At 74.1% G+C, this 44,136-nt stretch carries 38 protein-coding genes, 2 tRNA genes and 2 pseudogenes; 27 read left to right on the top strand and 15 right to left on the bottom strand.

Annotation, left to right across the window (positions count from 1 at the left end; all coding sequences use genetic code 11):
* Window positions 1–115 precede the first annotated feature (115 nt).
* Window positions 116–523 (bottom strand): winged helix-turn-helix transcriptional regulator, encoded by a 408-nt coding sequence (locus ABT247_RS06525; RefSeq protein WP_350738891.1) that lies wholly within the window; start codon window positions 521–523, stop codon window positions 116–118.
* Window positions 524–630: 107 nt separating this feature from the next.
* Between ABT247_RS06525 and ABT247_RS06520 the strand changes: the two genes are divergently transcribed.
* The 11 genes and pseudogenes from ABT247_RS06520 (at window position 631) to ABT247_RS06470 (ending at window position 12,072) form a co-directional block, all read left to right on the top strand.
* Window positions 631–1,278 (top strand): FMN-dependent NADH-azoreductase, encoded by a 648-nt coding sequence (locus ABT247_RS06520; RefSeq protein WP_350738888.1) that lies wholly within the window; start codon window positions 631–633, stop codon window positions 1,276–1,278.
* Window positions 1,279–1,388: 110 nt separating this feature from the next.
* Window positions 1,389–2,297 carry an MBL fold metallo-hydrolase gene (locus ABT247_RS06515; RefSeq protein ID WP_350738886.1) on the top strand — a complete coding sequence of 303 codons (909 nt, stop codon included), beginning with the start codon at window positions 1,389–1,391 and terminating at the stop codon, window positions 2,295–2,297.
* Between the two features lie 162 nt (window positions 2,298–2,459).
* A pseudogene (mobA, locus tag ABT247_RS06510) lies at window positions 2,460–3,035 on the top strand (molybdenum cofactor guanylyltransferase); the annotation flags it as partial.
* Between the two features lie 160 nt (window positions 3,036–3,195).
* Window positions 3,196–3,474, top strand: a pseudogene (locus ABT247_RS06505) (DUF6457 domain-containing protein); the annotation flags it as partial.
* Entirely contained in the window at window positions 3,471–4,679 is a 1,209-nt protein-coding gene (locus tag ABT247_RS06500) for a molybdopterin molybdotransferase MoeA (RefSeq protein WP_350738883.1), read from the top strand. The pseudogene ABT247_RS06505 and the gene ABT247_RS06500, both read left to right, overlap by 4 nt.
* Window positions 4,680–4,729: 50 nt before the next feature.
* Complete coding sequence (locus ABT247_RS06495) at window positions 4,730–5,731, top strand: potassium channel family protein (protein ID WP_350738897.1); 1,002 nt, start codon at window positions 4,730–4,732, stop codon at window positions 5,729–5,731.
* A 36-nt stretch (window positions 5,732–5,767) separates the two neighbouring features.
* The gene (locus ABT247_RS06490) at window positions 5,768–6,745 is read left to right on the top strand and encodes an NAD(P)H-quinone oxidoreductase (protein ID WP_350738880.1); all 978 of its coding nucleotides are present in this window, start codon (window positions 5,768–5,770) and stop codon (window positions 6,743–6,745) included.
* 172 nt (window positions 6,746–6,917) lie between these two features.
* Entirely contained in the window at window positions 6,918–7,661 is a 744-nt protein-coding gene (locus tag ABT247_RS06485) for a hypothetical protein (RefSeq protein WP_350738878.1), read from the top strand.
* A gap of 260 nt (window positions 7,662–7,921) precedes the next feature.
* Window positions 7,922–8,536 (top strand): bacterial proteasome activator family protein, encoded by a 615-nt coding sequence (locus tag ABT247_RS06480; RefSeq protein ID WP_350738875.1) that lies wholly within the window; start codon window positions 7,922–7,924, stop codon window positions 8,534–8,536.
* A gap of 258 nt (window positions 8,537–8,794) precedes the next feature.
* Window positions 8,795–10,222 carry a protein kinase domain-containing protein gene (locus ABT247_RS06475; protein WP_350738872.1) on the top strand — a complete coding sequence of 476 codons (1,428 nt, stop codon included), beginning with the start codon at window positions 8,795–8,797 and terminating at the stop codon, window positions 10,220–10,222.
* A 113-nt stretch (window positions 10,223–10,335) separates the two neighbouring features.
* Window positions 10,336–12,072, top strand: a complete 1,737-nt coding sequence (locus ABT247_RS06470) for a protein kinase domain-containing protein (protein ID WP_350738870.1) — start codon at window positions 10,336–10,338, stop codon at window positions 12,070–12,072.
* A gap of 9 nt (window positions 12,073–12,081) precedes the next feature.
* Here the strand turns inward: ABT247_RS06470 and ABT247_RS06465 are convergent, their stop codons facing one another.
* Together ABT247_RS06465 and ABT247_RS06460 are read right to left on the bottom strand one after the other, a co-directional pair.
* Window positions 12,082–13,170: a phosphotransferase enzyme family protein gene (locus ABT247_RS06465; protein WP_350738867.1), complete on the bottom strand. Its 1,089-nt coding sequence runs from the start codon at window positions 13,168–13,170 to the stop codon at window positions 12,082–12,084.
* A 187-nt stretch (window positions 13,171–13,357) separates the two neighbouring features.
* Window positions 13,358–14,020 carry a response regulator gene (locus tag ABT247_RS06460; protein WP_350738864.1) on the bottom strand — a complete coding sequence of 221 codons (663 nt, stop codon included), beginning with the start codon at window positions 14,018–14,020 and terminating at the stop codon, window positions 13,358–13,360.
* Window positions 14,021–14,445: 425 nt separating this feature from the next.
* On the opposite strand from ABT247_RS06460, the gene pdhA reads away from it, so the two are divergent.
* The 3 genes from pdhA to ABT247_RS06445 are packed head-to-tail and all read left to right on the top strand — an operon-like array spanning window position 14,446 to window position 18,017.
* Window positions 14,446–15,600 (top strand): pyruvate dehydrogenase (acetyl-transferring) E1 component subunit alpha, encoded by a 1,155-nt coding sequence (pdhA, locus tag ABT247_RS06455; RefSeq protein WP_392896025.1) that lies wholly within the window; start codon window positions 14,446–14,448, stop codon window positions 15,598–15,600.
* The gene (locus ABT247_RS06450; protein WP_502892394.1) at window positions 15,600–16,574 is read left to right on the top strand and encodes an alpha-ketoacid dehydrogenase subunit beta; all 975 of its coding nucleotides are present in this window, start codon (window positions 15,600–15,602) and stop codon (window positions 16,572–16,574) included. The genes pdhA and ABT247_RS06450 overlap by 1 nt, the downstream gene beginning before the upstream one ends.
* 15 nt (window positions 16,575–16,589) lie before the next feature.
* Window positions 16,590–18,017 carry a dihydrolipoamide acetyltransferase family protein gene (locus ABT247_RS06445; protein ID WP_350738858.1) on the top strand — a complete coding sequence of 476 codons (1,428 nt, stop codon included), beginning with the start codon at window positions 16,590–16,592 and terminating at the stop codon, window positions 18,015–18,017.
* Window positions 18,018–18,099: 82 nt separating this feature from the next.
* On the opposite strand, the gene ABT247_RS06440 is transcribed toward ABT247_RS06445, so the two are convergent.
* Window positions 18,100–19,023: a hypothetical protein gene (locus tag ABT247_RS06440; protein WP_350738855.1), complete on the bottom strand. Its 924-nt coding sequence runs from the start codon at window positions 19,021–19,023 to the stop codon at window positions 18,100–18,102.
* 206 nt (window positions 19,024–19,229) lie between these two features.
* Here ABT247_RS06440 and ABT247_RS06435 point away from each other — a divergent pair, with 206 nt between their 5' ends.
* The 3 genes from ABT247_RS06435 (at window position 19,230) to ABT247_RS06425 (ending at window position 23,419) form a co-directional block, all read left to right on the top strand.
* A complete protein-coding gene (locus ABT247_RS06435) occupies window positions 19,230–20,462 on the top strand; it encodes a benzoate/H(+) symporter BenE family transporter (protein ID WP_350738853.1) in 1,233 nt (410 codons plus the stop codon).
* A gap of 182 nt (window positions 20,463–20,644) precedes the next feature.
* Window positions 20,645–21,877 (top strand): M64 family metallopeptidase, encoded by a 1,233-nt coding sequence (locus ABT247_RS06430; RefSeq protein WP_350738851.1) that lies wholly within the window; start codon window positions 20,645–20,647, stop codon window positions 21,875–21,877.
* A gap of 117 nt (window positions 21,878–21,994) precedes the next feature.
* Entirely contained in the window at window positions 21,995–23,419 is a 1,425-nt protein-coding gene (locus ABT247_RS06425; RefSeq protein ID WP_350738848.1) for an MFS transporter, read from the top strand.
* A gap of 66 nt (window positions 23,420–23,485) precedes the next feature.
* Here the strand turns inward: ABT247_RS06425 and ABT247_RS06420 are convergent, their stop codons facing one another.
* The 3 genes from ABT247_RS06420 to ABT247_RS06410 form a co-directional block, all read right to left on the bottom strand.
* Window positions 23,486–23,857: a hypothetical protein gene (locus ABT247_RS06420; RefSeq protein WP_350738845.1), complete on the bottom strand. Its 372-nt coding sequence runs from the start codon at window positions 23,855–23,857 to the stop codon at window positions 23,486–23,488.
* Window positions 23,858–24,031: 174 nt separating this feature from the next.
* On the bottom strand, window positions 24,032–24,319 hold the full coding sequence (locus ABT247_RS06415) for a BRO family protein (protein WP_350738842.1): 288 nt from the start codon (window positions 24,317–24,319) through the stop codon (window positions 24,032–24,034).
* A gap of 157 nt (window positions 24,320–24,476) precedes the next feature.
* Window positions 24,477–25,298, bottom strand: a complete 822-nt coding sequence (locus tag ABT247_RS06410; RefSeq protein ID WP_350738839.1) for a maleylpyruvate isomerase family mycothiol-dependent enzyme — start codon at window positions 25,296–25,298, stop codon at window positions 24,477–24,479.
* A gap of 173 nt (window positions 25,299–25,471) precedes the next feature.
* On the opposite strand from ABT247_RS06410, the gene ABT247_RS06405 reads away from it, so the two are divergent.
* From ABT247_RS06405 to ABT247_RS06395, 3 genes are all read left to right on the top strand, one after another.
* Window positions 25,472–26,269: a carbon-nitrogen family hydrolase gene (locus ABT247_RS06405; RefSeq protein ID WP_350738836.1), complete on the top strand. Its 798-nt coding sequence runs from the start codon at window positions 25,472–25,474 to the stop codon at window positions 26,267–26,269.
* 165 nt (window positions 26,270–26,434) lie between these two features.
* A complete protein-coding gene (locus ABT247_RS06400; protein WP_350738833.1) occupies window positions 26,435–27,481 on the top strand; it encodes a GntR family transcriptional regulator in 1,047 nt (348 codons plus the stop codon).
* A 114-nt stretch (window positions 27,482–27,595) separates the two neighbouring features.
* Window positions 27,596–28,243, top strand: a complete 648-nt coding sequence (locus ABT247_RS06395; protein ID WP_350738830.1) for a putative DNA-mimic protein — start codon at window positions 27,596–27,598, stop codon at window positions 28,241–28,243.
* Between the two features lie 179 nt (window positions 28,244–28,422).
* On the opposite strand, the gene ABT247_RS06390 is transcribed toward ABT247_RS06395, so the two are convergent.
* On the bottom strand, window positions 28,423–29,208 hold the full coding sequence (locus tag ABT247_RS06390; protein ID WP_350738827.1) for an SLATT domain-containing protein: 786 nt from the start codon (window positions 29,206–29,208) through the stop codon (window positions 28,423–28,425).
* A 367-nt stretch (window positions 29,209–29,575) separates the two neighbouring features.
* Here ABT247_RS06390 and purD point away from each other — a divergent pair, with 367 nt between their 5' ends.
* The 4 genes from purD to ABT247_RS06370 all read left to right on the top strand — a co-directional run bounded on the left by purD (window position 29,576) and on the right by ABT247_RS06370 (window position 35,681).
* Window positions 29,576–30,823, top strand: coding sequence for a phosphoribosylamine--glycine ligase (gene purD / locus ABT247_RS06385; RefSeq protein WP_350738825.1), 1,248 nt, complete (start codon window positions 29,576–29,578; stop codon window positions 30,821–30,823).
* A 527-nt stretch (window positions 30,824–31,350) separates the two neighbouring features.
* On the top strand, window positions 31,351–32,934 hold the full coding sequence (locus tag ABT247_RS06380) for a hypothetical protein (RefSeq protein ID WP_350738822.1): 1,584 nt from the start codon (window positions 31,351–31,353) through the stop codon (window positions 32,932–32,934).
* Window positions 32,935–33,152: 218 nt separating this feature from the next.
* Window positions 33,153–34,691, top strand: a complete 1,539-nt coding sequence (locus tag ABT247_RS06375; protein ID WP_350738820.1) for a N,N-dimethylformamidase beta subunit family domain-containing protein — start codon at window positions 33,153–33,155, stop codon at window positions 34,689–34,691.
* A gap of 90 nt (window positions 34,692–34,781) precedes the next feature.
* On the top strand, window positions 34,782–35,681 hold the full coding sequence (locus tag ABT247_RS06370; protein ID WP_350738817.1) for a phosphoribosylaminoimidazolesuccinocarboxamide synthase: 900 nt from the start codon (window positions 34,782–34,784) through the stop codon (window positions 35,679–35,681).
* A 30-nt stretch (window positions 35,682–35,711) separates the two neighbouring features.
* Here ABT247_RS06370 and ABT247_RS06365 read toward each other — a convergent pair whose 3' ends face one another.
* From ABT247_RS06365 to ABT247_RS06335, 7 genes are all read right to left on the bottom strand, one after another.
* Complete coding sequence (locus tag ABT247_RS06365) at window positions 35,712–36,362, bottom strand: response regulator (RefSeq protein WP_350738814.1); 651 nt, start codon at window positions 36,360–36,362, stop codon at window positions 35,712–35,714.
* Between the two features lie 26 nt (window positions 36,363–36,388).
* Window positions 36,389–37,615: a sensor histidine kinase gene (locus ABT247_RS06360; RefSeq protein ID WP_350738811.1), complete on the bottom strand. Its 1,227-nt coding sequence runs from the start codon at window positions 37,613–37,615 to the stop codon at window positions 36,389–36,391.
* Window positions 37,616–37,705: 90 nt separating this feature from the next.
* Entirely contained in the window at window positions 37,706–38,563 is an 858-nt protein-coding gene (locus tag ABT247_RS06355) for an ABC transporter permease (protein WP_350738808.1), read from the bottom strand.
* On the bottom strand, window positions 38,560–39,588 hold the full coding sequence (locus ABT247_RS06350; protein ID WP_350738805.1) for an ABC transporter ATP-binding protein: 1,029 nt from the start codon (window positions 39,586–39,588) through the stop codon (window positions 38,560–38,562). Before ABT247_RS06350 ends, ABT247_RS06355 begins: the two co-directional genes overlap by 4 nt.
* A 206-nt stretch (window positions 39,589–39,794) precedes the next feature.
* Window positions 39,795–39,870 (bottom strand) — tRNA-Gly (locus ABT247_RS06345).
* 40 nt (window positions 39,871–39,910) lie between these two features.
* A tRNA-Gly gene (locus ABT247_RS06340) sits at window positions 39,911–39,983 on the bottom strand.
* A gap of 141 nt (window positions 39,984–40,124) precedes the next feature.
* Window positions 40,125–40,442, bottom strand: a complete 318-nt coding sequence (locus tag ABT247_RS06335) for a histone-like nucleoid-structuring protein Lsr2 (RefSeq protein ID WP_030056585.1) — start codon at window positions 40,440–40,442, stop codon at window positions 40,125–40,127.
* Window positions 40,443–40,909: 467 nt separating this feature from the next.
* On the opposite strand from ABT247_RS06335, the gene purS reads away from it, so the two are divergent.
* From purS to purL, 3 genes are read left to right on the top strand one after another with little or no spacing between them, the layout of a single operon-like run.
* Window positions 40,910–41,164 carry a phosphoribosylformylglycinamidine synthase subunit PurS gene (gene purS / locus ABT247_RS06330; RefSeq protein WP_045692676.1) on the top strand — a complete coding sequence of 85 codons (255 nt, stop codon included), beginning with the start codon at window positions 40,910–40,912 and terminating at the stop codon, window positions 41,162–41,164.
* Window positions 41,161–41,838 carry a phosphoribosylformylglycinamidine synthase subunit PurQ gene (purQ, locus tag ABT247_RS06325; protein WP_350738800.1) on the top strand — a complete coding sequence of 226 codons (678 nt, stop codon included), beginning with the start codon at window positions 41,161–41,163 and terminating at the stop codon, window positions 41,836–41,838. Before purS ends, purQ begins: the two co-directional genes overlap by 4 nt.
* The gene (purL, locus tag ABT247_RS06320; protein ID WP_350738797.1) at window positions 41,838–44,093 is read left to right on the top strand and encodes a phosphoribosylformylglycinamidine synthase subunit PurL; all 2,256 of its coding nucleotides are present in this window, start codon (window positions 41,838–41,840) and stop codon (window positions 44,091–44,093) included. The genes purQ and purL overlap by 1 nt, the downstream gene beginning before the upstream one ends.
* Window positions 44,094–44,136: the final 43 nt, after the last annotated feature.

The following is a 44,136-nucleotide window of genomic DNA, read 5'->3' as shown; positions in this document are numbered from 1 at the left end:
TCACAGAACGACCCGAGTGGGGAAGCTGCAGTGGCGGCCGCCGTTGTCGCGGGGACGTCGTTCGGAACTGGGGGAACGTCGTCGAGCCCGGTGAGCCGGGCGCGGGAGCGAGCGGTCAGCAGCCGCCCCTGAGGGCGGTCTCCGGCAGGTAGCGGTCGGCCCAGACGGCCAGCTCGGTGAGCGCGGGCTTCAGCGCGGCGCCGCCTTCGGTGAGCCGGTAGCTGACCCGCAACGGGGGCCCCGCGTCGACCTCGCGGACGACCATCCCGGCCTCGGTCAGCTCGGTCAGCCGGTCGGAGAGCATCCGTTCGCTGATGCCCGGGATCGCGCGGCGCAGCTCGGAGAAGTAGGCGGGGCCGCTCTGGTTGAGCACGGCCAGCAGCAGGCCGGTCCAGCGCTTGCCGAGCAGGGTGAACACCCGGGTCAGCGCCAGCTCGACGTTGAAGCAGCCGGCCTGGTCCCCGCCGGCGCACGCCGCCACGGCGGTCGGCTCCCCATCGGTCACTACCTCGTGCTCGGCCATGGCACCAGCGTACTCGACCTGCCCGTAGTGACTATAGAAAAGTAAGCTGCTACGTTAGTTGCAGCTACAGACGAAAGAGTAGAGACTAACTCTCCGGAGGCTCCGCCATGCCCACGCTCCTGCACCTCGACTCCTCCGCGGTCGCCGACGGCTCCGTCTCCCGCGAGGTCACGGCCGCCTTCCGGGCCGCCTGGCTGGCCGAGCACCCCGACGGCACCGTGATCTACCGGGACCTCGCCGCCGACCAGCTGCCCCACCTCGACATGGACGGCATCAGCGCCGCCTTCGTCCCCGCCGAGGGCCGCACCGCCGAGCAGGCCGCCGCCTTCGCGCTGCGCGAGGAGCTGATGGCCGAGCTCGAGGGCGCCGACGCCGTGGTGATCGGCACCCCGATGTACAACTTCACGATCCCGTCGACCCTCAAGGCCTGGCTGGACCAGGTGATCCTGGTCGGCCGCACCGCCGGCGACGCACCCTCCGCCAAGGGCACCCCGGTCACCGTGGTCGCTCCGCGCGGCGGCTCCTACGCGCCCGGCGCCCCGCGCGAGCCGTACGAGTTCGTCATCACCTACCTGGAGAAGGTGCTGACCGGCATGCTCGGGCTGGAGGTCGACTTCATCGTCCCGGAGTTCACCCTGGCCGGGAAGGTCCCGGCGATGGCCGACTTCGTCCCGAAGTCCGTCGAGTCCAAGGCGCAGGCGCTCGAGCTGGCCGCCCGCCGCGGCAAGGAGGCGGCCGCCCGCGCCGCGGCGTGAGGCTCCCCCGAAGGCGCGCCCCATCGGGCGCGCCTTCCGCGCATTCGGCCGCCGGTGCTCCCATGCTGTAGGGCGCAGGGAGTCCGACCGCCGACCAGAGGGAGCAGCCCGTGACGTCGTCCCCGCGCGAGGAGAGCGCCCCGCCGCTGGAGGTCGCCGTCTTCACCGGTCCCGAATCGGCCTTCTTCACCACCTCCACGCTGATCCTCGGCGAGCGGACCGCGATCCTGGTGGACGCCCAGCTCACCCGCAGCGCCGGGCGGGAGCTGGCCGAATGGGTCGCGGGCAAGGGCCGCCGACTCCTCGCCATCGTGGTCACCCACCAGCACCCCGACCACTACTTCGGCGCCGAGGAGGTGCTGCGACTCTTCCCGGACGCCCGACTGCTGGCCGCGCCGGCCGTGGTGGAGGGCATCCGGCGGACCGTCGCCGCCAAGGTCGCCCAGTGGAAGCCCGTGTACGGCGACGACATCCCGGACCACCCGCTGGTGCCGGCCCCGCTGCTGCCGCAGCCGCTGATGCTCGACCGCCAGGTGATCCCGGTGCTGCTGCTCGGCCAGGCCGACTGCGGGGAGTCCACCGTCGTCCACGTGCCCAGCACCCGGACCGTCATCGCCGGGGACTTCGTCGGCAACGGCACCCACCTCTGGACCGCCGACACCACCCCGGCCCAGCGCACCACCTGGGGCCACAACCTCCGCCGGATCGCCGAGCTCGGCGTGGACCGGGTGATCGCCGGGCACCGCGCTCCCGACCAGGGGGACGACGCGGCCCGGGTGCTCGCCTTCACCGGGGCGTACCTGCGGGACTTCGACCTGGCCCTGGCCGCGTACCCGCACGACCCGGAGGCCCTGGTCACGGCGATGAACGAGCGGTACGGGGAGCTGACCCTGCCGTCCTTCCTGGAGCTGGGCGCGGCGGCGAACACCGCCCGGGCGGCGGCCGCGGAGGCGGAGGACGGGATCATCGACGCGGAGATCGTCGAGGACGAGCCGGCCGGGGACGAGCCGGACCGGTAGCGCACCGGGCAGCTCGGCCCCGGAGGGCGAGCAGGTCCGGACGGCCCCGGGCCCCGACGCGCAGCGCTCCGACCGGTCCGTCCCCGACGCACGGGGCACCGGCGAGCAGGTCCGGACGGGTGGCCGGGCGGCGCGCGGCCCGGCCGGACGGATACTGGCCAGATGACGCCGTACGACGTGATCGTCCCGGCGGGCGGCGCCGCCCGCCGCCTCGGCGGGGCCGACAAGCCCGGTCTGAGCGTGGGCGGGATCACCCTGCTCGACCGGGTGCTCGCCGCCTGCACCGGCGCGCGGACCACCGTCGTGGTCGGCCCCGCCCGGCCGACCGCCCGCACCGGGGTCCGCTGGACCAGGGAGCAGCCGCCCGGCGGCGGCCCGGTCGCCGCCGTCGCGGCCGGGCTCGACCTGGTCACCGCGGACACCGTGCTGCTGCTCGCCGCCGACCTGCCCTTCCTGGACCGGCGGACGGTGGACCGGCTGGCCGGCGCCCTCGACGCCGCCGGACCGACCGTCGCGGCCGCCGTACTCGTCGACGCGGGCGGACGCGACCAGCCGCTCGCCGCCGCCTACCGCACCGCCCCGCTGCGCACGGCGCTGACCGCCCTCGGCGATCCGGCCGGCCTCCCGCTGCGCCGGCTCGTCGGAGGGCTGCCCCGGCTGCCGGTGGCCGACACCGACGACGTCGCGCACGACTGCGACACCTGGGAGGACCTGGAACGGGCCCGGGAGCGGGAGCGGTCGTAGGGCGGGCGCGCGGAGCCGGCGGGGTCTCACCGGTCCCGGCCGGAGCACGGCTTCACCGGTCCCGGCCGGAGCGCGCCCTCACCGGCCGTGCCACCGGCCCGTGCGGGAAACGACGCGCCCCGCGCACGGGGTGAACACACGGGGGAAACCGCCGATCGGGCAGCATGGGCGCATGGAGCGCACGCTGGAAGACTGGATCGCCGAGGTCAAGGCCGACCTGGGCATCGACCTGGACGTGGACGTCCGGGGCCTGCTCGACGGAGCCCGGGTGGTCGCGCACGGGGTGGCCCGGCCGGCCGCGCCGCTGACCGCCTTCCTGATCGGCTACGCGGCCGCGCAACGGGGCGGCGGGGCGGCGGCCGTGGCCGAGGCGTCCCGGCGGGTCGCGGCACTCGCCGAGCGCTGGCCCGCCGCCGGCCCGGACGAGTCGTGAGTGCGGCCGGGCGGACCGCCGCGGCGGCACCGTCCGCCGGTCCCGCCACGCTGAGCTGGCCGCGGGCCCGGGAGACCGCCCGCCGCGCCGGGCTGGGTCCGCTGCCGGCGGTCGGGGTGCCCCTGGCCGAGAGCCTCGGACGCACCCTCGCCGAACCGCTGGCCGCGCTGACCGACCTGCCCGCCTTCGACACCTCCGCGATGGACGGCTGGGCCGTCGCCGGCCCCGGGCCCTGGCGGGTCTGCGGGCGGGTGCTGGCCGGCCGCGCCGAGGTGGAGCGGCTGGCCGACGGCTACGCCGTGGAGATCGCCACCGGAGCCCAACTGCCGCCCGGCGCGACCGCCGTACTGCGCCGCGAGCACGGGCGGACGGACGGCACCCTGCTGCACGACCGCGGCCCGCAGCCGTTGACCACCGGCCAGGACGTCCGCCCCCGCGGTCAGGAGTGCCGCAGGGGGGAGGAGTTGCTGCCCGCCGGGACGGTGATCGGACCGGCGGTGCTCGGGCTGGCCGCCGCCTGCGGCCACGACCGGCTCGCCGTCCGGCGCCGTCCCGTGGTCCAACTGCTGGTGCTGGGAGATGAGTTGATGGACACGGGGATTCCCGGGCCGGGACTGGTCCGGGACGCGCTCGGTCCGCTGCTGCCGCCCTGGCTCCGGGCGGTCGGCGCGGAGGTGGCCGACGTCCGGTGCGTCCGGGACGACTACGGGCTGCTGCGGGACGCGCTGCGGCACTCCACCGCCGACGTCACGGTGACCACCGGGGGGACGGCCGCCGGGCCGGTGGACTTCCTGCACCGGGCACTCGCCGAGGCCGGCGCCCGGCTGCTGGTGGACGGCGTCGCCGTGCGGCCGGGCCACCCCATGCTGCTGGCCGAACTCCCCGGCGGGCGCCACCTGGTGGGGCTGCCCGGCAACCCGCTGGCCGCCGTCGCCGGGATGCTCACGCTCGGCCTGCCGTTGCTGCACGCCCGCGCGGGACGGACCGTCCCGGCACCCGCGCTCGCCACGGCGGCCGTGCTGCTGCCCGGGCACCCGGCCGACACCCGGCTGCAACCGGTGCGGCGCACCGCCGAGGGGGTGGTGCCCCTCGCCTTCGACGGACCGGCGATGCTGCGCGGCCTCGCCCGGGCCGAGGCACTGGCCGTCATCCCGCCCGGCGGGGCGGCGGCCGGGGAGACGGTCGAGCTGCTGGAGGCACCGTGAGCGGATCGCGGCGCGGCGCCCCCGGTGCCGAGCCGTGGGCGGACGCCGGGATCGTGCTCCCCGCCAGGCCCGCCGCGCCCGCCGTCCGGCAGGTCGGCTCCCGGCTGCTGCTGGCGCTCGCTGTGCTGGTCGCCACCACGGTGGCCGTCTACCTGGACCGGGACGGCTACCACGACAACGCGGGCGGCGGGGTCAGCTTCCTGGACGCCGCGTACTACGCCACCGTGACGCTCTCCACCACCGGCTACGGCGACATCACCCCGTACAGCGACAGCGCGCGGCTCACCAACATCTTCGTGATCACCCCGCTGCGCGTGCTGTTCCTGATCATCCTGGTCGGCACCACGCTGGAGGTGCTCACCGAACGGACCCGCCTGCAGTGGCGGTTGAACCGCTGGAGGTCCACCGTGCGCGAGCACACCGTCGTCATCGGCTTCGGGACGAAGGGGCGCAGCGCCGTCGACACCCTGCTCGGACAGGGGGTGGCGAAGGAGGAGATCGTGGTCGTCGACCCGCAGCGTAAGGTGATCGACCAGGCCTCGCAGTACGGCCTGGTCGGGGTGGTCGGCGACGCGACCAGGACCGACACCCTGGTGCGGGCCGCGCTGCCCGTCGCCGCCCGGGTGGTGGTCGCGCCGGAGCGGGACGACACCGCCGTCCTGATCACCCTGACGGCGCGGCAGTTGAACCGGACCGCCACCGTGGTCGCGGCGGTGCGGGAGGACGAGAACGCGCCGCTGCTGCGGCAGAGCGGCGCCGACGTCGTGGTGACCAGCTCCAGTTCGGCCGGTCGGCTGCTCGGACTGTCGATGCTCAGCCCGCACGCCGGGGCGGTGATGGAGGACCTGCTGACGTACGGGAACGGGCTGGACGTGGTCGAGCGGCCGGTCACCCGGGCCGAGGCGGGACGCGGCCCGCGCGCGTGCGAGGACCTGGTGGTCGCGGTGGTCCGGGGCCGGCGGGTGCTCAACTACGACGATCCGGAGGCCGCCGTGCTGCAGCTCACCGACCGGGTGATCGTCATCAAGTCGACCGGCCGGAGCGGGGCCTGAGCCCCGGCCGGCCGCGCCGGGCAGTAGGTTCGGACCATGCATGCGATGACGATTCCCGTGCCCGGCGGCCCCGAGGCGCTCGTGTGGGCCGAGGTTCCCGATGTGGTGCCCGGTGAGGGCGAGGTCCTGGTCGAGGTCGCGGCCACCGCCGTCAACCGGGCCGATCTGCTCCAGCGGCAGGGCTTCTACGACCCGCCGCCCGGCGCCTCGCCGTACCCCGGGCTGGAGTGCGCCGGCCGGATCGTCGCGCTCGGGCCGGGGGTGTCCGGGTGGGCGGTCGGCGACGAGGTGTGCGCGCTGCTGGCCGGGGGCGGTTACGCGCAGCGGGTCGCCGTGCCGAGCGGGCAGCTGCTGCCGCTGCCGAAGGGGCTGAGCCCGGAGCAGGCCGCGGCGCTGCCCGAGGTGGTCTGCACCGTCTGGTCCAACGTCTTCCTCACCGCCCACCTGCGCCCCGGCGAGACGGTGCTGCTGCACGGCGGCGCGAGCGGCATCGGGACGATGGCGATCCAGCTGGCCAAGGCCGTCGGCGCGCGGGTCGCGGTGACGGCGGGCAGCGCGGCGAAGCTCGCCCGGTGTACCGAGCTGGGTGCGGACATCGCGATCGACTACCGCGAGCAGGACTTCGTGGAGGAACTGCGGAAGGCCACCGACGGTGCCGGGGCGGACGTCGTCCTGGACATCATGGGTGCCAAGTACCTGCAGCGGAACGTGGACGCCCTGGCGGTCAACGGCCGCCTGGTGATCATCGGCCTGCAGGGCGGGGTGAAGGCCGAGCTGGACCTCAACGCGCTGCTGCGCAAGCGGGCCGCGGTGATCGGCACCAACCTGCGCGGGCGGCCGCTGGCGGAGAAGGCGGCGATCGTGGCGGCGGTGCGGGAGCACGTGTGGCCGCTGGTCGAGTCCGGCGTGGTGAAGCCGGTGGTGGACCGGGTGCTGCCGTTGACCGAGGCCGGCGCGGCGCACCGGGCGCTGGAGGCGGGGGAGCCGGTGGGGAAGGTCGTGCTGAAGGCCTGAGGGAGGCGTGGCCCGAGGGGGTCGCGGTCTGCGGCCTGCCGTCGGCGGGAGGCGTGGCGGGCGCATGGCTCGGTCGACATGCCGCACCGGTCGGAATGTGTGAGGCTGGTCCGGAGCTGTCCCGCCGCCGACCCGCCCCCGGGCGCGGTCGGCCGTCGGAAGGACTCCGACCGTGGCCGCAACTCCGCACGCACCCCTCGGGCCGCTGCCCGCTGCGCCGCACCACCGTCGTACTCACCGCACCCGCAGGCTGCTCGCGGCAGCCGTGCTGGGGCTCACGCTCCCGCTGGCCGCCGCATCGGCGGCGGTCGCGGAGCCCCCGTCGAACTCCGACGCCGGTGCCGGCGTGAGCGCCGACCCGAGTACCGACATGGGCGCCGACCCGAGTGCCGACATGGGCGCCGGACCGAGTGCCGACACGACTGCCGGAACCGGCGCCGACGTGAGCACGGGCACGGGGCTGTCGGCCGCACCGCCGCAGCACCCCGGTCCCCCGTGGTCGCGCCCGTACCCGGGCGACTTCCCCCGGGTCCACCGGCACCGCCCGGCGTCGGCGCCGGAACGCCCCGACGTGGCGCCGGAGCAGGCGCCCGACCAGGCCGTCGACCAGGCCGTCGAGCAACCGCCCGCGCAGGCCCCCGACCGGGCCCCGGCACAGGTGTCCGAGCAGGCGCCGGACCAGGCGCCCGACCAGGCCCAGGACCCGGACGCCGACGCCAACGGCCAGGACGCCCAGGCCGCCGGCCAGGACGCCGTCGCGGCCTCGGCCGGCCAGGCCGTGGCGGCTCCCGCCGTCCCCCTGGTCCTCCCGGCCCGCTGGCAGGACCCGTCCACCCTCCAGCTGCCGCTCGGCGTGGGCCTCGGCCTCATCGGCTGCGGCCTCGGCCTGATCGGCCTGCGCCTGCGCAAGGGCTGAACCGGTCGGCCGCTCGAGCGTCCGCGCCGCCCCGCCCCCAGCCGCAGCCGCCCCGCGCCCGGACCGCGCCCGCCCCTCCGGAGTGGAGGTTCGGTGCGGGTTCCGGGGCGGGATCCGGGCGCAACGGTGGCGGGGAACTGAGTATCCGTACGGATTCCCGCGCGGGGCCCCGGGGCGTACCGTCGTGAGCGGGTGGCGCAGGCCGGCGGGACGAACGGGGGCTTCCGCCCGACCAACCCCAGTGAGAGAGAATGTTGTTCATGACGAATCCGATGAACGAGCGCTCGTCGCAGGAGCCCCTCCGGGCCGCCGGCGGGCAGTCGCAGGACGGCCAGAAGGTGCTGATCGTCGGACCGGACGGGCTGCCGGTGGGCCAGGGGTTCGCCGGCGGTTCGGGGGACGGGGACGACGAGGGCGACGCCCCGCGCGAGCTCCCGGTGACCGAGATGGTCGAGCAGCCCGCCAAGGTCATGCGCATCGGCAGCATGATCAAGCAGCTGCTGGAGGAAGTCCGGGCCGCGCCCCTCGACGAGGCCAGTCGGGCCCGGCTGAAGGACATCCACGCCAGCTCGATCAAAGAGCTGGAGCTGGGGCTGGCGCCCGAGCTGGTCGCCGAGCTGGAGCGGCTCTCGCTGCCCTTCACCGAGGACAGCATCCCGACCGAGGCCGAGCTGCGGATCGCCCAGGCCCAGCTGGTGGGGTGGCTGGAGGGCCTGTTCCACGGCATCCAGACCGCCCTGTTCGCCCAGCAGATGGCCGCCCGGGCCCAGCTGGAGCAGATGCGCCGCGCCCTGCCGCCCGGTCTGCACGGCGGTGACGCCGACGAGGAGGAGCCGGGCCAGGGCCGCGGCATCCGCTCGGGTCCCTACCTGTAGGGCGCCCGCACGACGGGACGTACCGCGACGATCCGCCCCGGGCCGCACCGCCGTGGAACGGGCGCCGGCGGTCCGGGGCGAGCATCGCCCCTGGACCGGTCACCGTCCGCGGGAGCCGATACCCTGACCCCTGTCGCTGGCCGGTCGCGCCGCCGCGACAGGGGTCCGCCAGGCCAGCGGGCCGGGCCCACCACGCACGGACGAGACCGAACGTCACGGCTGCGGCAGCACGGCCGCGCCGAGGGGGAGCAGAGGACCATGAGCGAGCACGGCAACGCGGCGGTCGAGGGCTTCTCCCTGGGCAACGGCCGCTATGTGCTGCAGCGGCTGCTGGGTGAGGGCGGCATGGCCTCCGTGCACCTCGCGTACGACAGCGTGCTGGACCGGCAGGTCGCGCTGAAGAGCATGCACAGCGAGCTGGGCCGGGACGACTCGTTCAAGGAGCGGTTCCGCCGCGAGGCCCAGGCGGTGGCCCGCCTGGAGCACCCCAACATCGTCACGGTGTACGACAGCGGCGAGGACGTCGCCCCGGACGGCTCCAGCACGCCGTACATCGTCATGCAGCTGATCGACGGCAAGGGCCTGCGCGAGACGATCAACGAGGCGGTCGCCCAGTACGGCGCGGTGCCCACCGAGGAGGCCCTGAAGGTCACCGTCGGGGTGCTGAACGCCCTGGAGGCCTCGCACGACATGGGCCTGGTGCACCGCGACATCAAGCCCGGGAACGTCATGTTCGACCGCAAGGGCAACGTCAAGGTCATGGACTTCGGCATCGCCCGGGCGCTGGAGTCCGGCGTGACGTCCATGACGCAGACCGGCATGGTCGTCGGGACCCCGCAGTACCTCTCGCCCGAGCAGGCCCTCGGCAAGCCGGTGGACGCCCGCTCCGACCTGTACTCGGTCGGCGTGATGCTCTTCGAGATGCTCACCGGCCAGCTGGTCTTCGACGGCGACTCGGCCTTCTCGATCGCCTACAAGCACGTTCAGGAGGAGCCGCCGGCTCCCTCCACCCTCAACCGCTCGATCACCCCGGCCGTGGACGCCTACGTCGCCCAGGCGCTGCGCAAGGACCCGGCCCACCGCTTCCAGAGCGCCGCCGCGATGCGGGACGAGGCGGAGCGGCTGATCGCGGAGCTGAAGGGCGGCGGGCAGTCCCTCCGGGCGAGCACCCCGCTGGTGATCAACGAGGGTCCGCGCGCGGTGCACGCCGCGCCGCAGACCCCGCACCCCCAGGCCCCGCAGACCCCGCACCCGCAGTTCCTCCAGCAGGGCGGGGGCCAGCAGCCCCAGTACCAGACCCCGCCGCCGGCGTACCAGACGCCGCGCCCGCAGTTCCCGCAGCAGGGGGCGGCCCAGCAGCCGCAGTACCGGACCCCGCCGCCGGCGTACCAGACGCCGCGCTCCCAGGCCCCGCACACGCCGCAGCCCTTCCCGCAGCCGATGCGCGCCCCGGGGCCGCAGACGATGCCGCCGTACCAGCAGCCGAAGCCCAACGCCGGCGGCTGCTCCACGGCCTTCGTGGTCGTCGCGATCATCGTCGGCGTGCTGGTCCTGGCCGGGATCATCATCGCGATCGTGGTGAGCCGGGCACAGGACAAGACCAAGACCGGCTACAGCGGGCACGCCGAGCGGCCGGCCTCGGTGCTGGTCCTGGACCGGCCGGCCGACCGGAACGGCCTGCTCTGACGGAATCCGGCTGGTTCGGGCGTGTCACGGGTCCGTGCCGGAAGCGGTAGCGTTCGGGGATACGTAAGCGACAGGGCACCGCGATTCCGAGCGAACGCCCGGGGCGAGGAGCGATGGCACAGACGCAGCAGCCGGACGACGACGCGGGTGCCCGAGCGGACGGACGGACCGGCGGGACGCCGCGGATTCCCGAGCCGGGCAGCGAATCCGCGACCTCCGCGCTGCCGCCCTTCGGCCGGGGCGGGCCGCAGACCCCGGGGCGCGGCACCGCCGCCCCGCTGGGCACGGTCGGCGACGGCCGGTACCGGCTGACCCACCGGCTCGGCCGCGGCGGCATGGCCGAGGTCTTCGCCGCCGAGGACGTGCGGCTGGGCCGCACCGTGGCGGTCAAGCTGCTCCGCGGCGAGCTGGCCCAGGACGAGGTCGCCCGGCTGCGGTTCACCCGCGAGGCGCACGCCGTCGCGGCGCTGAACCACCACTCGATCGTCTCGGTCTACGACACGGGCGAGGAGTACGTCGGGGACGAGTCCACGCCGTACATCGTGATGGAGCTGGTCGAGGGCCGGACCGTCCGCGAGCTGCTGGTGGACGAGGAGGCGCCGCCGGTCGACCAGGCGCTGATCATCATCGCCGGGGTGCTGGAGGCGCTCGCCTACAGCCACCGGAACGGGATCGTCCACCGCGACATCAAGCCCGCGAACGTGATCATCACCACCACCGGCGCGGTCAAGGTGATGGACTTCGGCATCGCCCGGGCGCTGACCGGCGGGGCCACCACGATGACCCAGACCGGCATGGTCATGGGCACCCCGCAGTACCTGTCGCCCGAGCAGGCGCTCGGCAAGGCGGTCGACCACCGCTCCGACCTGTACGCGGCCGGCTGCATGCTCTACGAGCTGCTGGCGCTGCGCCCGCCGTTCACCGGCGACACCCCGCTGTCGGTGGTCTACCAGCACGTCCAGGACCCGCCGGTGCCGCCCTCGCAGGCCAACAGCCGGGTGCCGGCCGGGCTGGACGCGCTGGTGCTGCGCTCGCTCGCCAAGAACCCGGACGACCGCTTCCAGGACGCCGACGAGTTCCGCGCCCACGTGCAGCACGCGCTGCGCGAGATGCACGGCGCGGGCGGGGCCGGCTGGGCGGGCGCCGCGGGCGCGCTGCCGGGCGACACCGGGGCCACCCAGGTGCTCCGGCCGGGGCAGGCGGCGGCCACCCAGGCCTTCGGCGCCGTCGGCGCGGGCGACGCGACCTCCGTGCTGCCGTACTCGACGGGCGGCTCGCACACCCCCTCCTCGCCGTACCAGGCGGGCGGCGGCCCGTACGGCGGTGGCGGTGGCGGCGAGGACGGCGACGGTGACGGCTCCGGCCGCCGGCGCGGGCCGTGGGGCTGGGTGGTCGGCGGGATCGCCGTCCTGCTCGCCGCCGGCGCCGGGATCGCCTTCGCGCTCAGCGGCGGCCACGACGACAACACGCACCTCACGCCGAACACACCCGCCCCGGTGATCAGCACCACCGAGCCCACCACGCCGACCCAGAGCGGCCAGTCGACCCCGCCGCCGTCGGTGTCCGGCAGCCGGCGGCCGCAGCAGCCGACCGACTCCGGCAACTACCCGGGCAACGGCGGGGGCAACAACGTCTCGCCGTCGCCGAGTTCGGGCCGGCACACGTCGACCCCGACGCCGACCCAGACGCCGACGTCGACCGGCAGCCACGGCGCCACGGCCACCTCCACGGCGACCGGCGGGGCGACTTCGGCGCCGTCGACGCCGAGTTCGGGCGGCGGCACGCTGCCGCCGGTGCCGACCAAGACGGCCCCGCCGGTGACCGCGCCGCCCAGCTCGGGCACGAACTGACCACCCGGGTCAGTTGGCGAAGGCGTCCAGGACCTGCTCGTACTCCTGGCACCACCAGGCCAACTGGCCCGCCGAGGCGGGGAAGAGCGGGTCGGCCCGGTGGTCGGCCCGCTGGTAGCGCCACTGCAGCATCCAGAAGTCGTTCAGCCGCTCCCACCAGACCCGGTGGACGGCGGCGGCCAGGTGCTCGGCGGTGGCGGCACCGGAGGCCCGGTAGGCCTGGGAGTAGTGGCGGACCCGGACCAGGTCCAGGGTGCCGGTGGTGCGGTCGTTGAAGAGCAGCGTGGCGGCCCGCACGGCCTCCTCGGCGCGTGGCTGGGGGCCGAGCTTGTCCCAGTCGATCACGGCCGCGACCCGTCCGCCGTCGTGCAGCAGGTTGAGGCCGTGGAAGTCGCCGTGGGTCCAGCCGGTGGGCGGGGCCGCGCGCGGGTCGGGGCGGCGGTGGGCGTGCTCGGCGAGCAGTTCCAGCCGTTCGTCGAGCCGTTGCTCGACCAGGGCGTCCAAGGCGCTGTACGGCCGGTGCGCGCGGGCACGGCGCCGCAGTTCGCGGGCGAGCTCGGCGCTGTCCAGGGGGTCGGCGCTGCGGTAGCCGGCGGGCTGCTCGAGAGGGGCGCAGACGTCGTCGAGCGCGCCGTGCAGTCGGCCGAGCAGCGTGCCCAGCGCGTCGCACTGCGGGAGGGGGAGCTCCGTACCGTGCTGGTGCCGGCCATCGACCCAGGGGAACAGCGCGAACAGCCGGCCGTCCCGCCCGGCGACCGTGCCGCCGCGATCGGTGCAGGTCAGCGGGGGTGCGACGGGCAGTCCCAGGGCCTGCAGGTCGGTCATCGCGCGGTGGTGGGCGAGGATCTTCGGGCGGTTGGCGGTGGCGGCGTCGACGTAGCACTTCAGGAAGTGGGGACCGGCCTCGGTGGTGACCCGGTAGCCGCGGTTCAGCAGGCCTTCGGCGACCGGTTCCACGGCCAGCAGCCGCCCGACCCCGTAGCGGGCCAGGACCTCGGCGAGTGCGGTGCGCGGAACGGGCGGACTGAGGGTCCCTATCGGCGGGGCGGAGAGGTCGGGACGGGCCGGGGCGCAGGCGAGGGTCTGGCTGAAAGTCACGTGCAGAGGTTATGGCCCTGTGGTGGGGGCCCTTGACAAACCGTCAGGCATGTGTAAGGAGCATGTGGCCCCGGCGTGAACGGCCGCGCGTGAACAGGTCCGGTGCGAACGGCCCGTGCGAGCGGCGCGGCGCAGCGCGGCCGGGTGCGAACGGCCTGGCCCGGACGACCCGGTGCGAACGGACGGCTCAGTGCTGGTGGTCGGTGGCCTGGTGCCGGGCCACGAAGGCCGCCGCCTGGGTGCGCCGCTCCATGCCCATCTTGGCGAGCAGGCTGGAGACGTAGTTCTTCACCGTCTTCTCGGCCAGGTGCAGTTCGTTGCCGATCTGGCGGTTGGTCATCCCCTCCCCGATCAGGTCGAGGATCCGCCGCTCCTGCCGGGTGAGCTGGGCCAGCCGCTCGTCCTCCCGCTCGCCGCCGTCCCGCAGCCGGGCGAGCACCCGGCTGGTGGCGACCGGGTCGAGCAGCGAGCGGCCCGCCGCGACGTCCCGGACGGCGGTGATCAGGTCGGTGCCCCGGATCGCCTTCAGGACGTAGCCGGACGCACCCGCCATGATCGAGTCGAACAGCGCCTCGTCGTCCGAGAAGGAGGTGAGCATCAGGCACTTGATCCCGGGCAGCCGGGACCGGACCTCGCGGCAGACTTCGACCCCGCTGCCGTCCGGCAGCCGGACGTCGAGCACCGCGACGTCGGGGTGGACCGCCGGGATCCGGGTGATCGCCTCGGCGGCCGTGCCGGCCTCGCCGACCACCTCGATGTCGTCCTCGACCGAGAGCAGGTCGTGCACGCCCCGTCGGACGACCTCGTGGTCGTCGAGGAGGAACACCCGGATTCGTCCGTTATCAGCCACCCCCAAAGCCTCCCATACCGCCGCACACACGACCTGTCGCACTCCTCGGCGCAACGGCGCGATCCGGCCACAGCCGCCGAAACCGATACCGAGAACCCCCTTACGTACGGGCGTCCGCCCGGATAACGTGCGCTGGTGTCCTGAAGGCGCTCGAATTGAGAGCTGCGTCACGCCGACCGTCACCCCCACCCTTCCGACGGCGAGCCGGACGCGGCACCCTCGGGGTTGTCGGCCCTGAACAAGTAGGACGTCCTAGCGCAAGCGCGCCAAGGGCGGACGCTGGGTAACGTTCTCGTGAGGGACGCCGTCGGAACAGGATCACCACCTGCCACGCAGTGGGTGCGCACACCCACGCGCGCCCCGCGAGGCGGTGACCGGACCGGTCACCGGCGACCCCGGGCGGCCGGACAGACCGAGGAGTGAACGTGACCGTCAAAAGCACGGCGAGGGCTCGCAAGAAGGCGGCCCCTGGCGTCCCTGACACCCTCCGCGCCACGGGTACGGACGCCCAGCCGGAGCTCGTCCAGCTGCTCACCCCGGAAGGCGAGCGGGTCGAGCACCCGGACTACCCGCTCACCACCACTCCGGAGGAGCTGCGCTCCCTCTACCGCGACCTGGTGCTGGTGCGCCGGTTCGACGGCGAGGCGACCGCCCTCCAGCGCCAGGGCGAGCTGGGCCTGTGGGCCTCGCTGCTGGGCCAGGAGGCCGCCCAGGTCGGCTCCGGCCGCGCCATGCGCACCGGCGACTACGCCTTCCCCACCTACCGCGAGCACGGCGTGGCCTGGTGCCGCGACGTCGACCCGCTGAACCTGCTCGGCATGTTCCGCGGCGTGAACCACGGCGGCTGGGACCCGAACGAGAAGAACTTCCACCTGTACACCATCGTGATCGGCGCGCAGACCCTGCACGCCACCGGTTACGCGATGGGCATCACCAAGGACGGCGCCGACGACGCGGTGATCGCGTACTTCGGCGACGGCGCCTCCAGCCAGGGCGACGTCAATGAGGCCTTCACCTTCGCCTCGGTCTACAACGCCCCGGTGGTGTTCTTCTGCCAGAACAACCAGTGGGCGATCTCCGAGCCCACCACCACCCAGACCAAGATCCCGCTGTACCGCCGCGCCTCCGGCTTCGGCTTCCCGGGCGTCCGGGTGGACGGCAACGACGTGCTGGCCTGCCTCGCGGTCACCCGCTGGGCGCTCGACCACGCCCGCACCGGCAACGGCCCGGTGCTGATCGAGGCCTTCACCTACCGGATGGGCGCCCACACCACCTCCGACGACCCCACCCGCTACCGGCTCGCCGAGGAGACCGAGGCCTGGAAGGCCAAGGACCCGATCCTGCGGCTGCGCGCCCACCTGGAGAAGGAGGGCCTGGCGGACGAGGAGTTCTTCGCCGCCGTCGACGCCGAGAGCGAGCAGCTGGGCCTGCGGGTGCGCGAGGGCGTGCGCAGCATGCCGGACCCGGACCCGACGCTGATCTTCGACCACGTGTACAGCGAGCCGCACGCACTGGTCGATGAGGAACGGGCCGAGTACGTCGAGTACGCGGCCTCCTTCGAGGCGGGGGAGAACCACTGATGGCCGGTCAGCTGAGCATCGCCAAGGCGCTCAACGAGGCGCTGCGCAAGTCGCTGGAGAACGACCCGAAGACCGTCCTGATGGGCGAGGACATCGGCAAGCTCGGCGGCGTCTTCCGGATCACCGACGGCCTGCAGAAGGACTTCGGCGAGGACCGGGTGATCGACAGCCCGCTGGCCGAGTCCGGCATCATGGGCACCGCGATCGGCCTCGCCCTGCGCGGCTACCGGCCGGTGGTGGAGATCCAGTTCGACGGTTTCGTCTACCCGGCCTTCGACCAGATCGTCTCCCAGCTGGCCAAGATGCACGCCCGCGCGCTGGGCCACGTCAAGATGCCGGTCACCGTCCGCATCCCCTACGCGGGTGGTATCGGTGCGGTCGAGCACCACAGCGAGTCGCACGAGGCGTACTTCGCGCACACCGCCGGCCTGCGGGTGGTCACCCCGTCCAGCGCGCACGACGCGCACTGGATGCTGCGGCAGGCCATCGAGTCGGACGACCCGGTCATCTTCCTGGAGCCCAAGCGGCGGTACTGGGACAAGGGCGAGGTCGGTGCCGCCGCCGACCTGGGCCTGCACGAGGCCCGGATCGTCCGCCCCGGCACCGACGCGACGCTGATCGCGTACGGCCCGATGGTCAAGGTCTGCCTGGAGGCCGCCGCGGCCGCCGAGGAGGACGGCCGCCGGCTGGAGGTCGTCGACCTGCGCTCGCTCTCCCCGGTGGACTTCGCCGCCCTGGAGGAGTCGGTCAAGCGCACCGGGCGGGCCGTCGTGGTGCACGAGGCGCCGGTCTTCATGGGCATGGGCGCCGAGCTCGCGGCCCGCCTGACCGAGCGGTGCTTCTACCACCTGGAGGCACCGGTCCTGCGGGTCGGCGGCTACTTCGCGCCGTACCCGCCGTCCCGGGTCGAGGAGGCGTTCCTGCCCGACCTGGACCGCGTGCTCGACGCCGTCGACCGTGCGCTCGCGTACTGATACCGGGGAGCGAAGATGACCACCGAAGTTCGCTCGCTCCGCGAGTTCAAGATGCCCGACGTGGGCGAGGGCCTCACCGAGGCCGAGATCCTCAGCTGGTACGTCAAGCCCGGTGACACCGTCACCGACGGGCAGGTCGTCTGCGAGGTGGAGACCGCCAAGGCGGCGGTGGAGCTGCCGATCCCGTTCAACGGGGTCGTCGAGCAGCTCTTCTTCCCCGAGGGGGCGACGGTCGACGTCGGCACCGTGATCATCTCGGTGGCGGTGGCCGGCGAGGCGGGGGCCGCCCCGGCCGCCGCGCCCGCCCCCGCCGCGGCGGAGCCGGCCGCCGAGGCCGAACCGGAGCGCCGGGAGGTGCTGGTCGGGTACGGCCCGCGCACCGGCGGCAGCCAGCGCCGGGCCCGCCGGACGACCACCGTCACGGCCGTCGCGACGCCGAAGCCCGCACCGGCCGCAGCGGCTCCGGCCGCGCCCGCCCCGGCGGCTCCGGCCGCGCCCGCCCCGGTGGCCGAGGTGCCGGGCGGTCAGCGCCCGTTGGCCAAGCCCCCGGTGCGCAAGCTGGCCAAGGACCTCGGCATCGACCTGCGGGCCGTCACCCCGACCGGCCCGGACGGCGTGATCACCCGCGAGGACCTGCACGCCCACGCCGCGGCCCAGGCCGCCCCGGCGGCTCCGGCCGTCGAGCAGGCCGTGGTCGAGGCGCCCGAGGCCGTGGTGGCGCCGGTGCCGGTGTCCGGCGCGGGCGACGTCCGGGTGCCGATCAAGGGCGTCCGCAAGGCGACCGCGCAGGCGATGGTGGCCTCGGCCTTCACCGCCCCGCACGTCACCGAGTTCGTCCAGGTCGACGTGACCCGCACCATGAAGTTCGTCCGCAAGCTCAAGGAGAGCGGCGAACTGGGCCGGGACGTCCGGGTCAGCCCGCTGCTGCTGGTCGCCAAGGCGCTGCTCACCGCGATCAAGCGCCACCCGGAGATCAACGCGCAGTGGGACGAGGCGGCCCAGGAGATCGTGGTCAAGGGCCAGGTGAACCTCGGCATCGCCGCGGCCACCCCGCGCGGCCTGATCGTCCCGAACATCAAGGACGCCGGGTCCCGCACGCTGTCCGGCCTCGCCGTCGCGCTCGGCGAGCTGGTGGAGACCGCCCGCCAGGGCAAGACCCCGCCGGCCGACATGCAGGGCGGCACGGTCACCATCACCAACGTCGGCGTCTTCGGCGTCGACACCGGCACCCCGATCCTCAACCCCGGCGAGGCGGCCATCCTCGCCTTCGGGGCGGTCCGGGAGCTGCCGTGGGTCCACAAGGGCAAGGTCGTCCCGCGGCAGGTCACCACCCTCGCGCTCTCCTTCGACCACCGCCTGGTGGACGGGGAGTTGGGCTCCAAGGTGCTCGCCGACGTGGCGGCGCTGCTGGAGCACCCGAAGCGCCTGATCACCTGGGGCTGACGCCGACCCGGGAACAGCGAAGAAGGGGCCCCCTCCGTACCGCCGTACGGAGGAGGGCCCCTTCGTCGTACCCGCCCGTCGACTACCGCTGGGGACGGAGTCGGCGGACGGCGATCAGGACGCCGGCGCCCAGCGCGAGGAGCGCGGCGGAGGAGAGGGCGAGGAAGGCGTTGGTGGAGGAGGCGCCGGTGTGGGCGAGCTCCGGGGTCCCGGCGGGCGCGGTGGTGGCCGGGGCGGCGGCGGGCTTCTCGGCGGGCACCTTCTCGGCCGGGGTGTTCGTGGCCGGAGCCTTCTCGCCGGCGGGAACGGCTGCGGCGGACTTCGCGGGCGCGGACTTCGCGGGCGCGGGCTTGGCGGGCGCGGGCTTGGCGGGCTCGGTCTTGGGGTGGGTGACCTTCACCGTGCGGTTGCCCCAGTACTCCAGCGTCGACTTGTCGTTGGTGGCGTCCGTCACCACCGTGAGCGCGTTCAGGTCCTTGGGCGCGGCGGAGGAGAGCGACACCCGGAACGCGTAGTTGGCGGCCCGGCCGTTGGCCACCGGCTGCGTCAGCGAACCGGTGTCGGCCTCGATCCCGATGCAGCCCTGGTCGAGCTTGAGCGGCTTCCAGTTCCCGTCCTGGTTGACCTCGACCCGCAGGTCCTTGACCCGCAGGGAGACGCCCTGGGTGGCGGACGCCAGGGCGAAGCTCGGTCCGGTCCTGGCCACGTCCGCCCCGGTGAAGTTGGTGACCCCGACGGTGAACTCGGTCCAGCTGCCGTCGGCGACGATGCCCCTGGAGTCGGGCGTCCGGAAGTCCGCGTTCGGGACGGTCGGCTTGTTCGGACCGGTGGGGTCGACCACGCGCGAGGTACCGAACCGTGCGTCACCGCAGGCCCAGGAGGTGTCGGCGGCGATCACCTGGACGCCGCCCGCGAGGACGGTGGTCGCGGCGAGGACGGCGATGCGGCGGCGGCCGGAGACGGAGCGGTCGTTCTTCGCAAAACGGTTGATAACGGACGCGCGCATGACGTGACTCCCCAGGGTCATGTGACTGACGGTGTGTGTGGGTGAAGACGACCGGCCCCGCTGCTGTCGAGCGGAAGCGCCCCCCGGCTCCGCCGGTCTCGCTCTCCGTGCCTTCACCCTGATAGACGTCCATCCCCGCCGGGGGTTGCAGGTGGGTTGAGAAGTTTTTTTCGGGAGTCCTCGAGCGGCTCCGGGATACTGCCGGAATGACGGATGAGCTGACGGTCCGACCGGAGGAGACGGCGGGCGGGGGCGGGGGACGTCGCTCGCTGCGGCGGGACGTGTCGGGGCCGGCGCTGCTGGCCGGACTGGTGTGCGTGGCGGTGTCCTTCTCCGGGCCGCTGGTGGTGGTGCTCGCCGCGGCCGCCGCCGGGCGGCTGGACCAGGCGCACACCGCCTCCTGGATCTGGGCGGTGGCGATCGGCAGCGGGGTGAGCGGCTTCGCGCTCAGCTGGTGGACCCGGACGCCGGTGGTCACCGCCTGGTCCACCCCGGGGGCCGCGCTGCTGGTGACCAGCCTGGGCGGCTACCCGTACCGCGAGGCGGTCGGGGCGTTCCTGGTGAGCGCGGCGGTGGTGGCGCTGTTCGGGGTGACCGGCTGGTTCGGCCGGCTGATCGCGGCGGTGCCGGCGGGGATCGTGAACGCGATGCTCGCGGGCATCCTGTTCTCCTTCGGCGCGGGGATCTTCGCCGCCGTGCACAGCGCACCGGTGCTGGTGGTGGGCGGCTTCGCGGCCTTCCTGCTGGCCAAGCGGCTGGTGCCGAGGTACGCGGTGCCGGTCGCGCTGGTGGTCGGCGGGGTGCTGGCGGCGCTCACCGTGGGGCTCCCGCTGCACGTGGGCCGGGGCGGCCCGACGGTGCCGGTGCTGACGGTGCCGGCCTTCTCCTGGTCGGCGCTCGTGGGGCTGGCGCTCCCGCTCACCATCGTCACGCTGGCCTCGCAGAACGCGCCCGGCCTCGGGGTGATGCGGGCCTTCGGCTACCGGGCGGACGACCGGCTGCTGATCGGTTCGACGGGGGCGGTGTCGGTGCTGATGGCGCCGTTCGGCTCGCCCGGGGTGAACCTGGCGGCGATCACCGCGGCGATCTGCTCCGGTCCGGAGGCCCATCCGGACCCGCGCCGCCGGTACGTCGCGGGGATGTCCTCGGGCGTGCTGTACGTGCTGGTGGGCAGCTTCGGCGGGGTGCTGGTGAGCCTGTTCACCGGGCTGCCGAAGGAGTTGATCGCGGTGATCGCCGGGGTGGCGCTGCTGGCCTCGCTCCAGGGCAGCCTGGCGGCGGCGGTCGCCGAGGAGCGCGGGCGGGACGCGGCCGTGGTGACCTTCCTGGCGAGTGCGTCGGGGATGAGCCTGTTCGGGATCGGCTCGGCCTTCTGGGGGCTGCTGTTCGGGCTGGGGACGCACCTCCTGCTGGACCTGGGGAGGCGGGCCCGGGGCTGACGACCGGGGCGCCCCTCAGGTCCAAGCCCTCCCGGGATTGGTTGGTATGACTGGCATGGTTTGGATCGTTCGGCCAGGTTGGTGACATTTTCTTCGGCCGGTGGGGGCGACACGCCGGTCCGGGTACGTCTCCGCTCCACCACCCGGGCGACGCCGGGTGACCGGAGCCCCGAGGACGACGTATGCCTTCTGGCACCCCAGGCCGTCTCGTCCGGAGTCTGGCCGCGCTCGTGCTGGTGTCCACCGCCGTACTCCCCGCCGCCCTGGAGCTGGTCGGTCCGTCGCCCTTCGGCGTGATCGGACCGGGTGCCCCGGCCGACCGCGCGGTGCCCCCGCACACCGCGCTCCGCGCCGACCAGCGGATACCCGCGGCCGCCCCGACCTTCGACATACGCCGCACCGGGGACCCGGCCAACCGGATCACCCTGGTCCTGCTCGGCGACGGCTACACGGGCGACGAGCAGGAACTGTTCCGGCAGCAGGCCGACAAGGCCTGGCACGCCCTGATGGACATCGAACCGTTCCGCACCTACCAGGGCTTCTTCAACATAAGGCGGGTCGAGGTGGTCTCCCCGGTCTCCGGGATCGCCGAGACGGAGAGCCGCGGCCGCAACCCCGCCACCCCGCTCGGGATGCACTTCTGGTGCGAGGGCACCGCCCGGCTGCTCTGCGCCGACGAGGCCGCCACCGCCCGGTACGCCGGCAACGGCTCGGGACCGCAGTACCTGATAGCACTGGCCAACTCCGCGGAGTACGGCGGCGCCGGCGGCACCGGGGTGACCACCCTGGCCGGCGGCAGCCCGGACGCCGGGCGGATCATCCAGCACGAGATCGGCCACACGGTGGGGGACCTCGGCGACGAGTACGACAGCGCCCCGGACGACCCCGACTACCCGAACCTCTCCACCCTCAACGCCGACGAGATGCGCCGGAAGCAGACCAAGTGGTGGCGCTGGCTGGGCGCCGAGTCCCCGGACGGCGCCGGGGTCATCGGCGCCTACCGCAGTGCCAACGGCCTCTACCGGCCCACCCCCGACTCGGTGATGCGCACCCTGGGCAGCGCCTACAACCTGCCCTCGCGCGAGGCGATCATCAAGGAGATCTACCGCAAGGTCCGGCCGACCGACGCGCCCTCGCCGCCGCCCGGCGAGGTGGCCGGGCGCCCCCGGCTGGACGTCCGGCCGGTGCCGCTGACCGGCACCCGGCAGCTGAAGGTGGAGTGGAAGGTGGACGGCGTCCCGGTGGTGACGCAGGCGGCGGGCGGCGGCTCGCTGGACACCTCGCAGCTGGACCTGGCCCCCGGCCGGACGGCCACCGTGACGGCGACCGTCCGGGACACCACCGACTGGGTGCGCGACGAGGCCTTCCGGGACCGCTACATGACCAGGTCGGTGTCCTGGACGGTGACCGGCTGAGGACGGCCCTGCCGGGCGGGCCGGGAGCGGCCGTCCCCGCCGGAGCCGTTCGCCGGCGAACCCGCCCCCACCCCGGGGCTGGGCGTCCAATCATGGGATGACTAGTCTGGACGGACTATGACCGTGGAGCCAGCCCGTTCAGACCCGTCCCTGTCCGTCCCCGCTCCCCGTCCCACCGTCGAGCCCCCGGGGGTCGACCGGTCCCCCGCCGGCGTCCAGCCGCCGGCCCTCCTCGAGCCGCCGGCCGTCCTCGAGCCGCCGGTAGTCGTCCCGCCGCCGGCCGCCACCGCGTTCCTGCCGCCCGGCGGCCGCGCGGCCTGGCTGGCCTGGTCCGTCGGCGTCAGCGTCTACGTCCTGGCCGTCATCCACCGCACCAGCCTCGGCGTGGCGGGACTGGACGCCGCCGAGCGCTTCGGCATCGGTGCCTCGGCGCTGTCCACCTTCTCTATCCTCCAGGTGCTGGTCTACGCGGCCATGCAGGTGCCGGTCGGCCTGCTGGTCGACCGGTTCGGGCCGCGCCGGGTGCTGCTGCTCGGCGTGGTGCTGCTCAGCACCGGTCAGCTGGCCTTCGCGTTCAGCTCCTCCTTCGCCCCGGCGCTGCTCTCCCGGGCGGTGCTCGGCTGCGGCGACGCGATGACCTTCATCAGCGTGCTGCGGATCGCCGCCCGCTGGTTCCCGGCGGCGAAGAACCCGTTCGTCGCCCAGCTCACCGGTCTGGCCGGGATGGGTGGCAACCTCGTCACCACCGTGGTGCTCGCCCAGGCACTCCACGACGAGGGCTGGACGCCCACCTTCACCGCGATCGCGCTGCTCGGCGTGGCGGTGTTCGCCCTGGTCGCGCTCTGCCTGAGGGACGCCCCGGCCGCGGCGGAGCCGGTCCGGCCGGTCGAACGCCGGGACCGGCCCGGGATCGGCCGCCAGGTCCGCGACTGCTGGCGGGAGCCGGGCACCCGGTTGGGCCTGTGGATCCACTTCACCACCCAGTTCCCCGGCAACTCCTTCGGCCTGCTCTGGGGCCTGCCCTACCTGGTGGAGGCGCAGGGCATGTCCCGGGCCGCGGCCGGCGGGCTGCTGACCCTGCTGGTGCTCTCCAACATGAGCTTCGGATTCGCCTTCGGCCGACTGGTCTCCCGCACCGCCCGGGCGCGGATGCCGATCGTGTTCGGCGTGCTCTCCGCCACCGCGCTGGGCTGGGCACTGGCGCTGTCCTGGCCGGGCGGCCACCCGCCGACCTGGCTGCTGGTCGGGCTGATCCTGGTGATGGGCAGCAACGGCCCGGCCTCGCTGGTCGGCCTGGACTACGCCCGGGCCCGCAACCCGGTGGAACGGCTCGGCACCGCCTCCGGGATCGTCAACATGGGCGGCTTCATCGGCACGATGATCACCCTGTTCGGCGTCGGGGTGCTGCTGGACGCACTCTCCCCGGCCGGCGCCGGGTCGTACTCGGCCACCGCCTTCCGCTGGGCGTTCTGCTGGCAGTACGTCCCGCTGGCGGTGGGCACGCTGATGATCCTCCGGCTCCGCCGGAAGGTCGACGCGTAGCGTGTCCGCCCGCGGCGGCACCGCTGCCACCGCTGACCATCATCGACCGTGATGCCCAGCGGCCACTCAGGGCCGGTAGTCCCGCATGAACGCGGCCATCTGCGGCGGCGTCCCGAAGACCCGTGCGCCGTGCATCTCCGCGTACATCAGCCCGTGGTCCGGTGCGGGCTCGGCGACCGCACCGGGCTGCGTCCCGTTCCGCAGGCGGATCAGGTCCACGAGCCTCAGCTTGGGGCAGCCCGGGACGAGTCGGCTGCCCCGGATGCCGACCCGCTCCCCGCCCGGGCAGGCGAAGTACGCGCCGAACGGCGGTCCGCTGTCCTCCCCCCGGGGTGGCAGATGGAGGATCATCTCGCCGTGCCGGCAACGGACCGTCCCGTCCGAGTGGACGGTCAGGCCGGGCCAGTGCTCGTGCTCGATCGCCGCGACGACCTCCACCCTCCCTCCGATCGGCCTCGGTCAGGGTCTCCGCCATCCGCCGCCGCTGGACGGGGACATCGGCGTCCCCGCGGCGGACGGAGGGGAGAAGGTCGCGGGTGACCCACTCCTGGAAGGGCCGGGCATCGGCCTTGTTCGAGCGCATGATCAGCCTGTAGAGACCTGGTTCGCTGATCACGTTGAGCATCGGATTGCCCCGCGCATAGGCTTTCTCACCTGCGGAACGCCATTAGCCTTCCTGGCGCTTAGGCTAATCGAGCGTGAGTTGACGACGCGCGCGTGGCTCGCGTCGACCACCTTGCGCACCTGGCTCGGGTTCAGCCTGCCGAGCACGGCACAGACGTCCGCCGTGACGAACCACGGCTTCCCGTCGATCATCACGACCCTGATCGGCTGCCCCGTGACCGGGAAGGTCGACCGCACCAGCACCATCCGCTCCTGCTGTTCCTGCTCGTCGTCCATCGGACGCTCCTCCTTCTCCCGGGTGATGGCAGGACTGCCCGGGACAACGAGGCCGAAGAGGTGAGGTGGCTGGTGTCGGGTTGACGTACGGAAGCACGAGTGGTGCCGACCCGGCGCACATCGGTGCGTGTACGCCGGGTGGTGAAAGCTGGTGGCCTCAGATGGTGACCGAGAAGTTGGCCAGCACCCGTTCGGCCAGCTCCTTGTCGCCCTCGACGGTGACCGGGCCGGGGCGGCCGCGGCCGCAGGCGAGCCGCAGGTAGGTCTCCCAGTCCATGGTGAGCTGGACGTCGGGGGCCAGGCTGATCGACTCGTCGACGGTGCCGCGCCCGGCGGCGTCCACGCGTACGGTGCGCAGGAACTCCACCGGGCCGGTGACGTCCACCACCAGGGTCGTCCCCGCCGGGGCGCCCGCGTCGTGGGCGACGGCCTTGGGAAGCCGCTCCAGCAGGACGTCCCGGGCGACCAGGGCGCCCGGGGAGGCCAGGTTGCCGGGGCTCTCCAGGGCCCGCCGCAGGTCCTGCTCGTGCACCCAGACGTCGAAGGCCCGCATCCGCAGCAGCTCGTGGTACGGGACGTCCCGTGCGAACGGGCCGGCCGACCAGCGCACCGGCTCCTCGGGCGTGTGCTTGGCGTTCCGCAGCGCCCGGGAGCGGCGGATGATCGTGTACTCCAGCTCGCTGGTCATCTCCAGCGCCGTGTGGCAGCGGCGCTTGTCGACCGGCAGCTCGATGTAGCGGGCGAACTCGGTGGTGACGTGGCGAAGATCACGCGGCAGCGAGTGGATCGGGCGCGGGTCGCCGAGCAGCTCGGACTCGACCGCGATCACGTGCGACACGACGTCCCGGACCGACCAGCCGGGGCACTCGGTGGCCCGGTTCCAGGAGCCTTCCGGGAGGGGGGCGACCAGCTCCGATATGGACTCGATGCTGTGCGTCCACGCCTCGGTGTAAGCCTGCACGGTCTGGTTGTCCGTCACGGGAATCTCCGGCCCTCCGTCAGCTTTCCTACGCTCCGCGCCCGGCTGCCGCGGCCACCCGGGATGGTCCGGCTTCCGGGCGCGCTCGCTAACCGCACGTTACGCTGCCGGGAGACAGCAGGGCAGCGCTTTCGGGTGATGATCGTAGGTCTCTTGCCGTGGACGGTGGTACTGTGCGCGCTTCATTGATCCAACTCGCCGTCTCGGACGCCGAGCCGCCCGCCGAGCGGCGGGCCAGGGCGGCGGCGCTGGTGCGGGCCCAGCAGGGCGCCGACCTGGTCGTCCTGCCGGAGCTGTGGCCGCTCGGCGGCTTCGCCTACGACCTCTGGTCGGAGGGTGCGGAGACCCTGGACGGGCCCACCTCGGACGCGATGGCGGCGGCCGCCCGGGCCGCCGGGGCCTGGGTGCACGCCGGTTCGATCGTCGAACGCGACCCGGACGGTCCGATCTACAACACCTCGCTGCTGTTCGCCCCGGACGGCGAGCTGGTGCACACCTACCGCAAGATCCACCGCTTCGGCTTCGACAGCGGCGAGGCGGTGGTGATGGGCGCCGGGCAGGAGATCGTCACCGCGTCCACCGACTTCGCCACCCTGGGCCTGGCCACCTGCTACGACCTGCGGTTCCCGGAGCTGTTCCGGGCGCTGCTGGACGCCGGGGCGCAGCTGCTGGTGGTCCCGGCCGCCTGGCCGGCCCGGCGGCGCGAGCACTGGACGCTGCTGGCCAGGGCGCGGGCCGTGGAGGAGCAGGCCTTCGTCCTGGCCTGCAACACCGCCGGCACCCACGCCGGGGTCGAGCAGGCCGGGCACAGCATCGTGGTGGACCCGTGGGGGCGGGTGCTGGCCGAGGCGGGGGCGGAGGAGGAGGTGCTGACCGTCGAGTTCGAGCCGGCCGAGGTCGGCAAGGCGCGCGAGGAGTTCCCGGTGCTGCGCGACCGCCTGCTCGGCATCCCGGCGCCGGTCCAGCGCTGAGGCGGGTCCGGCGGCTCCGGGCCGGGCCGCCCGGGAGCTTTCGGAGGGTTGGTTCGTACCTGCTCCCGGCCGGTTTGAGAAGATGAGCACTCGTCGTGTTCCCTGCCGCTCGTCGGCCGGTCCGTCGCGGGTCGGCACGGCGGCCTGCCCGAGGAGGTCGCGCGCATGTCCGGCAACGGCGCAAGCGACACCCCCCGTCCCGTCATCCACCGCAACAGCCTGCGCGAACAGATCGCCGGAGCGCTGCGCGAGGAGATGATGGCCGGCCGGCTGGCGGCCGGCCGCGACTTCACGGTCAAGGAGATCGCCGAGCTCTACGGCGTCTCCGCGACCCCGGCCCGCGAGGCGCTGGTCGACCTCGGCGCCCAGGGGCTGCTGCGGACCGAGCACCACCGCGGCTTCACCGTGCCGGAGCTGTGCTGGGACGACTTCCTGGAGATCTTCGAGTCCAGGGTCCTGCTCACCGACAGCTACTACCGCCAGTTCGCCGCCCGCCGGGCCCTGCCCGACCTCACCCGGCTGCCCTCGCTGCGCCGGCGGGCCGACGCGGCGGTGCGGGCCGCCCGGGCCGGGAACCTGGACGTGATGGTGGGCTGCGACCGCCGGTTCTGGCAGGAGGTCTCCGCCCTGCTCGGCAACCGCCGGATCGGGGACTACCTGGACTGGCTGCGGGTGCAGTCCTGGATGTTCGCCGCACCCTACCTGCGGGCGATGCCCACCCTGGCCGGGGTCTGCTGGGACCGCCACTGCGACCTGGTCGAGGCGATCGGGGCGGGTGACCTGGAAGGCGCGCACCGGATCGTCTGCGAGTACAACCTGTTCACCGTCCGGCTGCTGGCCGGCCTGGCCGGGCGCCCGCTGGAGTCGGTGACGGTGCTCGCCCTGCTCACCGAGGGCGCGGGGGCGCAGCCGCCGGTGCCCGCCGATCCGCAGGCGCCGCCGCCGGCCCCCGCGCAGCCCGCGGCGGAGCAGGGACGGCCCGGGGCGGGCACGACGGCGGCGGGGCCCACGGGCGCGGGGTTCACCGCGGCGGGGCGGCCCCGGCGGAGCGAGGAGGTCGGCCGGGAGCTGGGCCGGGAACTCGGTCTCGGCCTCGGCCTGGTGCCGCAACCCCGCTGGGCGCCGCACGGAAGGTTCGGCCGGCGGCTGTCCGAGTCGCCCACCGAGGCTCCGCAGGGACGGCCCGGTCCGCAGGCCGCGCCGGGCCGGTAGGGTGGCGGGCGTCGGACCCGCTGCCCGCGCAAGGGCCGTCCGGGTGCCGACCCCGCCCCCGTCGTCGCCCCGCCCCGCGGGCGATCCCCGCCGTCCGGAGAGGAACTGCCGGCCATGGCCTGCGACCTCTGGCTCGTCCCGCTGGTGGACGTGCTGAGCCACAGCCCCGACAACCCCTTCCGGGACGACCTCGCGCTCTACAACGCGGCGCTGGCCTCCCAGGGGCTGCCCCAGGTGCCGGTCTACCAGTACGTCCCCGGGCTGAGCGGCGCGGTCGAGCCGATAGCCGCCTTCGACTACGACTCGCTGCACTTCCTGCGCCGCGCCTACCTGCTGGGGCTCACCGGACTGGACATCACCCCGGTCGACGCGCTCGGCGGCGACTACGAGCAGCTGCTGGAGATGTTCGAGAGCAGCGCCGAACAGTCGCACCTGGTCTGGCACTTCGACCACGCCGGCGCCTACGTGCCGATCGAGTTCGCCACCCCGCTGGTGGACGACACCCTGCTCGCCTCCGGCGGCCCGCTCGGCTCCAGCCACGGCCTGCTGCGCGAACTGCAGGCCGTCGCACCGGCGCTGGGGATCGACCCGGCCGATCCGCCGGGCCCGACCCGGCCGCTCGGACCGACCGGCCTGGAGCAGCCGTTCGGGCCGCCGATCGACGACGTGCACCCCTTCGCCCGTGAGCGCCACGCGTGGTCGGGCCTGTACGCGGCGGCGACCCGCAGCCTCGCCCAGGGCTCGATGATCGTCTTCGCGTAGCGCGCCGCCCCGCGCGGCGGCCGATCCCCGCTTCCTCGCGCCACGGCCGCCCCGCACTGCCCCGCGCCACGGCCGATGCCCGCGTCCCCGCGCCGCGGCCGCCCCGCGCTGCCCCGCCTCGCGGCCGCCCGCGCCACGGCCGCCCGCACCGCGGCCGCCCCGGTGGCGGGGCCGGCCGCCTACCGCAGCGGGCCCTCCGGCGGCCGCTGGCGCGGCATGGTGGGCCGGGTGCCCGGGGGCGGCAGCACCCGCACCTGGGCACCCACCCCGGATTCGCTGCGCCCGCCCCAGGCCCCCGCCGACTGGGTGGGCAGCTGGGTCATCGAGGCGCGGAACTCCAGCATCCACTCCGAGGTCTCGGTGCGGACCATGTCGGAGACGTCCTCGCAGAACCGGCGCAGCACGCCCAGGCACCGCTCGGCGGCCTCGCCCGCGGTGCCCTCGGTCGGGCCGAGCACCTCGCGCACGCACTCCGACGCCCAGTCGAACTGGAAGGCCTCCAGGCGGCGTTGCAGGGCCTGGGCGGTGGACACGTCCCGCATCCAGCCGGAGGTGAGGCCGAAGACCCGGTCGGCGCCGTAGCAGGCGGCGGACAGCGCGAGGCCCACGTAGCCCCAGCCGGCACCGTGCGAGAGGGTGCCGGTCAGCTCCACCAGCGGGGCGGTCACCCCGCCCACCGCGAAGCCGGCCGTCCCGAGGCGCAGCAGGCGGGCCCAGCGCCGCTTCCAGATGCGGTCCCGGCGGTACCACTCGATCGCCTCGACCGCCCGCTCCTCGGACCAGCGGTAGAGCTCCTCCAGCCGCTCGGCGGGCTCGCCCCAGTCCCCGAGCGGGAACTGTCGGGTGCTCAGATCGGTCCGGCGGCGGGTGGAGGCCCGCGGTGCGACGGCGGCGACGGGCTGGTCCTCCTCGCCGATCTCCTTGCCCCAGGCACTCTCCTCGGGCTGCATTTCCGGCTGGCTCACCTGTGGGGCTCCCTGTGGCGGGCGGGCGGCTGGGTCTGTCGGCGCATCGGCTGACGTGGCGTCTGCCGTTGGTTGTCCAACAGCACTTCTTACCGCCAAATGGCTGACCATGGGTGCCTTCCACGGTGATCGTTACCGGTTTCGGCCGCCGGAAGCCGAGGTGAGCGGGTTGCGGGGGGTGGCGGGATTTCACCCGTCCGAGCGAGGCCGCGGTGACCCGCCGTCCTGACCCGGGCACGCGGTGTGCATCCGACCCCCGGCCGCCTTGGAGGATCCTCCTGCCTCGTCGGCGTACGGAGCTGTTCTCCTGGAGGATCCGACGGGACCGGAGCGCGGTCGGAACGGGCCACCGACTACGCTGCCAGGCGTGAAGGTCCTCGTCATCGGCGGCGGCGCCCGCGAACACGCCCTGTGCCGCTCCCTGTCCCAAGATCCCTCCGTGACCGAGTTGCACTGCGCCCCGGGCAATGCCGGGATCGCCGGCGTGGCGACGGTGCACCCGGTCGACCAGCTGGACGGCGACCGGGTCGCCGAGCTGGCCCTGCGGCTCGGTGCCGACCTGGTGGTGGTGGGCCCGGAGGCCCCGCTGGTGGCGGGCGTCGCGGACGCCGTCCGCGCGGCCGGCGTCCCGGTCTTCGGCCCCTCCGGCGCGGCCGCCCGGCTGGAGGGCTCGAAGGCCTTCGCCAAGGACGTGATGGCCGCCGCCGGCGTGCCCACCGCCCGCTCCTACGTCTGCACCACCCCCGAGGAGGCCGCCGCGGCGCTGGACGCCTTCGGCGCGCCGTACGTGGTCAAGGACGACGGCCTGGCCGCCGGCAAGGGCGTCGTGGTCACCTCCGACCGCGAGGCCGCGCTGGCGCACGCCGCCGCCTGCGAGCGCGTGGTCATCGAGGAGTACCTGGACGGCCCCGAGGTCTCGCTGTTCGCGATCACCGACGGCACCACCGTGCTGCCGCTGCAGCCCGCGCAGGACTTCAAGCGCGCCCTGGACGGCGACGAGGGCCCGAACACGGGCGGCATGGGCGCCTACTCCCCGCTGCCGTGGGCACCGCCCGGGCTGGTGGAGGAGGTCCTGGAGACCGTCCTGCAGCCGACCGTGGACGAGCTGCGCCGCCGCGGCACCGAGTTCTCCGGCCTGCTGTACGCGGGCCTGGCGCTCACCTCGCGCGGCACCCGGGTGATCGAGTTCAACGCCCGCTTCGGCGATCCGGAGACCCAGGTCGTGCTGGCCCGGCTGCGCACCCCGCTGGCCGGCGTCCTGCTGGCCTCGGCCACCGGCACCCTGGACCAGCTGGAGCCGCTGCGCTGGGACGAGGGCGCGGCCGTCACCGTGGTCGTCGCCTCCGAGGGCTACCCGGCCGCACCGCGCACCGGCGACCCGATCGAGGGCCTGGCCGAGGCGGAGGCGGACGGCACCGCGTACGTGCTGCACGCCGGCACCAGGGCGGACGAGGACGGCCGGGTGCTGAGCGCCGGAGGCCGCGTCCTGTCGGTCACCGCGACCGGCGCCGACCTGGCCGAGGCGCGCGGGCGCGCGTACGCCGCGGTGGAGCGGATCTCCCTCAAGGGCGGCCAGCACCGCACCGACATCGCGCTCAAGGCGGCCACCGCGTAGGCCCGGTACACCTCTTCGAGGGCGTTGCCCCGGCGGGAATCAACCCACTGGGCGCAGCGCCCTCGGCGTTTCCGGCGGGACGGCGGTCCGGGCGGCGGCGCACCGTTCGGCGGCCGGATTCCAGCCCATCGGGTGACAGCACCCGCATCCGGCTGACGTAACCGGGCGCTCGGCCTTATGGTGCGCTGGATCGCAGTGCGACGGTGCCGTGCGCCGGGGTCGCCGCCGGGTAGCGGCGGGTCCGCGGGGGGATGCTGGACGGCGTCCGGCCGGGCGGTCGCCCGGGTGCTTCGCACCGGACCGGTCGCAGGTGTCCGGAATCCGGTCGGCGTCACCGGGACGAGTGGAAACCGGATCGATCCGGAACGTCCGCCCGGACCGGGGCGTCGAAAATGTCAGTAAGCGCCACACACAGCATGCACTGCCGGGATCGGACGCCTCCGCTTCCCGGTCGGAACTGATCGTTTCGAGTCGGCTCAGGGCCCGTCGCCGGGCGCCCGAGGGCTCCGAAGGGGGTGCCGCACCGTATGGCTGCTGTCGACACCGCGCGCGCTCACGCCCAGGCGGTCCTGCGGGTCCGAGGCCTGGCCCTGGCCGCCGCCGTCCTTCCCGCCGCCGTCGCGGTGGTCCTGCTCGCCGGCCGGTTCACCGGGCGGATAGGCGCGCCCGGAGCCCCGGACGCCGCCGGCTGGGACGCCGCCCGCTGGGCGGTCTGCGCGGTCGCCGCGCTGACCCTGCTGGTGGCCTGGCTGACCGCCGGCGCCTACCGCCGGGCCGTCCCGCCGCAGACCCCGGCCGTCCCGGTCGCCCGGGCCGAGGCCCCCGAGCTCTACCGGCTGATCGACGAGCTCGCCGACCGGCTAGACGTGCCCGCGCCCTCCGCGATCGCGCTCACCCCGGACTGCGACAGCTGGCTGGAGGACCTCCCGCCGGTGCGGCGCTCCACCGCCCTGCGGCCGCACCCCGCGCCGCCCGCACCGGTGCTGGTGATCGGCTCGCCCTTCCTGTGGTGGATGCGGGCCGGCGAACTGCGTGCCCTGCTCGCCCCGGTGGTGGCCGGCACCGGTGCCTCCGCCGACCCGGAGATCGCCGCCGCCCGCCGCTTCCTGCGCAGCCTGGACGCCTGCCTGGACTCCGGCGCGGGCAGCGTCCCCGGCCTCGGCGGCGGCCTCCTGGCCGCCCCGCCGCGACCGGCCCGCCGCGGTCCGGCCGGCCTGGCCGACCGGGTCACCCGGCGGATCACCCGCCGGCTGCTCCGCGCCTGCCGGGGCCACTCCGCCGAGCTGGAGCGCTCCGTCGCGGGCTGGGCCTCCGAACACGCCCGGACGGTCGACTACGGGCTGCGGATCGCCGCCCAGGAGCAGGTGGGCCTGGCCTACGCCGGCTGGGACCGGCTGCTCACCCGGGTCGCCCTGCCCGCCTGGCGGCTCGGCCGCCACCCCGCCCACCTCAACGCCGGGGTGGCCGCCGCCCTCACCGAGCTGTCCCGCCGCGACCGGCTGGCCGACGGCTACGGCAACCGGCTCGGCGACCGCCCCGCCTGCGACCTGCTGGAGGAGCCCGGCACGGTCGACCGCGCCGTCTCCCGGCTCGCCGCCGAGCTGTTCTTCGGCCGCCCGCCGGCCGGCGTCTGGCACGAGCTGGAGTGGGCCGACTACCCGGCCGAGGTGGTGGACGCCGGCTGGCGGGCCCGCGCGGCCGCCCTGCAGTCCGCCCTGGACCGGCTCGCCCCGCAGGCCCGCCCCGGTGCCCCCACCCTCACCCGGCTGCTGGTCCGGCTCGCCGAGGGCGACGGCGAGCAGCTGGCCGCCGCGCTCGCCGCCCAGCTGGCCCGCACCACCACCCCGGCCCCGGTGCTGGAGCCCGACCGCACCGGCCGGGACCTGCTGGTCGACCACGTCACCGCGATGGTCTGCTGCGCCGCCGTGGACACCACCGGCGGCGCCCCCGGCCTGGACTGGCTGGACGGCCCGGTGCTGCTGCTCGGCGGGGTCCGCCGCACCGACCTGGCCGCACCCGTCGCCCAGGCCGTCGAACAGGGCCAGGACGGCCCGCTGCGCGCCTGGCTGGACGCCGCCGAGGTCCGCCTGGAGAAACCCGTCCGGCTGTGACGGACCGGACGGCGCTCGGCGCCCCGGCACGCGCCCCCGCCGGGCCCGTCCACCGGCCGTCTCCGCAGGCCGGAGGCCCTGCCGGGAAGACCCGCGAGATTGGCGACACCAATTGCTACCGTGGGGTGACGCAGCGCCAGCACGGTGTGGTGTATTAGACCGCACGCACATCCGGGGGGCACGTGCCAACCGGACGGAAGTGCACCTGGGAGGGGCGCGTGGGGACCGAACTCAACCGCCGCTGGGAGTCGGGCACGCACGCCTACAGCGTCTCCGACCCCTTCGGCCAGGGCCCGCTGCCCTGGCTGCGCAGCCCCGACCAGTACCTGGCCGGCGCGGAGGGCGCCGTGCCCTGGTACGTCTCGGTGGACGCGCCCGGCCAGCAGCCGCTGACGGCCGGCGCCCGGCCCAAGCCGCCGGTCGGCACGCCGCAGAGCTCCAACGACGTGGACCAGCAGATCAAGGGCTTCGCCTCGGCCGGGGTGGTCCGCCCCGGCGGTTCGGTGGACTTCCGGGTGACCGTCAACCCGCCCCGCGAGTTCACCGTGGACGTCTACCGGATCGGCCACTACGGCGGGGACGGCGCCCGGCACATGACGTCCAGTCCGCTGATCGCCGGTCTGGCCCAGCCCGCCCCCCTGGTGGTCGAGCGGACGGTCTCCTGCCACCACTGGTGGCACTCCTGGCGGCTGCAGGTCCCGGCGCACTGGCAGCCCGGCGCGTACGTCGCCGTGCTGACCACCGCGGACATGCTGCACCGCAGCCACATCCCCTTCACCGTGCGGGACTTCGCGGACCAGGGGCACCGGGCCGAACTGCTCCTGGTGCTCCCGGACGTGACCTGGCAGGCGTACAACCTGTTCCCCGAGGACGGCCGCACCGGCGCCAGCCTCTACCACGCCTGGGACGGCCTGGGCGGGCTGGTCGGCGAGTCCGAGGCGGCCGTCACGGTGTCCTTCGACCGCCCGCACGCCACCGCCGGCCTGCCGCTGCACGTGGGCCACGCGTACGACTTCATCCGCTGGGCCGAGCGCTACGGCTACGACCTGTCCTACGCCACCGCCACCGACCTGCACGCCGGCCTGGTGGACCCGGCCGAGCACCGGGCGCTGGTCTTCCCCGGCCACGACGAGTACTGGTCCGAGCCGATGCGCCGGGCCGCCGAGCGGGCCCGGGACGGCGGCACCTCGCTGGTCTTCCTCTCCGCCAACACCATGTACTGGCGGGTGGAGCTGACCGCCGCCGCCTCCGGTGAGCCGCACCGGCTGCTCAACTGCCGCAAGCGGCAGAAGGTGCCGCCCGGCAGCCCGGCCGCCGGGGTGCCCGGGGCGGCCAGCGCGCTGTGGCGGGACGCCGGGGAGCCCGAGCAGCACCTGCTCGGGGTGCAGTACTCGGGCCGGGTCGCCGCGCCCGTCCCGCTGGTCGCCCGGCACACCGCGCACTGGCTCTGGGACGGCACCGGGCTCCAGGAGGGCGACGAGCTGCCCGGCCTGGTCGCCGGCGAGGCCGACCGGTACTACCCCAAGGTCGCCCTGCCCGAGCACACCGAGCGGGTGCTGCTGGCGCACTCGCCGTACCGGGACATGGCCGGCCGCACCCGCTACCAGGAGACCTCGCTCTACCGGGCGCCCAGCGGCGCGTACGTCTTCGCGGCCGGGACCTTCGCCTGGTCGCCCGCGCTGGGCCGCCCCGGGCTGACCGACGAGCGGATCCAGCGGGCCACCGCCAACCTGCTGGACCGGCTCTGCAAGAACTGACGTTCACCGGTCGTGAAAGACTGCGGGTGCAGTGACCTCCCCTTTCGCGGTGCCCCGGGCCCGTGAACGACCCCTGAGGACTGAGACACCTTGAGCGGATTTGTCACCAAGCCCGAGCCGGTCCAGGTACCCGGCCTGGTCCACCTGCACACCGGCAAGGTGCGCGACCTCTACCGCACCGAGGCGGGTGAGCTGGTCATGGTCGCCAGCGACCGGACGTCCGCCCACGACTGGGTGCTGCCGAACGAGATCCCCGACAAGGGCCGCATCCTCACCCAGCTCTCGCTGTGGTGGTTCGAGCGGATCGCCGACATCGTGCCCAACCACGTGCTCTCCACCGAGGTCCCGGCCGGCGCCCCGGCGGACTGGAAGGGCCGCACGCTGGTCTGCCGGAGCCTGGAGATGATCCCGGTCGAGGCGGTCGCCCGCGGCTACCTGGCCGGCTCCGGCCTGACCGAGTACGAGCAGAGCCGGACGGTCTGCGGCATCGCCCTGCCGGAGGGCCTGGAGAACAGCTCCGAGCTGCCCGCCCCGATCTACACCCCGGCGCTCAAGGCCGAGGTGGGCGAGCACGACGAGAACGTCCCGTACGAGGAGACCGCCCGCCGGATCGGCTCCGAGCTGGCCGCCCAGCTGCGCCGCACCACCCTGGACGTCTACGCCCGGGCCCGGGACATCGCCCGCGAGCGCGGCATCATCCTGGCCGACACCAAGTTCGAGTTCGGTCTGCTGGACGGCGAGCTGGTGATCGGCGACGAGGTGCTCACCCCGGACTCCTCCCGCTACTGGCCGGCCGACGCGTACCGGCCCGGGCGCTCGCAGTCGTCCTTCGACAAGCAGCTGATCCGCGACTGGCTGGTCTCCCCGGCCTCCGGCTGGGACCGCTACAGCGAGCAGCCGCCGCCCGCGCTCCCGGCCGAGGTCGTGGAGCGGACCCGCGCCAAGTACATCGAGGTGTACGAGCGGCTGACCGGCACCTCCTGGGCGTGACGCCCCGGTGACGCCCGCGGGCGCGGCGGCTCAGATCCAGCCGTGCTCGCGGGCGATCCGCACCGCCGCGTGCCGGTTCTCCGCACCCAGCTTGCCGGCCGCCGAGGACAGGTAGTTGCGCACGGTGCCCTGGGACAGCGCGGCCCGTGCGGCGATCTCCGCGATCGGGGTGCCGTCCGCGGCCAGCTCCAGGACGTCGGTCTCGCGCGGGGTCAGCGGGCTCTCCCCGGCGCTGATCGCGTCCGCCGCGAGCTCCGGGTCCACGTACCGGCCGCCGGAGCGCACGGTGCGGATGATGCCGGCCAGGTCGGCCGCCGAGACGGTCTTCGGCAGGAAGCCTCGCACCCCGACCTCCAGCGCCCGCTTCAGGTAGCCGGGGCGGCCGTGGCCGGTGAGGATCATGCAGCGGCAGTCCGGCAGCAGCCGGCGCAGTTCGGCGGCCGTCTCGATGCCGTCCAGGCCCGGGGGCACCTCCCGGCCGCCGGACCGGGGGTGCATCTGGAGGTCCAGCACCGCGATGTCGGGCCGGTGCACCCGGGCCATCGCCAGCGCTTCCGGGCCGGAGCCGGCCTGGGCGACCACCTCGATGTCGTCCTCCAGCGAGAGCAGCGCGGCCAGCGCGCCCCGGATCAGGTGCTCGTCGTCGGCGAGCAGGACGCGGACGGGGGCGGTGTCGGTCATCGGCGGGCCTTCCTCGGCGGCGCGGGTCACAGCGGTACGGCGGCGAGCATCCGGAAGGTACCCGGTGCGGCGGCCGGGACGGTCAGCTCGCCGTCGTGGAGGGCGAGCCGTTCGCGCAGGCCGCGCAGCCCCGTACCGGCGCCCTGGGACGGGATCGGCACCTCGGGCACCCCGTCGTTCTCCAGCTCCAGCACTGCCCGGCCGTCCTCCCGCCGCAGCCGGATCAGGCAGTGGGCGGCCTCGCTGTGCCGCAGCACGTTGGTGGTGGCCTCGCGGATCACCCAGCCGAGCACCGACTGCACCGGCAGCGGCAGGCCGTCGGCGTGCTCGCCCAGGTCGATCTCGCAGGCGATGTCGGCGGAGCGCAGCACCGCCCGGGCCCCGATCGCCTCGGCGTGCAGGTCGGCGGTGCGGTAGCCGCGGACGACGTCCCGCACCTCGCGCTGGGAGTCCTGGGCGATCCGCTGCACCTCGGCCATCTGGTCGGCGGCCTCCGGGCGCCCGCGCCGGGCGAGCTGCACGGCGAGTTCGCTCTTCAGCGCGATCGTGGTGAGGTTGCGGCCCATCACGTCGTGCAGGTCCCGGGAGAACCGCAGCCGCTCCTCGGCGACGGCCAGCCGGGACTGCACCTCGCGGGCGGCGTCCAGCTCCCAGACGATCGCGGTGACCCAGGCGAAGCTGCGGCAGCTGGCGATCAGCACGACCGTTCCGACGAGCGAGCCGACCAGCCATCCCGTGGTGGTGCCGAAGCCGACTCCGGCGAGCAGCATCGCCGGGGCGATCAGGAGCAGCAGGACGGTCCCGGTGAGGAGGGCCCACGGCCACCGCAGGCCCACCCCCGTGGGGCCCGCGGTGGCTCCGACCAGCCCGGCGGCGATCACCGCGGTGAACGGCGGGTCCGGGTGGGGCGAGAGCCCGTCGGAGGACGGGCCGAGCAGCAGGACGGTCCAGGAGCCGGCCACGGTCAGGGCGGCGCTGGTGATCAGCCAGCGCCGGTGGTTGCCGGGCCGGCCCAGGTAGTGGTCGAGCGAGGTGCGGTAGGCCCGGAGGGTGACCAGGACGGAGGCGAGGGAGAGGACCAGGCCGGTCCGTGCGGCGGGAGCCGTTCCCTGGAGCTGCACCCCGGAGGCGGTGGCCAACAGGTTGATCGGCAGCATGATCCACGCCACCAGGTAGAGCGACCAACGGAAGTACAGCTCGGCGCGCTGCGGCTTGCCGTACCCCTTCCAACGGCGGATCGGCCCCCGGACCATCGCTGCGCTCCCCGTCTGATCACGATCGTGTGGCTGCCTTCATATCAGAGGGAGAACGGCGGAAGATCCTTCGGATCGTCCCGGGCGCGGTCAGCGGCGCGGCTCCCACCGGAAGTACCGGACGGCGCCCCAGACCGCCAGGCCCAGCCAGACCGTTCCGGTGGCGAGGTGCGGGGCGGCGGCGCCCCAGCTGCCGGCGAAGCCGGTCGGGGCGGCCGAGCCGTCGGTGCCGAACCAGCCGAGCCGGATCAGCTGGAAGGCGGGGGTGGTCGGCAGCAGGCGGCAGACGTCGGCCAGCCGGCCGGGCATGACCTCCAGCGGGACGAACAGGCCGGAGCCGAGCTGCATCACCAGCATGACCGGCAGGGTGGTGATGCCGGCGGTCTCGACGGTCCTGGTGAAGGCGCTGGACAGGGCGGCCAGGGCGATCATGGTGGCCAGGGCCAACCCCAGCCCGATCAGCATCAGCAGGGGGTTGACGGGCACGGCCAGGCGCAGGCCCAGGCTGCCGCCGATCCCGATCAGGGCGGCCATCAGCAGGCCCAGGGTGAGCGAGGGCACGGCCGTGCCCAGCAGGATCTCCAGGTCCCTGGCCTCGCCGGTGCGCAGCCGCTTGAGGACCAGCTCACCGCGCCGGCCGACGTAGGCGGCGGTCAGGTTGTAGTACACGACGAAGGCCAGGGCCATCCCGACCGAGCCGTAGACCAGCAGCGAGTGGACGTCCAGGCCGGGGTTGGACTCGGCCTGCTTCTGGAGCGTGCTCCGCAGGCTCGTGACCAGCACCAGCGGCAGCACCAGCGCGGTGAACAGGGCCGTGCGGTTGCGCAGCAGCAGGGTCGTCTCGGCGCGGCCGAGGGCGAGCAGGCGGCGGGCGGCGGTGGTCCGCGGGCCGGCGGCGGTGCTCTGCGGGCCGGCGGCCCGGGGGGCGGTGCGGGCGGCGGTGGTCATCGGGCGGATCCGATCAGGCGGCGGCGGGCGGGGCGGGCGGGGCGGGCGGGAGCGGCGGGGGTCTGCGGCGGGTCCTGGTGGGCCGCCTCGGAGGCGATGGCGAGGAAGGCCTCCTCCAGCGAGGCGCTGCGGGCGTCCAGGGCGCCGAGCGCGATCCCGTGGTGCCGGGCCCAGCCGAGCAGGTCGGTGAGGGTGTCCTGGAGGGTGGTGGTCTGCACGGTGACCTTGCGGCCCTCGACGGCGACCTCCGCCCCGGGCAGCACCGGCAGGGCGGTACCGGCGGCGCCGGTCGGCGCGGGCAGTTCGAAGCTGACCCGGGAGGGCCGGCCGGCGATCACCTCGGCGACGGTTCCGGTGGTGACCACCCGGCCGCCGTGCATGATCGCCAGCCGGTCGGCGAGTTCCTCGGCCTCCTCCAGGTAGTGGGTGGTGAGCAGCACCGTGGTGCCCTGGGCCCGCAGGTCGCGGACCAGGCGCCAGACGGCGGCGCGCGCCTCCGGGTCCAGGCCGGTGCTGGGTTCGTCCAGGAACAGCACCTCGGGCCGGCCGAGCAGGGCCACCGCGAGGTCCAGCCGGCGCCGTTCGCCGCCGGACAGCTGCTTGACCCGGACGCCGGCGCGGTGGCCGAGGCCGACCAGCTCCAGTACCTCGGCCACCGGGCGGGCGCCGCTGGTCATCCCGGCCCAGGCGCGGCCGGTCTCGGCGGCGGTCAGCTCACCGGGGAAGCCGCCCTCCTGGAGCATGATGCCGATGCGCGGGCGGACGGCGGCCCGCTCGGTGAAGGGGTCGAGGCCGAGCACCCGGACGCTGCCGCCGGTGGGCGCGGCCAGGCCCTCGACGACCTCCAGGGTGGAGGTCTTCCCGGCACCGTTGGTGCCCAGCAGGGCGAACAGCTCGCCGCGGCCGACGGTCAGGTCGACGCCGCGGACGGCGTGGTACCCGGTGGTTCCGCCCCCGTAGTGGCGGTGCAGTCCGGTGACCTCGATCACACTGTCGCCGGGGCGGGAAAGCTGGCTCGTTTCCATGCCTCCAGCCTTCCGCCGGCCCCGGTGCGCGGGCAGTGCGCGACGTCATCGGCCGGTGGTGGGGATCCACGGATCGGCGGTGACAAATGTCATCGCGGGAGGGCGGGGGTTCGGGCGGCGGGGTTCTGCCCGCGAAGTGGCGGGGGCGGGATCACCGGTGGCCGGGAATGCCGAAGGGCCCCCTCGATCGAGGGGGCCCTTCGTGCTGGAGCGGACGACGAGATTCGAACTCGCGACCCTCACCTTGGCAAGGTGATGCTCTACCAACTGAGCCACGTCCGCAGGACTGAACTATTGAGTTGTGCTGTGCTCGCGCACTGCGAGCGGACGACGAGATTCGAACTCGCGACCCTCACCTTGGCAAGGTGATGCTCTACCAACTGAGCCACGTCCGCGTGGTGCCTGGTGGGGCACCAGCCGCCTCTCCGGATCCCTCCGTTGCGGCGACGAGGAATACTCTACAGCATCGTTCGGGGTGGTCGCCCCACCCTTTCGACCAGGGCGGGCGGGGCGACCGGGGGCGGCGCCCCGGGAGGTCAGTTCGCCTCGGCGAACGCCTCGTACACGTGCTTGGGGATCCGGCCGCGGGCCGGCAGCTCCATGCCGCGGGACAGGGCCCAGGCGCGCACGGCGGCCGGGTCCGGGGTGAGCGCGGTGCGCCGGAACGACTTTCCGGTGCGGCTCTGGCGGCGGCCCGCCGCGACGAACGGGGCGAGGGCCTCCCGCAGCTTTTCCGCGTTGTCCACGGACAGGTCGATCTCGTACGACTTCCCGTCGACGCCGAAGTGGACGGTTTCCGCGGCGGCGCCGCCGTCCAGGTCGTCGGAGAGCGTGACAACTACACGCTGAGCCATGGGTGTCAATCCTCTCGGGCAATTCGGCTGCCGGTTCGCGGGTACGCCCGGTGGCCTGATGTGCACCAACTCGCGCAAGCGCACACGGGCAGGCCCGGTGGCCCGCCGGATACGCAGCACTTGCCGCGACAGGTGGCCCTATTCTGCACCCGAAGGGGGTCGAAATCGAAGAGTCCGGCATTCTTTTCCGGATATTCACGACTCTTCGCGGGACTGCCGGATACCGATGTGCGGGACGGGAGGATCTGTCCCCAAGTGCCGTATTCGGGTGTTCTTCGGGCGTTGTCGATCGGGGCCGCGAATCAGCGGAAACCGAGCGGGCCCGGCGGCGGCCCGGTGCCCCGGATCCCTTGCGGCGTAAGGGTCGTGGGTCTACGCGCGTCACCCTCCCCGGCCAGCAATCCCGCCCGAAACGGCCGGTAGTCTGGAGTTCCCCCGCCTCACCGAAGACACCACCGGGAGTGCCAGTGGCACGCGTCGTAGTCGACGTCATGCTCAAGCCGGAGATCCTCGACCCCCAGGGACAGGCGGTGCAGCGTGCACTGCCCCGTCTCGGATTCACCGGGATCGCCGACGTCCGCCAGGGCAAGCGTTTCGAGCTGGAAGTGGAGGGCCCGGTCGACGACGCCGCGCTCGCCCGTATCCGCGAAGCCGCCGAGACCTTTCTCGCCAACACCGTGATCGAGGACTTCACCGTCCGGGTCGAGGAGGCGGCGAAGTGACCACCCGCATCGGCGTCGTCACTTTCCCCGGGTCGCTCGACGACCGCGACGCCCAGCGCGCGGTCCGCCTGGCCGGCGCCGAGCCGGTCGCCCTCTGGCACCGTGACAAGGATCTCCACCAGGTCGACGCCGTCGTCCTGCCGGGCGGATTCAGTTACGGCGACTATCTGCGCTGCGGCGCGATCTCCCGCTTCTCCCCGGTGATGGACACCGTGATCGAGCAGGCGAAGGCCGGAATGCCGGTGCTCGGTATCTGCAACGGCTTCCAGGTGCTCTGCGAATCGCACCTGCTGCCCGGTGCGCTCACCCGGAACGACTCGTTGCACTTCATCTGCCGCGACCAGAAGCTGCGCATCGAGAACGCGGGCACGGCCTGGACCGCGGATTACTCGGCGGGCCAGGAAATCGTCGTCCCGCTGAAGAACGGCGAGGGCCGCTTCGTCGCCGACGAGCGCGTCCTGGACGAACTGGAGGCGGAGGGCCGGGTCGTCGCCCGTTACCTGGACGTCAACCCGAACGGTTCGTACCGCGACATCGCCGGCATCACCAACGCCGCCGGCAATGTCGTCGGCCTGATGCCGCACCCGGAGCACGCCGTGGAGCCGCTCACCGGCCCGACCACCGAGGGCCTGGGCTTCTTCACTTCCGTCCTGAAGCAGCTGGTGAACGCCTGATGAGCCTCGACACCGTCAAGAACGCCGAGCAGACGCCGGACGCCGAGCAGCCCTGGGCCGAGCTCGGCCTCAAGGAGGACGAGTACGCCCGCATCCGGGAGATCCTCGGCCGCCGCCCGACCGGCGCCGAGCTCGCGATGTACTCGGTGATGTGGTCGGAGCACTGTTCGTACAAGAGCAGCAAGGTCCACCTGAAGCAGTTCGGCGAGAAGAAGCCCGATTCGGACGCGATGCTCGTCGGCATCGGCGAGAACGCCGGCGTCGTCGACGTGGGCCAGGGCTACGCGGTCACCTTCAAGGTCGAGTCGCACAACCACCCGTCGTACATCGAGCCCTACCAGGGCGCGGCCACCGGCATCGGCGGCATCGTGCGCGACATCCTGGCGATGGGCGCCCGTCCGGTCGCCGTGATGGACCCGCTGCGCTTCGGTGCGGCCGACCACCCGGACACCCGGCGCGTGCTGCCCGGCATCGTCGCGGGCATCGGCGGCTACGGCAACTGCCTGGGCCTGCCGAACATCGGCGGCGAGGTCGTCTTCGACTCCTGCTACCAGGGCAACCCGCTGGTCAACGCCCTGTGCGTGGGCGTCATGAAGCACGAGGACATCCACCTCGCGCAGGCCTCCGGCGCCGGCAACAAGGTCATCCTGTACGGCGCCCGCACCGGTGGCGACGGCATCGGCGGCGTCTCGGTGCTGGCCTCCGAGACCTTCGACGCAGCGGGCCCGGCCAAGCGCCCGGCCGTCCAGGTCGGCGACCCCTTCCAGGAGAAGCTGCTCATCGAGTGCACCCTGGAGCTGTTCCGCGAGAAGCTCGTCAAGGGCATCCAGGACCTCGGCGGCGCCGGCCTGTCCTGCGCCACCAGCGAGCTGGCCTCGGCCGGTTCCGGCGGCATGCGGATCGAGCTGGACACCGTGCACCTGCGCGACCACACGCTCTCGCCGGAGGAGATCCTCATGAGCGAGTCGCAGGAGCGCATGTGCGCGATCGTGGAGCCCGACAAGGTCGCCCGCTTCCTGGAGATCTGCGAGAAGTGGGACGTCATCGCCAACGTCATCGGTGAGGTGACCGACGGCGAGCGCCTGGAGATCTTCTGGCACGGCGAGCTCGTGGTGGACGTGCCGCCGCGCACCGTCGCCCACGAGGGCCCGACCTACCAGCGCCCGTACGCCCGCCCGAGCTGGCAGGACGCGCTGCAGGCCGACGCCCCCACCGCCGAGCGGCTGGCCCGCCCGACCACCGGCGAGGGCCTCAAGGCCGACCTGCTGAAGGTCGCGAGCCACCCGAACCAGGCCTCCAAGTCCTGGATCACCGACCAGTACGACCGCTACGTGCTCGGCAACACCGTGCTCTCGCACGGCGAGGACTCGGGCATGATCCGGATCGACGACGAGACCAACCTCGGCGTCTCGGTCGCCACCGACGGCAACGGCCGCTACGCCAAGCTGGACCCGTACACCGGCGCCCAGCTGGCCCTGGCCGAGGCGTACCGCAACGTCGCGGCCGGCGGTGCCAAGCCGCTCGCCGTCTCCGACTGCCTCAACTTCGGCTCCCCCGAGGACCCGGACGTGATGTGGCAGTTCGCCGAGGCGACCCGCGGCCTGGCCGACGCCTGCCTGGTGCTCGGCACCCCCGTCACCGGCGGCAACGTCTCGCTGTACAACCAGACCGGCGAGGTCGCCATCCACCCGACCCCGGTGGTCGCGGTGCTCGGCGTCATCGACGACGTCACCCGGCGCACCCCGGTCGCCTTCGCCGAGGAGGGGCAGCTGCTCTACCTGCTCGGTGACACGGCGGACGAGCTCGGCGGCTCGGCCTGGTCCCAGGCGGTCCACGACCACCTCGGCGGTCTGCCGCCCCGGGTCGACCTGGAGCGCGAGCGGCTGCTCGGCGAGATCCTGATCTCCGCCTCGCGCGACGGCATGATCGACGCCGCGCACGACCTGTCCGACGGCGGCCTCGGCCAGGCGCTGGTGGAGAGCTGCCTCAAGGGCGGTCACGGTGCCCGGATCGTCGTGCCCGAGGGCATGGACCCGTTCGTCTTCCTGTTCTCGGAGTCGGCCGGCCGCGCCGTCGTGGCGGTGCCGCGCAGCGAGGAGCTCCGCTTCAACGACATGTGCACCGCGCGCGGCCTGCCGGCCGCCCGGATCGGTGTCGTGGACGGCGACAGCCTGGACGTCCAGGGGCAGTTCACCGTCTCGCTGGCCGAGCTGAAGGACGCCCACACCGGCGTCATCGAGGCCCTGCTGGCCTGATCGGCGCGCTCCGAGGGGCGGGCGGTTCACCAGGAACCGCCCG

It is taken from the genome of Kitasatospora sp. NPDC001539 (genome assembly GCF_040298565.1).
GTDB lineage: Bacteria > Actinomycetota > Actinomycetes > Streptomycetales > Streptomycetaceae > Kitasatospora.
The sequence above is the reverse complement of the archived record's forward strand: the minus strand, read 5'-3'. Positions and strand labels throughout refer to the sequence as shown.

What these genes read in the sequence shown, in the direction of transcription:
- ABT247_RS06520 (WP_350738888.1), top strand. Translation starts at nt 631, where the DNA reads ATGCCCACGCTCCTGCACCTCGACTCCTCCGCGGTCGCCGACGGCTCC.
- ABT247_RS06425 (WP_350738848.1), top strand. Translation starts at nt 21,995, where the DNA reads ATGACCGTGGAGCCAGCCCGTTCAGACCCGTCCCTGTCCGTCCCCGCT.
- ABT247_RS06355 (WP_350738808.1), bottom strand. Translation starts at nt 38,563, where the DNA reads ATGACCACCGCCGCCCGCACCGCCCCCCGGGCCGCCGGCCCGCAGAGC.
- ABT247_RS06430 (WP_350738851.1), top strand. Translation starts at nt 20,645, where the DNA reads ATGCCTTCTGGCACCCCAGGCCGTCTCGTCCGGAGTCTGGCCGCGCTC.
- ABT247_RS06380 (WP_350738822.1), top strand. Translation starts at nt 31,351, where the DNA reads ATGGCTGCTGTCGACACCGCGCGCGCTCACGCCCAGGCGGTCCTGCGG.
- ABT247_RS06360 (WP_350738811.1), bottom strand. Translation starts at nt 37,615, where the DNA reads ATGGTCCGGGGGCCGATCCGCCGTTGGAAGGGGTACGGCAAGCCGCAG.
- ABT247_RS06335 (WP_030056585.1), bottom strand. Translation starts at nt 40,442, where the DNA reads ATGGCTCAGCGTGTAGTTGTCACGCTCTCCGACGACCTGGACGGCGGC.
- ABT247_RS06440 (WP_350738855.1), bottom strand. Translation starts at nt 19,023, where the DNA reads ATGCGCGCGTCCGTTATCAACCGTTTTGCGAAGAACGACCGCTCCGTC.
- ABT247_RS06475 (WP_350738872.1), top strand. Translation starts at nt 8,795, where the DNA reads ATGAGCGAGCACGGCAACGCGGCGGTCGAGGGCTTCTCCCTGGGCAAC.
- ABT247_RS06480 (WP_350738875.1), top strand. Translation starts at nt 7,922, where the DNA reads ATGACGAATCCGATGAACGAGCGCTCGTCGCAGGAGCCCCTCCGGGCC.
- ABT247_RS06435 (WP_350738853.1), top strand. Translation starts at nt 19,230, where the DNA reads ATGACGGATGAGCTGACGGTCCGACCGGAGGAGACGGCGGGCGGGGGC.
- purL (WP_350738797.1), top strand. Translation starts at nt 41,838, where the DNA reads ATGAGCCTCGACACCGTCAAGAACGCCGAGCAGACGCCGGACGCCGAG.
- ABT247_RS06400 (WP_350738833.1), top strand. Translation starts at nt 26,435, where the DNA reads ATGTCCGGCAACGGCGCAAGCGACACCCCCCGTCCCGTCATCCACCGC.
- ABT247_RS06415 (WP_350738842.1), bottom strand. Translation starts at nt 24,319, where the DNA reads ATGGACGACGAGCAGGAACAGCAGGAGCGGATGGTGCTGGTGCGGTCG.
- ABT247_RS06350 (WP_350738805.1), bottom strand. Translation starts at nt 39,588, where the DNA reads ATGGAAACGAGCCAGCTTTCCCGCCCCGGCGACAGTGTGATCGAGGTC.
- ABT247_RS06525 (WP_350738891.1), bottom strand. Translation starts at nt 523, where the DNA reads ATGGCCGAGCACGAGGTAGTGACCGATGGGGAGCCGACCGCCGTGGCG.
- ABT247_RS06490 (WP_350738880.1), top strand. Translation starts at nt 5,768, where the DNA reads ATGCATGCGATGACGATTCCCGTGCCCGGCGGCCCCGAGGCGCTCGTG.
- ABT247_RS06450 (WP_502892394.1), top strand. Translation starts at nt 15,600, where the DNA reads ATGGCCGGTCAGCTGAGCATCGCCAAGGCGCTCAACGAGGCGCTGCGC.
- ABT247_RS06365 (WP_350738814.1), bottom strand. Translation starts at nt 36,362, where the DNA reads ATGACCGACACCGCCCCCGTCCGCGTCCTGCTCGCCGACGACGAGCAC.
- ABT247_RS06470 (WP_350738870.1), top strand. Translation starts at nt 10,336, where the DNA reads ATGGCACAGACGCAGCAGCCGGACGACGACGCGGGTGCCCGAGCGGAC.
- ABT247_RS06395 (WP_350738830.1), top strand. Translation starts at nt 27,596, where the DNA reads ATGGCCTGCGACCTCTGGCTCGTCCCGCTGGTGGACGTGCTGAGCCAC.
- ABT247_RS06445 (WP_350738858.1), top strand. Translation starts at nt 16,590, where the DNA reads ATGACCACCGAAGTTCGCTCGCTCCGCGAGTTCAAGATGCCCGACGTG.